Here is a 56,808-nt window from a genome sequence, read left to right as displayed (position 1 = left end):
CAGGTGATAGAGCTCGGCGCTCTTGGCGCGTTCGGCGAGGTATTCGTCGCTGGTTTTCAGTTCGTCGACCAATTGCCGACCCAGCGCCGCGACGCCGAGCCAGATTTCGCCAGTCGCCACTTCATCGATGGCCAGTTGCGGGCGATAACGCGAGACGAAATTCTTGAACAGTTCATGGGTGATGTCCAAGTCTTCCTGGAACTTCTCGCGGCCCTTCTCGGTGTTTTCGCCAAACACCGTCAGCGTGCGTTTGTATTCGCCGGCGGTCAGTACTTCAAAGTCGATGTCGTGTTTTTTCAGCAGGCGATTGACGTTGGGCAACTGCGCGACCACGCCGATCGAGCCGAGAATGGCGAACGGCGCGCTGATAATTTTCTCGCCGATGCACGCCATCATGTAGCCGCCGCTGGCCGCGACTTTGTCGATGCACACGGTCAACGGCACGCCGGCCTGACGGATCCGCGCCAGTTGCGAGGAGGCCAAGCCGTAGCTGTGAACCATGCCGCCGCCGCTTTCGAGGCGCAACACCACTTCGTCCTGAGGCGTGGCGAGGGTCAGCAGCGCGGTGATCTCGTGGCGCAGGCTCTCGGTCGCGGAAGCCTTGATGTCGCCGTCAAAATCCAGCACAAAAACCCGGCCCTTGGGCTCGGGTTTCTTTTTCTGTTTTTTCTCGGTTTTAGCCTGGGATTTGCGCAGCGACTTGAGCTGGTCCTTGTCGAGCAGCGACTGCTCCAGGCGTTCGCGCAGGCCTTTATAGAAATCATTCAGTTTGCTGACCTGCAACTGGCCGGATGACTTGCGTCGACCTTTGCTGCGCAAAGCCGCGAAACTGGCCAGCACCACCAGAATGGCGACCACCAGCGTCACGGTCTTGGCCAGGAAACTGGCGTACTCGGCGAAAAACTCCACACACGACTCCTTCAATACAATGCGCCGCTAAAAACGCGCGCGCGGAATGTCCCCAGCATACCCATGCCCTGCCTTCGGGGCCAGCCGTGAAACCTCTGGAAACAGGCCTGTAACAGGCATTTCAAACAAGCGTATGTTTTTTCATTGACAGCTCACGGCCATCCTCATAACCTCGCCAAACCTTCAACGTACCGGGATGACGCGGACGTGGGCAGCATCTATCTGATTCGACATGGCCAGGCCTCCTTTGGTGCAGACGACTATGACGTCCTGTCGCCGACCGGTGTGCGCCAGGCAGAAGTCCTCGGCCAGCACCTCGCCGGGCTGGGCATCAGCTTCGATCGCTGCCTCGCCGGTGACTTGCGTCGCCAGCAGCACACCGCCACCAGCGCGCTGGAACAATTTGCTGCGGTCGGCATACCCACGCCCATCCTCGAAACCGACTCCGCGTTCAACGAATTTGATGCCGACGCGGTGATCCGCGCCCTGCTCCCGGCAATGCTCGACGACGAACCTGAGGCGCTGGAGATCCTGCGCAACGCCGCGCAAAACCGCGCCGAGTTCCAGCGCATTTTTGCCCTGATCATCGAGCGCTGGCTGGCCGGCACCTACGACACGCCGGGGCTGGAAAGCTGGCTGGGTTTTGTCGAGCGGGTCCAGGCCGGTCTGCAGCGGATTCTCGAACAGGCCGACAACACGCAGAAAATCGCCGTGTTCACCTCCGGCGGCACCATCACTGCCCTGCTCCACCTGATTACGCAAATGCCGGCCAAACAGGCTTTTGAACTCAACTGGCAAATCGTCAACACCTCGCTCAACCAACTGAAGTTTCGTGGTCGCGAGGTGGCTCTGGCTTCCTTCAACAGTCATGCGCATCTGCAACTGTTGAGGGCCCCGGAACTCATCACATTTCGCTGAGTCCGGACTAGTGTGACCCTGGCTGTCATCACCCTGCTGTTATAACCAGCTGTGTTTAATCAGCTGTAATTCCCAAGAAAAGGATCGAACCATGACCTCCGTAGCCGACGCCGTACAAGCAATGAAAGCCAAGTTCAACCCAGATGCCGCCGCCGGCCTGGACCTGGTATTCGGTTTCCGCATCGACGACAGCAAAAACTTCTCGTTGATCGTCAAGGACAAAACCTGCGAACTGCAAGAAGGCGAAAACCCGGACGCGCAGGTCACTCTGGTGATGGACGGCGAAACCCTGCAGGGCATCGTCGACGGTTCGACCGACGGCATGCAAGCATTCATGGGCGGCAAACTGCGCGCTGAAGGCGACATGATGCTGGCGATGAAACTGTCCGAGCTGTTCCCTTCGTAAGATCGCGGCTGCCTAACTGGGCAGCTGTCTGTTGCACCACAAATCCCGCCGTCATGGCGGGATTTGTCGTTTTGGCTCCCGGCGCAATGCCGGTGAGAGCACGTCGGCAGGCCGGCACTGCAATTGCCGTCTATATTCCTTCTGGCCGCAGGCGTCCGCCATCGGCAGTTCAACTCCTGTTTGCTGATCCGAGAACCGAGAACCGAGCGGAGAACGTTGTCATGAGCCCACCGGACGACCACGACGGTTTTAATCGCCGCCGCGTATTGCAAGGCCTGACGGCAGGCGCCGTGGGTGCCTGGGTCAGCCCACTTTTCGCAGGGAGTAAAACCATGCCTGATGCCCCGGCCGATCTGATTCTGTACAACGGTCGCTTGCACACCGTTGACCGCAAGAAACCCCAGGCCAGCGCCGTGGCGATCAAGGATGGCCGATTCGTGGTGGTCGGCAGCGACGCGCAAGCGATGGCGCTGCAAGGTCCCGGCACGCAAATCATCGACTTGCACGGGCGCACGGTGATCCCCGGGCTCAACGACTCGCACCTGCACCTGATTCGTGGCGGGCTCAATTACAACCTCGAACTGCGCTGGGAAGGCGTGCCGTCATTGGTCGACGCCTTGCGTCTGCTCAAGGAACAGGCCGACCGCACACCGACTCCGCAATGGGTGCGCGTGGTCGGTGGCTGGAACGAATTCCAGTTCGCCGAAAAGCGCCTGCCGACGATTGAAGAACTGAACAAAGCCGCGCCGGATACCCCGGTGTTCGTCCTGCACCTCTACGACCGCGCCCTGCTCAATCGCGCCGCGCTGAAAGTCGTGGGCTACACGCGCAACACGCCGAACCCGCCCGGTGGCGAAATTGTCCGCGACGCCAACGGCGATCCGACCGGCATGCTGATCGCCCGGCCGAACGCGATGATTCTCTACTCGACCTTGGCCAAAGGCCCGAAACTGCCGCTGGAGCATCAGGTCAACTCGACACGCCAGTTCATGCGCGAACTCAACCGCCTCGGCGTCACCAGCGCCATCGATGCCGGCGGCGGTTATCAGAATTACCCGGACGATTACCAAGTCATCCAGCAACTGGCCGACGACAAACAGCTGACCGTGCGCATCGCCTACAACTTGTTCACGCAAAAACCCAAGGAAGAACTCACCGACTTCAAGAACTGGACCAGCACCTCGCATTACGGCCAGGGTGATGCCTTCCTCAAACACAACGGCGCCGGCGAGATGCTGGTGTTCTCCGCCGCTGATTTCGAAGATTTCCTCGAACCGCGCCCGGACCTGCCGCAGACCATGGAACAGGAACTTGAACCGGTGGTGCGGCACTTGGTGGAACAGCGCTGGCCGTTTCGTTTGCACGCGACGTACAACGAGTCCATCAGCCGCATGCTCGACGTGTTCGAGAAGGTCAATCGCGACATTCCGTTCAACGGTCTGCCGTGGTTTTTCGACCATGCCGAAACCATCACGCCGCAGAATATCGAGCGGGTCAAAGCCTTGGGCGGCGGCATTGCGATTCAGGACCGCATGGCATTTCAGGGCGAATATTTCGTCGAGCGCTACGGCGCCAAAGCCGCCGAACACACACCACCGATCGCGCGCATGTTGGCCGAGGGCATCCCGGTCGGTGCCGGCACCGACGCCACCCGCGTGTCGAGTTACAACCCGTGGACGTCGCTGTTCTGGCTGGTCAGCGGCCGCACCGTTGGCGGTTTGGAGCTATACCCGCAAGGTTTGAGCCGCGACACTGCGCTGGAATTGTTCACCCACGGCAGCGCCTGGTTTTCTTCGGAACAAGGGCAGAAAGGCCAGATCAAGGTCGGGCAACTGGCCGATCTGATTGCGCTGTCGGCGGATTATTTTCATATCGAGGACGAAGCGATCAAGTGGATCGAATCTGTCCTGACGATTGTCGACGGCAAGATCGTCCACGCCAGTGTCGAGTTCGACAAACTCTCGCCGCCGCCGATTCCGGTGGTGCCGGAATGGTCGCCGGTGGCGAAAGTGCCGGGGCACTGGAAACCGCTGGCGCCGCTGACCGCGCAGGTTCACCAGTGTGTCGGCGCCTGCGCGGTGCATGCGCACAACCACGAACGCGCGCGATTGTCGTCGGCACCGGTTAGTGATTTCCAGGGATTCTGGGGCGCGTTCGGCTGCTCCTGTTTCTCCTTCTGAGCCCAAGTTTCACCCACCCCGCAAATCCCCTGTAGGCGCGAGGCTTGCCCGCGAAAGCGTAGTGTCAGTTGATGCAAATGTTGCCTGACACAACGCCATCGCGGGCAAGCCTGGCTCCCACGGGAATCAGTGGCTGATCGACCGAAGCTTGATCCCGGTCAGTTGTCGGCGCGCGGCATTCATTACCCTCTTGCTTCCATCGACAGCCACGGACGGCTCATCACGAGCCAACGGCTATCACTGCTCAAGGAAGAGGCATTCATGCGTTCACTGAAAATCATCCTGCTGGCATCGGCGTTCAACGGCCTGACTCAACGCGCGTGGCTGGAATTGCACGAGGCTGGGCATGCGCCGAGCGTGGTGCTGTTTACCGACGAAAACGCAGTGTGCGAAAAGATCGAACACTCCGGCGCCGATCTGGTGATTTGCCCGTTCCTCAAGGACCGCGTGCCGCAGCAATTGTGGAGCGACCCGCAGCGCCCGGTGGTGATCATTCATCCGGGGATTGTCGGCGATCGCGGCGCCAGTGCCCTCGACTGGGCGATTTGCAATGAGCTGCAGCGCTGGGGCGTGACCGCGTTGCAAGCGGTGGAAGAGATGGACGCCGGGCCGGTTTGGGCCACCTGCGAATTCAACCTGCCGCCAGGCCTGCGCAAATCCGAGCTGTACAACGGCCGGGTCAGTGATGCGGCGATCCGCTGCATCCGCGAAGTCGTCGAGAAATTCAACGCCGGGTTTATTCCCCAGCCGCTGGACTACCGCCAACCGCACGTCATCGGGCGTTTGCAGCCGAACATGAAACAGGCAGATCGCGCGTTCAGTTGGCACGATTGCTCGCGGTTCATCAAACGCCGCATCGACGCGGCTGACGGTCAACCGGGGGTGTTGGCCAGTCTGGCCGGCGCTCAGTACTACCTGTATGACGCGCATCTGGACGCACGCAGCGGCACGCCGGGCCAGATTCTAGCGGTGCACGACGATGCGGTGCTGGTCGCGACTGGCGATCACAGCCTGTGGATCGGCGCGCTGCGGCAAAAACCACAGCCCGGCGAAGAAACCTTCAAGCGCCCGGCCCGGCATATGCTCGCGCAGCAGTTGCATGGAGTGCCGACGCTCGACTGGTCGATCGCTACCCAGCCGTTCAACGAGGAAGCTTATCAACCGATCCGTTATTGCGAATCCGGACATGTCGGCGAGCTGACGTTCGAGTTCTACAACGGCGCGATGAGCACCGAACAATGTCAGCGTCTGGTCACCGCACTGCGCTGGGCCAAGGCGCGCGAGACTCAGGTGTTGCTGATCAAGGGTGGGCGCGGGAGTTTTTCCAACGGCGTGCATTTGAATGTGATTCAGGCCGCCGAGGTGCCGGGGCTGGAAGCGTGGGCGAATATTCAGGCGATCGACGATGTCTGCGAGGAGCTGCTCAGCGCCCGGCAACTGGTGGTGTGCGGCATGACCGGCAGTGCCGGCGCTGGTGGTGTGATGCTGGCACTGGCCGCCGACATCGTGTTTGCCCGCGCCGAAACCGTGCTTAATCCGCATTACAAAAGCATGGGTTTGTATGGCTCGGAATACTGGACCTACAGCCTGCCGCGCGCGGTAGGCCCGGTGATCGCGGAAAAACTCACGGAAGAATGCCTGCCGGTGAGCGCGAAGCAGGCGCTGCAATGGGGCATGGTTCAGGAGATCGGTCCGCGCTGCCCCGACGAGTTCGGTTTGTGGTTGCTGCAACGGGCGAATGGGGTGTCGACCGATCCGGCGTATGCGCCGATTCGCCAGCGCAAAACCCGCGATGACCGTTTGTTGATAGCGCAATGCCGAGAAGCAGAGCTGGCACAGATGCAGCTGGACATGGTGCACAACCGCAATCAATTCGCCGAGAAGTGCCGCAACTTCGTCTACAAACGCAAAGCCTGCGGCACCCCGCAGCGCCTGATTGCAGACTGGGCGCAGTTGCCCGAAACCGAACTCAGCGAATAACCCGCAACGCCGCTCCGCTCTCCCTGACAACTACCGCTCCATGTAGCAGCTGCCGAGCCCGCGAGGCTGCGTCCGGCGGCGCAGCCGTCGTAAAACCAGTCACTTGAGTCTCCGGGAAAACCGCGATAACCGGATCACGACTGCTGCACAGCCGAACGCAGCCTCGCGGGCTCGGCAGCTGCTACAGGTTTTGCTTGGGCATTTTGCGCGCGCGGTAGGCAGCGGCTGCCGGCGCTCTTACAATTGCCCACCCCCACTTGCGGCCAGCCCATGGACATCGATCTCGCGCGCACTTTTCTGGAAATTGTCCGGCACGGCAGCCTCGCCGCCGCTGCGCAAAAGCTCCACGTTACTCAAACCGCGATCACCGCGCGGGTGCAGAAGCTCGAAGGCCAATTGGGCAGCACGCTGTTTGTGCGCAATCGCGCCGGTGCGCGCCTGACGCCGAATGGCGAAGCTTTCGTGATCTACGCCAACCAACTGGTGCAAACCTGGGAAGCTGCGCGCCGCGACCTGCCGTTGCCAGAAGGTTATCGCGACGTCTTGCACATTGGCGGCGAGGTCAGCCTGTGCAATCCGCTGATGCTCAGTTGGGCCGCCGAGTTGCGCGAGAAAATTCCCAGCCACGCGTTGCGCATGGAAATCCGCGACGGTGAAAACCTGCTGCGCCAATTGGAACTGGGCGTGCTCGACGCCGCGCTGGTCTACCAACCGGAATACTGGCCGCGCCTGCAAGTCGAGCAAGTGCTGGAAGAAAAACTGATCCTCGTGCGCCTTGCCGGCAAACCCGACCCGTATGTCTACATCGACTGGGGCCCGGACTTCCGCCGTCAACACGACGCCGCGCTGCCGGAAAAAGCCAAGGCTGCGCTGAGTTTCAACCTCGGCCCGCTGGCCTTGCAGTACTTGCTCGAACACGGCGGCAGCGGTTATTTCCGCACGCGCGTGGTGCAAAGTTACCTGCAAAGCGGTGTTCTGGAGGCCGTGCCGAAAGCGCCGGAATTCAGTTACCCGACCTACCTGGTTTATTCCCGCGACCGCGATTCGGCAACGCTGCAACAGGCGTTCGACCTGCTGCGCGAAGTGATCAAGACCGACGACGACTGGTCGCAACGCTGGAACCCGTTGGGCTGACGTCACCCGCCTGCGCATTTGCACCGGAGCATGGCGTTTGTGTCCTCAAGGTTCGGCCAGCTAATACGCGCGAATCGGCTAATCTGCTGTCACCACAAAAAAGCACAGGTGATTGCAGTGAGGCAGACCACCCAGGCATTTCGCAGCCGCTACCGCGCCGACATCCATCGTTTCTATAACCCGTGGCTGCACGGCGCGTTTGTGCTGCTGTTTGGCGTGCTGGCGATAGGCGGATTCTGGCGCACCGTGCAGCAGGTTCAGCCACTGGAATGGCTGGCGGTGCCGCTGACATTGCTGTTGTTCAACTTCGCCGTGTACAGCGTGCATCGGCACTTGGGGCATCACAAAAAGAGTTTCGCGCGGATGTTCTACGCGCGGCATGCCGGCGACCATCACAGCTTCTTCGCGCCGGGCCACATGACCTACGACAACGCCCGCGACTGGCGAGTGATTCTGTTCCCGGCTTGGCTGATCGTGGTGCACACGCTGGTCTTCACCCTGCCGCTGTGGTGGCTGTTATCGCTGATCAATACCAACGTTGCCGGCCTGTTCGGTGGTTGCATGGTTCTCGGTTACCTGCTCTACGAAGTGTTCCATGCTTGCGAGCATTTGCCGCCGCGCAATCCGGTCACACGGTTGCCGTGGATTCGGCAGATGCGCCGCCTGCATGAACTGCATCATCGTCGTGAACTGATGCAGGAGCGTAATTTCAATATCGTTTTTCCCCTGATGGATTACCTGTTCGGCACCCTTTACTGGGAACCGGAGCACGCCCACCCGCACCCGACGAGAACGCCCATGACCCGCATGCAACATCAGATCGTGATTGCCGCCAATCCGATTGCCGTGCTCGCCTACGCCAGCACCGTGAGCCGTTGGCCGGAGTGGCATCCGTCGTCGCTGAAGGTCGACGGCGACGCCGGCCCGCTGCATGCCGGCGCGCGTTTCGAGGAGGATATTCGCGCCGGCGGCCGCGACGGCCATCTGAGCTGGGACGTCGAAGAATACCTGCCGGGGCGCCGCTGGAGCGCGCGGGCGCGGGGCGATCACGGGTTGTCGCTGATGCTGACTTACCAGTGCGACGCCGAGGGCGACGGCACGCGTTTCGTGCGCACGCTGGATTATCAGTTCAGTAGCCTGGGCATGCGCATTGCCAATCAACTAGTGCTCAAGCGCCGCATCGAACGAGAATCGGCAGCGTCGCTGGCGGCGTTGCGCGACCGTGCGCAAGCACACGTTGCTGCTGCGGGAGTGAGCGCGTGAGATCAGTCCTCAGATTTGCAGTGGTGCTGATCGTCGTCATTGGCGGGTTTTTACTGCTGATGCCGACCAAGGTTCATCCGCTGGCGTGGACGCCAGCACCGGCGCCGTCGATGGTCAGCGGCGTCTACGCCGACAATCAACGCCTCAAGGACGTCGAGCGCATTGGCGCGGCGGATATCGACGGGCCGGAGGCGTTGCTGCTCGAAGAGGGTGCGCTGATCACCGGCCTGCACGATGGCCGAGTGATCCGCAGCAGCCTCGATGGCAAAACCCGCACCCTGCTGACCGACACTGGCGGCCGGCCGCTGGGCCTCGCGCGGCATCCCAACGGCATGCTGGTGATCGCTGACGGGCTCAAGGGTTTGCTGTCGCTGGACGCGCTGGGCCAGGTCATTCCATTGACCACCGAGGCCAACGGTGTGCCTTTCGGTTTTACCGATGACGTGGCCATCGACAAGTCCGGGCATTACGCCTACTTCAGCGATGCGTCGAGCCGCTGGGGTTACGGTAAGGACGGCGCGGCGATCATCGAGCATGGCGGCGACGGGCGTTTGCTGCGTTATGACTTCCAGAGCGGCAAGACCGAGGTGCTGCTGGAGAAACTCGAGTTCGCCAACGGCGTGACGCTGGGGCCGGACGATGCGTATGTGCTGGTCAATGAAACAGGCGCCTATCGCATCAGCCGATATTGGCTGAGCGGACCGAAGGCCGGCACCCACGATGTGTTTATCGATAACTTGCCGGGGATGCCGGACAACCTCGCGTTCAACGGTCGCGATCGGTTCTGGGTGGCGCTGTATGCGCCGCGCAATGCGCTGCTCGATGCGACGGCGCCGCACCCGTTTCTGCGCAAGATGATCGCGCGGGCGATGACCGTATTGCCTAAACCGATTGAGAAGCGTGGGTTTGCTTTGGGGTTGGATCTGGACGGCAAGGTCATTGCCAATCTGCAGGACGCGAGCGACGGCAATTACTCGCCGATTACCACGGTGCGCGAGTATGGCGAGTGGTTGTATTTCGGCTCGCTGAAAGCGCAGCACATGGTGCGCTTGCCGCTAAGCAAAGCCCTGCAATAACCCCCCGGCCTTTGTAGGAGCGAGGCTTGCCCGCGAAGGCGTCTTCAAAGTCGCCATAGAGGTTGACTGAAAAGACGCCTTCGCGGGCAAGCCTCGCTCCTACGGGTTCGGGGAATTTTGGGGTTGGAGCCCGCAAGTGTTTTGCGATCAGCGCGGATTGATCTGGTTATCGTGCTCGGCGTTGTTGGTTTCTTCGCGCACGCGTTCCGGATCGAGGTCGGTGCCGTCGCTTTGCTCCAGCGGCTTGGCGCCTTCGTTGTTCGGCAGCTCGTCGATCCCCGGCTCGTCCTCGGGGTTGACGGTGGTGCGACCGGGGCTCAGCGGTTCTGGATGGGTTGGAATCGGGTCGTAACCGCCCTGCTGTTCGCTGGGGAATTTTTCGTTGGAAAACCGTGGATCAGTCATTGGATGGCACCTCTGAAAAGTGAGTCGGGGATGGAAGACTCTGTACTTTCGAGGTGCCGCGCCTGAGCGCCGTTCCAATTATTCAGTCACCAGTCGTCGGTGGTCAGGACGAGGCCTGAAGCTGCTGAACAATTTTCTCTTTGACCTGGAAACGCCGCTCCTTGAGCTTTTTCAGAGCGTCGTCACTTGGCGCGTCCGACTGTGCGGTTTCAGCCTTGACCACCTCGGCATCAGCCTGCGAGTACTTGTTGATCAGTGAATCCAGTAACGGATCCTTGGTGCGTTTTTGCTGGATATCTTCCTTGGAAATCTTTAAATCCTGATAAAGATCGTGTGGCACCGGCATGGAACACCTCCGTTTATTGATCGGCAGCAAACGCGGTCACTTGCGTTCGCCAACCATCAGAATGGCCTCGGTTACCTGCTTCTGTCGACCTGCTGTCAGACCAGCGGTGTCCGTTCGTCGTCGTTTTGCATTTGCGATAAAACCTTTCGTCGCCCGTCAGCCTCCATTACATAACGGTCACTTGATCGCTTCTAAAAACCTGTGTGGAGATGAACCAATGGACGGATTTAACCTGCGCCACCTCGCCCTCGCTGTTGCCCTGAGCACCGGCATGGGTACTGCTTTTGCTGCCACTTCCAATGATTTTGTCGACAACGCAGCCGCTGGCGGCATTGCCGAGATCGAAACCAGCAAATTGGCTCTGGAAAAGAGTTCATCGGCAGACATCAAAGCCTTCGCCAACATGATGATCAAAGATCACACCGAGGCGAACGCAGAACTCAAAGCCCTGGCGAACAAGCATGACATCGAGGTGCCGGACGACACCACGCTGGTCAAGCAAGCCAAGGAAAAAATCCTCGATATGCGCGACGAATCGTTCGATGCGGCCTATGCCAATAATCAGGTGAAGGCCCACGAAGAAACCATCGCGCTGTTTAAGAAAGAAGCTGAAACAGTCACCGACGATAAAAAGGCCGGTGCCACCGAGCTGAAAGGTTTTGCCCAGAAAATGCTGCCGGCGCTGGAAAAACACCTGACCGCAGCGAAAGAACTGCAAGCCAAACACCCAAGCAAGTAACACCGTTTAAACAGCTGCATAAACAACCGCATAAAAAAAACCGCATCCAATGGATGCGGTTTTTTGTGTCTGTTATCAGCCGCCATCAGTATCAATATCGGCATCAGTGTCTTCACCCGGCGATGGCCGATCGGGGTCGGGTTTGAAACCGGGGCTGAACTCATTGTCGTTATCGTTGTGAACGTTTTTCTGATCGACTTCGCTGTCGGCGCTTTCCGGTTCGGCAGTATTTTCATTGCCGCTTTGATCGCCGCTTTGATCGCGGTTCTGATCGACGCCTTGATCGCGGCTCTGGTCGTTGCCCGGAGCCCCATCCCCCGGCACTTGCGGGTCGATCGCCGGGTCATTGCGGTCAATAGGTGCCCCGCCCTGATCCTGTTGCTGAGACTGGTCTTTCATAAGTACCTCGCTCGTCAATTCACATGCGCGGCCAAAACTGTCAGGCCTTGAAAATAGGAAGCCATTGTTGCCGCAGGGTTCAAATTGAATGGACAGCGCCATGCTCACTGATAAAAGATCGCAGCCTTGTGCAGTGACTACTAGAGTTCTGCTCAGGATAAAAATATCCTTGCGCCCGCTAACAACTAATTCACACCACAAATGTCACTGATTTGCGCCGATCGTAATTTGGGGAATCGGTGCAGACCTATTGGGAGTCGACACACATGGCAGCACTGCAAACCAGCACGCTTGAAGCGATGAAAACACAACAATCGCAACTGCTTGCCGAATGGACCAAAGGCCTCGAAGCCAATGGCGCGACGCGCAATCTCAAGGAACAGGACCTCAAGCAACAGATGTCCGAGTTTCTGCAATTGGTGATTTCCGGCCTTGAGCAAGGCAATGGCCAGAACATCGCCGCGCCGGCCTGGGACGAGATTCGTCAGTTTCTCGAAAAACTCTCCCACAGCCGCGCCCTGCTCGGCCAGGATTCGCAACAGACCGCCAGCTTCATTTTCTCCCTCAAGGGTCCGGTGTTCAGCCTGCTGCAAAACCTCTACAGCAATAATCCAGCGCAGCTCGGCGAACAACTCTGGGAAGTGTCCGAGCTGCTCGATGCGCTGGGCATGCACACCATCCGCACCTTCCAGAAATCCCGTGAAGCGGTGATCAAGCGTCAGCAGGAAGAACTGCTGGAGCTGTCGACCCCGGTGGTCAAGTTGTGGGACGGCGTGCTGGCGCTGCCGATGATCGGCACACTGGATTCGCAACGCACCCAAGTGGTCATGGAATCGCTGCTGCAACGCATCGTCGACACCGGTTCGGAAATCGCCATCATCGACATCACCGGCGTGCCGACCGTCGATACTCTGGTCGCGCAGCACCTGCTGAAAACCGTGACCGCGATTCGCCTGATGGGCGCTGACTGCATCATCAGTGGCGTGCGTCCGCAAATCGCGCAAACCATCGTGCACCTGGGCCTCGACCTGCAAGGCGTGGTGACCAAGGCCAACCTGGCCGACGCCCTGAAACTGGCGCTGACCCGCTTGGGAATTACCGTCAGCAAGGCGGTATGAGGCCATGGAACGCATCCCGATCCTACAAATGGGCGGCTTTTTGCTGGTGACCATTCAGGTCGACATGCATGACCAGTTGGCCCTGACTCTGCAAGACGACCTGTCCGAGCGCATCAGCCAAATCTCCGCGCGCGGCGTACTGATCGACATTTCGGCGCTGGACATGGTCGATTCGTTTATCGGCCGGATGATCGGCACCATTTCCGGTCTGTCGAAAATCATGGACGCCGAGACAGTATTGGTCGGCATGCAGCCCGCCGTGGCCATTACCCTGGTCGAACTCGGCATGACCTTGCCCGGCGTCAGCACTGCGCTGAACGTCGAGCGGGGGATGAAACTGCTGCAGGAACGAGTACGCGAACAATGAGCGTGCGCAGCAGTGGCAGCCAACCGATCCAGATCGAGCAAGACGTGGTGCTGGCCCGCCAGACCGCGCGCAAGCTCGCCCAGGAATGCGGCATGCGCCTGATCGACCTGACCAAAATGGTGACGGCGGTCAGCGAGCTGGCGCGTAACACCATGGTCTATGGCGGTGGCGGCGACATGGATTGGGAAATTCTCGAGGAGAGTGGCCGTACCGGTTTGCGTCTGGTGTTCCGTGACGAAGGGCCGGGCATCCCCGATCTGAAACTGGCGATGACCGACGGCTGGACCTCCGGCGGTGGTCTCGGTTTGGGCCTGACCGGCGCCCGGCGTCTGGTCGAAGAGTTCGAACTGGAAACCGAGCCCGGCAAGGGCACGCGCATAACGATTACCCGATGGACATGAATATTGGGGGCACCCTGACGCGGGTTTTGCCGATCGAAGACAGCAGCCAGATCGGCCACGCCCGCCGCACCGCGCAACAGCTCGCCGAGCAGCACGGCTTCGACGCTACCGATGCCGGACGCGTCGCACTGGTGGTGACGGAACTCGCCAGCAACATTCTCAAACACGCGGCGCGTGGCGAATTGCACCTGCGGGTATTGCCCCGCGCGGTGGGCGCTGGAATCGAAATCCTCGCGATTGATCGCGCCGGCGGTTTCGACGTGCAAGCGTGCCTGACCGACGGCTTTTCCACCCGTGGCACCCAAGGCATCGGCCTCGGCGCCATGTCGCGGCAGGCTGACGTGTTCGACGTGCACGCCGATTCGCGCGGCACCGTGCTGTTGACGCGTTTCTATCCGCGCAACGACAAGGCACCGGACCGCCGCGTCGGCATCAGCCAGCACTCTTTGCACGATGACCCGGCGTGCGGTGACGTGTTTCACCTGGCCTTTGATGGCGCCAGTATCAGCGCATTGGTCATCGACGGTTTGGGCCATGGCGAAGAAGCCGAACGCGGCGCGCGCGCCGGCGAGCAGACCTACGCACTGACGCCGTTTGCCTCACCGGTATTGCTGCTGGAAGACATTCATCGGGCGATGATCGGTTCGCGTGGCGGCGCATTGGCGATTGCTCAATTTGATGGCGACTCGCTGAAATTCGTCGGCATCGGTAACATCGGCGCCTGCCTGATTGCCCCGGACAAGTCCCGTGGCCTGGCCTCGCATCCCGGGATCGTCGGTGGCCAATACCGGAAAGCCCAACCCTTTGACTATGCTCACGTGAACGGACAGTTATTGATCATGTACAGCGACGGCCTGCAGTCCCGTTGGAACCTGCAAGATTACCCCGGCCTGGTGCACCGCCATCCCGCCGTGATTGCCGCCATTTTGCACCGCGACTTTTGCCGTGGACGCGACGACGTCACGGTGCTGGTCGTGGCTCTGGAGGCCGCCCATGGCTGATTCACCGAACCTGACGCCGAACCTGACGCCCGATGAACAAGCGGCGCTGATCGCGCAGTTGCAGAGCGAAGCCAACGCCCTGCGTGAAGAGTTGGACGAGACCAATCAGGGCGTTTTGGCGCTGTACGCCGAGCTGGATCAGCAGGCCGATCAATTGCGCCAGGCATCGGACCTGAAAAGCCGTTTCCTGTCGTACATGAGCCATGAATTCCGCACCCCGCTGGGCTCGATCCTTAGCATCACCGGGCTGCTCACCGATGAACTCGACGGGCCGCTGAGCAGCGAACAGCACAAACAAGTGGCGTTCGTCAGCGGTGCCGCGCGCGAGTTGAGCGACATGGTCGACGACCTGCTCGACCTGGCGAAGATTGAAGCCGGGCGCATCACTATCTCGCCGGGCTGGTTCGACATGTTCGACCTGTTCTCGGCGTTGCGCGGGATGTTCCGGCCGATTGTCGATGGCGGCGCGGTGGATCTGATTTTCGAAGAACCGGTGGGCATTCCACGGCTGTTTACCGATGACAAGAAACTCGCGCAGATCCTGCGCAACTTCATTTCCAACTCGCTGAAGTTCACCACACGCGGTGAAGTGCGGGTTTCGGCGCGGCTCGAAGACGGCGATTACATCCGCTTCGCCGTCACCGATACAGGAATAGGTATCGCCCCGGAGCTACATGGCGCATTGTTCGAGGACTTTTCGCAGGTCGACTCACCTTTGCAGAAACGCTTGCGCGGCACCGGGCTAGGCTTGTCGCTGTGCAAACGCTTCGCCGCGCTCCTCGGTGGCGAGGTCGGGGTGCAGAGCACGCCGGGCACTGGCTCGACCTTTTTTGTGATCATCCCGCTGGCCATTCCTGGGGAGCCCGCCGATGAAGCGTGACATCCGCTTGTTGATCGTCGATGACAACGTCGCCACCCGCTACGCCCTGCGCCGGCGCCTGGAAAGCCACGGTTACGCAATCCTTGAAGCCGGCACCGGCGGCGACGGCCTGGCGCTGATCGACAGCGAACGGATCGACGCGCTGATCCTCGACGTCAACCTGCCGGACATGAGCGGCTTCGACATCGTGCGCAAACTGCGCGCCGAAGCCGCCACCGCCCTGCTCCCGGTGATCCACGTGTCGGCAGCCTCGATCCAGACCGGCGACATCATCACCGGCCTCGACGCGGGCGCCGACGCTTATTTGATTCACCCGGTGGACCCGGACGTGCTGTTGGCGACCTTGCGCACCCTGCTGCGAGTGCGCGATACCGAGAACGCGCTGCGCGAGAGCGAGGCGCGGTTTCGCGAGATCTTCACCAATGTCTCGGCACCTATCGCGGTGATGGACGCGACGCTGAAAGTCCACGAATGCAACCACGCGTTTGCTCAGCTGATTCAGGAAAACCTCGACCCGGACACGCTGCGTGAATGTTTCGCCGACGATCAGGGCGCGGTGATTGATGAACTGCGCCTGCGCCTGGCTTACGGCGAGCGCTGGAAAGGCACGCTGAACATGCGCGTCGAAGGTCAGGAGCGCGAGACCGAGTGGCAGATTTCGCCGTATCGCACGCCGGAATTGAGCCTGGTGTTTGTCGAGGACGTCACCGAACATCGCCATCGCGAACGCTCGCACCTGGCGCGTCTCGACGATGCCACTACGCAACTGGCCAAGGAAGTCGCCGAACGCGCGCGCACCGAGGCGCAACTGCTGCAAGTGCAGAAAATGGACGCTTTGGGCAAGTTGACCGGGGGCATTGCTCACGACTTCAATAATTTGCTCACGGGCATCATTACCAGCCTGGAGTTGATTCAGAAACGGGTCAGCGATTCGCGTCTGGACAAGGTGCAGTTCTACGCCGAAGCGGCGCTGAACTCGGCAATGAGCGCCGCCGCGCTGACCCATCGTCTGTTGGCGTTTGCTCGTCAACAACCTTTGGACACGCGCCCAGTCGACATCAACGAACATGTGCGTTCGCTGGAGGAATTGCTGGTGCGCACAATTGGCGAACGGATTGCGCTGAAGCTGGAACTGACCAACAAAGCGGCGATTGCCCTGGTCGATCCGATTCAGCTGGAAAGTGCGGTGCTCAATCTGGTGATCAACGCCCGCGATGCGTTGCCGCAGGGCGGCAATATCTGGGTCAGCACTTACGCCGCTTACTCGCACGGCGACCCGAACATGACTGACGGCGCGTACGTTGCGCTGGCCGTGCGCGACGATGGCACCGGCATTGAACACAGCGTGATCGATAAGGTGTTCGACCCGTTTTTTACCACCAAACCATTGGGCCAGGGCACCGGGTTGGGGCTCTCGACCATTTACGGTTTCGCCCGCCAGTCCGGCGGCGATGCGCACATCCGCAGCGTCGCGCGGCGCGGCACGGAAGTGACGATCATGTTGCCGGCCAGTGCTGACCCGCTGATGGAGGTAGTCGAGCCGGTGGTGGTCGATTCTCAGGGCGCAGGCGAGCATGTGTTGATTGTCGAAGACATGCCGTCGGTGCGTATGTTCGTCGCCGAGGTGCTGGCCGATGCCGGTTATCGTTGCACCCAGGTCGGCGATATCGAAACGGCACTGGAGCGCTTGCAGACCGACTTGACCATCGACCTGATGCTCACCGACGTCGGCCTGCCCCGCATGAGCGGCCGCGAACTGGCAGACGTCGCGCGCGGCTGGCGCGAAGCCCTGCCGATCCTGTTCATGACCGGCTACGCCGAAAACGCCCTCAACCGCCAAGTCTTCCTCGGCGAAGGCATGGACATGCTGGTCAAACCCTTCCAGATCAGCGAACTCCTGGAAAAAGTCCGCCGCAGCCTCGACGGCACCTGACGGCGCCATCGCGAGCAGGCTCACTCCCACAAGGAATCAACCCAAAACCTGTAGGAGCTGAGCTTGCTCGCGATGGCGGTGGGTCAGTCGATAGAGAGATGTCGCCAGTGACGGCCTCATCGCGGGCAAGCCTTGCTCCCACAGGGATTCGCGCCCGACACAGCATTAGTGCCCAACCCAAAAACATGTGGTAATCCTGTTTACCCAAGCATTTGTGCCCAACACAAACCCTATGGGATCCCTGTTTACCAAAGCATCTGTGCCCAACATAAAACCTGTGGGACCTGAGCTTGCTCGCGATGGCGGTGGGTCATTAAGAAATGATCTGGCTGACACGGCCTCATCGCGGGCAAGCCTTGCTCCCACAGGGATTCGCGCCCGACACAGCATTAGTGCCCAACCCAAAAACATGTGGGATCCCTGTTTACCCAAGCATCCGCGCCCAACCCAAATCCCTGTGGGAGCTGAGCTTGCTCGCGATCGCGGTGGGTCATTGAGAAATGATCTGCCTGACACGGCCTCATCGCGGGCAAGCCTTGCTCCCACAGGGATTCGCGCCCGACACAGCATTAGTGCCCAACCCAAAAACCTGAGGGATCCCTGTTTACCCAAGCATTTGTGCCCAACCCAAATCCCTGTGGGAGCCGAGCTTGCTCGCGATCGCGGTGGGTCATTAAGAAATGATCTGGCTGACACGGCCTCATCGCGGGCAAGCCTTGCTCCCACAGGGATTCGCGCCCGACACAGCATCTGTGCCGAACTCAAATCCCCTGTGGGAGTGAGCCTGCTCGCGATGGGGCCAGCGCAGACGCCATCAATCATCCAAGCACTTTGGCCAGGAATGGTGCGGTGCGGCTTTTTTTGTTTTTTGCCACGGTTTGCGGGGTGCCGGCCACGACGATTTTGCCGCCCTGATCCCCTGCCCCCGGCCCGATGTCGATCACCCAGTCGCTCTGCGCGACCACGCGCATTTCGTGCTCGACGACGATCACCGTGTGCCCGCCCGTGACCAGCGTATCCAGCTGTTCCAGCAACCGATCGACGTCGCGCGGATGCAGCCCGGTGGTCGGCTCATCCAGCACATACAACGTCGCGCCACGCTGATTGCGTTGCAGCTCAGTCGCCAATTTGATCCGCTGCGCTTCACCGCCCGACAACTCCGTCGCCGGCTGCCCCAGGCGCAAATAACCCAAACCAATATCGCGCAGCACTTCCAGCGAACGACGAATACCCGGCTGCTCGGCAAACACCGTCACCGCCTCATCCACGGTCAACTGCAACACCTGCGCAATGCTCAAGCCCTGCCAGGTGATCGCCAGCGTCTGCGGGTTATAACGGGCGCCGTGACACGTCGGGCACGGCGCATACACGCTCGGCATAAACAGCAACTCGACACTGACAAAACCCTCGCCCTCACACGTTGGGCAACGGCCCTTGGCAACGTTGAAGGAAAACTGCCCGGCGTCATACCCCTCGGCCTGCGCCTCTGGCGTCGCCGCATACAGCTTGCGCACGTTGTCGAACAGCCCGGTGTAGGTCGCCAGATTCGAGCGCGGCGTGCGACCAATGGGTTTCTGATCGACTTGCACCAAACGCTTGATCGACTCCAGCCCCGCCGTCACCTGACCGCCACTGACCTGCGGCGCGTCATCTTCAAGGCTCAATTCTTCAGTTTCGCCAGCATTCGCCGACCGCCCCAGATGCGCGCCGACCAACTCCAGCAACGCCTGGCTGACCAGACTCGACTTGCCAGAACCGGAAACTCCGGTCACCGAGGTAAAACAACCCAAAGGAAACTCGGCACTCAAATTATTCAGGTTGTTGCGCGTGATCCCTTCAAGCTTCAGCCAGCCAGTCGGCTTGCGAATAACGCGCTTTTTACCCACCTCTTCAGCGAACAAATAGGCGCGGGTCTGCGAGTCGGAAATCTCCGCCAAACCCGGCGGCGGCCCGCTGTAGAGAATGCGCCCACCGTGCTCGCCAGCCGCCGGGCCGACATCAATCAGCCAATCGGCGCGGCGCATGGTTTCCAGATCATGCTCGACCACAAACAGCGTGTTGCCCGCCGCTTTCAAACGCTGCAAGGCTTCGAACAGCGCCTCGCCGTCCGCCGGATGCAAACCGGCCGACGGTTCGTCCAACACATAAATCACGCCGAACAACTGTGAACCCAATTGCGTCGCCAAGCGCAGGCGCTGCAACTCGCCGGACGACAACGTCGGCGTGCTGCGCTCCAGCGACAAATATCCGAGCCCCAAGTCCGTCAACGTGCTGACCCGCTCCAGCAAATCCTGGGCGATGCGCTGCGCCGCCAGACGTTTCTCCACCGACAGGTTCGGCGTATGACGCACGTCCGGCGCGTTCGCGTGGCCACTGCCACCGTGGGCGACGCGCTGCTCGCGGGCCTCTCGTGTCTGGCTGTGACTGAGCACCTCGCCGGGTTCATCCGCCTGTTCGAGGTAACTGTGCGCCGCCACTGGCCGCAGTACTTCAGCGACTTGCAACAAGGTCATTTGCGACAGCTCGCCGATGTCGAAACCGGCAAACGTCACCGACAACGCTTCACGCTTCAGGCGTTTGCCCTCGCACAACGGGCACGGGCTGCCGAGCATGAACTGCGAAACGCGCTTCTTCATCAACGCGCTTTGCGAATGGCTGAAGGTGTGCAGGATGTAGCGCCGAGCGCCGGTAAAGGTGCCTTGGTAACTTGGCTCCATTTTGCGCTGCAGGGCGACTTTGGTTTCTTCCGGTGTAAGCCCGGCGTACACCGGTACCGTCGGCGATTCGTCGGTGAAGAGAATCCAGTCGCGCTGCTTTTTCGGCAGTTTGCGCCACGGGATATCGACGTCGATGCCCATGGTCACAAGGATGTCGCGCAGGTTTTGCCCTTGCCACGCCAGCGGCCAGGAAGCGATGGCGCGTTGACGGATGGTCAGGTTCGGGTCCGGGACCATCAACGCTTCGGTCACTTCATAGACGCGGCCCAATCCATGACATTCGGGGCAGGCGCCTTGCGGGGTGTTCGGCGAAAAGTCCTCGGCGTACAACATCGCCTGCCCCGGCGGGTAACTGCCGGCGCGCGAGTACAGCATGCGGATCAGGCTCGACAACGTGGTGACGCTGCCCACCGACGAACGCGTACTCGGCGTGCCGCGCTGCTGTTGCAGGGCCACGGCGGGCGGCAAGCCTTCGATGGAATCGACATCCGGCACGCCGACCTGATCGATCAGGCGCCGCGCATACGGCGCCACCGACTCGAAATAGCGCCGCTGCGCCTCGGCGTACAGGGTTGAAAAGGCCAGCGACGATTTGCCCGATCCGGACACGCCGGTGAACACCACCAAAGCATCACGCGGGATATCCACGTCGACGTTCTTGAGGTTGTGCTCCCGGGCGCCACGCACCCTGACCATGCCGGAGGAAGGGGTTGCGGTGCGCTTTGAAGTCATGGGCCAGCCTTAATTACAGATGTGTTTTTTGAACGCGATAACGATACGGACAGGACTCGGCCGCGATCGTGCGATTGAAATCGACGTTGCGCACAGACACCACCTCCAGGCACGAGCACAAAAACCTGTAGGAGCGATGCTTGCCCGCGAAGGCGTCTTCACAGTCACCTTGGATGTCGACTGAAATGACGCCTTCGCGGGCAAGCCATGCTCCTACACAGTTATGTGTCAGCCATTGAGGACGGCGCGGACCATCTGCGTCAGTGCTTCGGGGCCGTAGGGTTTGCTGAGCAGGTGCGTGTCCGGGCTCAATTGGTGATTGCGCGAAATGATGTCGCGCGTATGCCCGGAGGTGAACAGCACCGCCACTTGCGGGTTTTGCACTTTGGCCCACGCCGCCAGGTCGGAACTCTTGATCAGCCCGGGCATGACCACGTCGGTGAAGATCAGGTCAACGACCAAACCTTCCAGCAACATTTGCATTGCGATGTCGCCGTTGCTCGCGGTGAGCACCTGATAACCCTCTTCGCGCAGCAATTCGACCACCGAGACGCGCACCGCTTCGTTGTCCTCGACCACCAGAACCGTTTCATGCCCGCCGCGCTGCTGTGCGGTCGGCAATGCCGTTTCACCCGGCAACGCGCGCAAGCTGCGCGGGAAGTACATCTGCACGCGCGTGCCTTCGCCGGGCACGCTGGACATCTCGATGTGGCCGCCGCTCTGTTTGACGAAACCGAAAACCATGCTCAAGCCGAGCCCGGTGCCCTGGCCGTCAGCCTTGGTGGTGAAGAACGGTTCGAAGGCCTGCGCCAGCACCTCGGGCGACATGCCGCTGCCGGTGTCTTGCACCGCGACGCGCACATAATCGCCGGCGACAATGCCTTTACCGGCGCAGAACTGCCGGTCGAGGGCGATATTTTCTGCGCTCAAGTCAATCGTGCCCTCGCCGCGCATGGCGTCGCGGGCGTTGATCGCCAGATTGAGGATGGCGTTTTCCAGTTGGTTGCGATCGACGTGCAGGCGCCACGGCTCATCGACGATATTCACATTGATCTGGATGGTTTCGCCGAGCGCGCGCTGCATCAATTCTTCGAGGCCGTCGAAGATTTTCCGTGGGTCACACACCGCCGGCGACAGCGGTTGGCGGCGGGCGAACGCGAGCAGTTGCGAGGACAGCTTGGCGCCGCGCTCGACCGCAGCAATCGAGGCTTTGACCCGACGCTGCACGTTGGCGTTGTCCGGTTCATGCCGAGCGAGCAGGTGCAGGTTGCCGGCGATCACTTGCAGCAGGTTATTGAAGTCATGGGCGACGCCACCGGTGAGGCCGCCAATCGCTTCCAGTTTCTGCGACTGGCGCAGCTGTTCCTCTGCCGCCAGCCGCGCGCCGACTTCGTTGGCCACACGCTCTTCGAGATTGCGGGTGAACTTGAGCAGCGATTCTTCGGCGGTCTTGCGTTCGTGAATGTCGATCAACACGCCTGGAAAGCGAAACGCCCGGCCCTTTTCGTTGAACTCGCAACAGCCGCTGGCGAGCACCCACAGATAGCTGCCGTCGGGGCGCATCACGCGGTATTCGGCGTTGTACGGCGCGCCGGTTTTCACTGCTTGCTCGACCCGTTCGCGCACCCAACTGAGGTCATCGGGGTGAATTCGCGACTCGGCGATATACGACGGCAGGTTGGCCAGTTCGTATTCGGCAGGGTAAGAGAACGTCCGGGCAAAACGCTCGTCGCCGGACAGCACATCGGCCTCGAGATCCCAGACAAACGAGCCGATCAACGCACCGGCATTCAGCGCCAGGCGCACGCGTTCGTTATCGGCACGGTAAGCATCCTCTGCAGCCTGGCGGCGGCGCTCGGAAATCACATGCGCGGTGGTCTCGACCACCATTGCCATGACCCCGCCGGGCCGTCCTTCATCGTCGGCCACCGGGCTGTAATAGAGGTCCATCCAGACTTGTTCCGGAATGCCGTCGCGGAGCAATTCCAGCTCTTTGCTGCGGTAGGACAACGTGCCGCCCGCCAGGCAGGTATCGACCACGTGGCGGTTGAAGTCGGCGACTTCCGGCCAGCCCAGTTCAACTGGCGAGCCCAACAGATAAGGGTGGCGCCCGCCCGCAAACACCGAATACGCATCGTTGTAGATCATGTAGCCGAGCCGACCCCAGAGCATCACCATCGGCAATGGCGACGCGAGCATCAACTGCACCGTACTGCTCAGGCTGCGCGGCCATTGATCAATGTGTCCAAGCTCGGTCTGGCTCCAGTCGTACGCACAGATGCGCCCGGCCATTTCGCCATTCCAGCCAACACAACCGTGGTTATCGGAAAGAAACTGCATCGACTGACTCTGTGTCCTGTGGTGACGCCCGTTGGGTTCGAGCACGTTGAGTGCCAATGGTTTCATAGAGTTATAGCTGAGCGAAGATTTCGCAGGAGCTGCCGGTCATCGAGTGGCGGTGACTGCGGACGCAGTCTCGCTGGGGCTCGGCAGCTGCTACAGGTCTGGTGGCGGCTGCCGACTAAACCTCGATCAAATGTTTGAGCGGATGGTAGCCAGTTTTCAATGTGGCGGCGACATCCAGAATGGCTTTCTCGATGCCATTCAAATGCATGCAGGTCAGTTCGATGGCGGCGCTCTGGTTGCCAGCCTCGATGTACTCGATCAGGCGCAAATGCTCATCGTCGCGGCACACCTCGTGGCTGTCGTCGTCCAGCGCTGCGGCGTACAGCGAGGCGCGCGAAATCAGCTTCTGGAACCAGTCAAGCAGCACTGGATTATTCAGGCTGCGCGCCAGTTTGATGTGGAACTCGCCGAGCAGATGAATCAGCCGTTCATGATCGCCGCTGCGGTGTGCCTGATCTTCCAGCAACAGGTGATCGCGCAGGTCCTGGGTCACTGCGGTATCGCGGCGACGGCACAGTTCGCTGACGATGCCGATCTCGACCAGCCGCCGGGTTTCAAACAGCGAACGAATTTCTTCATCGCTGGGCAACGACACCGACGCACCTTTATTGGGCTCGGTGGTGACCAGCCCATCGGCCTCCAATTGCTTGAGTGCAGCACGAACCGACGTGCGGCTGACATTAAATAACTGCGCCAGCGACGCCTCGCCGAGTTTCATCCCCGGACGCAGCGAACGCTTGCTGATCGCCTCGTAAACCCCTTGGTAGACACGGTCGACCGTGGTTTCCAGTTTTTTCTCGACCATTTCCCCGCTCCTTTGGCCCAGTGCAATCCACCCCTGGCGTTGATCAGCCATTGAAAAAGGGGCTTGCAAGAGCAGATTAATCCGGCTATTTCTAAATTGCATCCAAACATTGCATACAATAATTAGAGGATTGCACCATTATGGTTCAGCCGATAGCCATTGAAGTGCGTAACGTTTCCAAGCGCTATTCCGACGACCCAGGGCTGGCGCCCGCCCTCGACAATGTGTCCGTGGACATTGCCGACAACGAATTCTTCACCCTGCTCGGCCCGTCCGGCTGCGGCAAAACCACTTTGCTGCGCACCATCGCCGGTTTCGAACACGTCAGCGATGGCGAGATTCGTCTGGCGGGCGAACCGGTCAACCATCTGCCGCCGTTCAAGCGGCGGGTCAACACGGTGTTCCAGAGTTACGCGCTGTTTCCGCACATGAGTGTCGCGCAGAATATCGCCTTCGGCCTCGAGATGCAGGGTCTTGATCACAAGTCGATACCGCAGCGGGTCGATGAAATGCTCGCGCTGGTGCAAATGCAACACCTGGCCCGGCGCAAACCGGCGGAACTGTCCGGCGGTCAGCAGCAACGCGTGGCGTTGGCGCGGGCCTTGGCGCCGAAACCGAAAGTGCTGTTGCTGGATGAACCGCTGTCAGCGCTCGACCTCAAGTTGCGCAAAGAAATGCAGGTCGAACTCAAGCGCGTGCAGAAGGAAGCCGGGATCACTTTCATTTTTGTCACCCACGATCAGGAAGAAGCGCTGACGCTTTCCGATCGCATCGCGGTAATGTCCGCCGGCAAGATCCTGCAGATCGGCACGCCGAACGACATTTACGAACGCCCCAACCATCAGTTCGTCGCGCAGTTTATCGGCGACATCAATTTCCTCCCCGGCCACCTCAAGCGCGGTCAGCACAACGAAAAACTCTTTGTGCCGAACGGCATGCCGGTGGAAATCCCCTGCCCGGCCCACGGTTTTGACGGCGCGGCAGTGCAATTGGCATTTCGCCCGGAGCGTTCGCAGCTGGTCGAGCCGACGCAGCCGCATCACCTGCGCGGGGTGATCGAAGCCGTGTTGTATGTCGGCACCGCGACGCTCTATCAATGCCGCTTGAACAACGACATCAAAGTCATGTTGCGCGAAAACAACGAAGGCCTGAACCGTGGCCGGGTCGTCGGCGATCGCGTCGCGGTCAATCTGCCGCCGCACGCCTGCCTGTTGATGGAGGCCTGAGATGAGCGTCAGCAGCACTTCTCCCGCCCTCAACCGCGCGCTGTTGCTCAGCCCGGTGGTTTTGACATTGCTCGCGTTGATCGCCATTCCGCTGGGCATCATGGGTTACATCAGCCTGCTGCCGCGCAACGTTTACGGCGGCGTCGACTGGCAGGCCGATTGGCAATTGCACAGTTACGTGCAGCTGTTTTTCCAGGAAGGTTTCGACGGTGAACTGGAGCTCAATTGGGTCTACGCCCAAGCCCTGTTGCGTTCGGTGTTTCAGGCTGGCGGCACGACGCTGCTGTGTTTCCTGTTCGGTTTTCCGGTGGCGTTATGGATGAGCAGCCTGACTCCGCGCCGACGCAATTTGATGGTGTTGCTGATCACCATTCCGTTCTGGACCAACCTGCTGATCCGCAACTACGCCTGGCTGATCATCCTCCGCGAACAGGGCTGGGTCGCCCAGAGCCTGAATGCGCTGTTGCCGCAGGCCGGTGGCATCACCCTGCTCTACAACGACTTCGCGGTCAGTGTCGGGCTGGTCTACAGCTTTCTGCCGTTCATGATTCTGCCGATTTACTCGACCCTGGAAAAACTCGACTGGCGTCTGGTGGAAGCCGCCTACGACCTCGGCGCCAATCGCTGGCACGCGCTGAAGCGGATCATTTTGCCGCTGTCGATGCCGGGCGTGATTGCCGGCGCGCTGCTGGTATTTGTGCCGAGCCTCGGTGCGTTCATCACCCCGGCGATTCTCGGCGGCGGCAAGACGCTGATGATCGGCAACCTGATCCAGCAGCAATTCGGCACCGCACGCAACTGGCCGCTGGGCAGCTCGCTGTCGTTCCTGTTGCTGGGGATTCTGTTGGTGTCACTGGTGCTCTACGCGCTGTATAGCCGCCGCGCTAGCAAGACACTTCGTCGGGGAGCCACGTCATGATCGCTTTGCACCTGAAAAAACTGCCGCTGACACGTGAAGTCAGCCTGTTGATCCTCGCCTATCTGTACGTGCCGATCTTTGTGCTGATCGCCTACAGCTTCAACGCCAATCGCTCGGCGACGGTGTGGACCGAGTTCTCGTTTGCCTGGTACGGGAGGATTCTCGCCAACCCGTCGATCCAGACCGCCGCGCTGAATTCGATCATCGTCGCCAGCATCGCCACGGTCTGCGCCACGGCGATTGCGCTGCTCGCGGCACTGGCGACTTACCGGCCGTTCTATGGGCAGAAAATGGTCGAGGGCGGGATCAACCTGCCGCTGATCCTGCCGGAAATCGTCACGGCGGTGGCGACCTTGCTGCTGTTCATGGCGCTGGGGATCAAGCTCGGTTTGCTGACGGTGATCGTCGCGCATGTCGGCTTCTGCATTCCCTTCGCTTACCTGCCGATTCGCGCGCGCCTGAATGATCTGGACAAAAGTCTGCTGGAAGCGGCGAACGACCTGTACGCCAATCCGTGGCAGGTGTTTCGCCGGGTGACGCTGCCGCTGCTGTGGCCGGCGGTGTTGTCCGGTTCGGTGCTGGCGTTTGTGGTCAGCCTCGACGATTTCATCATGACGTTCTTCGTCGCCGGCCCCGGTTCGACGACGTTGCCGGTGTACATCTTCTCGGCGATCAAGGCTGGCGTGACCCCGGAGATCAACGCGATCTCGACCCTGATGCTGGTGATTTCCATCGTGCTGGTGGTGTTGGCTTTCTGGCTGGGACAGCGCGGCAAAAACCAATAAAAACCTGGAGCTCTTTTATGAAAGTGAAAACCCTGCGTTTGGCTATTTCTGGTCTGGCCCTGAGTTGCTTCACCGCATTCAGCGTCCAGGCTGCCGAACCCAAAGAACTGTTTTTCTACAACTGGACCGACTATTACCCGGTGGATTTGCTGGCCAAGTTCGAAAAGGAAACCGGGATCAAAGTCACCATGGACGGCTACGACAGCAACGAAACCCTGCTCGCCAAGTTGCAGGCTGGTGGCGCCGCGTATGACGTGATCGTGCCGTCGCAATCGATCATGCAAACCTTGATCAAGCAGGATTTGCTGCTGGAAATCGACGCGCCGTCGCTGGCGAATTTCCAGTACGTGAAGCCGGCGTTCCGCGACCCGAGTTTCGACCCTGGCCGCAAGTTTTCAGCACCGTATCTGTGGGGCACTACCGGGTTTTCCTATGACAGTGCGCGGGTGCCGGGCGGCAAGCTCGACGATTCGTGGAAGGAGTTTTTCGAACCGCGCAAAGAGCTCGAAGGGCAACTCGCCGCGCTGGACACGTCCAGCAGCGTGATCAACGCCGCCAGCCATTATTTGAACGTCGACGAATGCACGGAAAACCCGCAGGACGCCAAGCGCATTCTGGAGCTGCTGCAAAAGCAGAAACCGCATCTGAAGATGTACAGCTCGGACAACACCGTCGACCGCATGGCCTCGGGCGAGGTGATCATGATGCAGAACTGGAACGGTTCGACCGCCCGCGCGACGTTGCAGAAGAGCAGCATCAAGTACGTGTATCCGCGCGAAGGCCTGGCGATGTTCCAGGACAATTTCGCCGTACCGAAAAGCGCGCCGCACCCTGGCAACGCGAAGATTTTCATCGACTGGATGATGAAACCGGAAAACGCCGCCGCCGTATCGAACGCGATTGCCTACGCCAACGGGATTCAGAGCGACCAATTGCTCGATGCCAAATGGAAAGTCATGGACGCGATCAACATGCCCGACGAATTCGCCTCGCGCCTGCGCCCGGAAAAAGAATGCAGCAACAAGGCGCGCGAGCTACAAGACCGGATCTGGTCGAAGCTCAAGGGTTGATCGGCAGGCTTTGAACCGAGGCGCGAACATCGCGAGCAAGGGTATTGGGTTGTTCACACAATCCATGGTCAACACAAACCCCCTGTAGGAGCGAGGCTTGCCCGCGATGAGGCCCGAACTGACACCGCATAACGGCCATCGCGAGCAAGTTCGCTCCCACAAGGGTATTGGGTTGTTCACACAGCCCATGGTCAACAAAAAACCCCTGTAGGAGTGAGCCTGCTCGCGATGAGGCCCGAACAGACACCGCATAACGGCCATCGCGAGCAAGCTCGCTCCCACAAGGGTATTGGGTTGTTCACACAGCCCATGGGCAACACAAAACCAATGTGGGAGCCGAGCTTGCTCGCGATGAGGCCCGAACTGACACCGCATAACGGCCATCGCGAGCAGGCTCACTCCTACAAGGGTATTGGGTTGTTCACACGGCCCTTGGGCAACACACAAACCCTGTGGGAGTGAGCCTGCTCGCGATGAGGCCCGCCCCAACACCAACTATTCAGAGGTAAAAAATGACCTGGCTCCGCAACGTCCGCCCCTACGGCGCTCCTGCCGAGGATTTGCTGATCGAAAACGGCCTGTTCAAAGACCGCCGTCCGGCGTCCGCTGCACCGCTGGCGGCCACTGATATCGACGGCCAACACCAACTGCTGACCCCGGCGCTGGTGGAAAGCCACGTCCACCTCGACAAAACCCTCTGGGGCCAACCCTGGCGGCCAAACAGCGCCGGGCCGACGCTCAAGGATTACATCGCCAACGAGCGCAACGTCCTGCGCGAAGTCGAAACACCCATCGCCCAACGCGCCGGCGCGCTGCTGGAAAACTGCATCGCCCGTGGCTCGATGACCCTGCGTTGCCACGTCGACATCGATCCGGAATTCGGACTGCGCCACGTCGAAGCCCTGCAACAACTGCGCGAACGCTATCGCGACCTCATCGACTTGCAACTGGTGGTGTTCCCCCAAACCGGGCTGATCAGCCGCCCCGGCACCGCCGAACTGATGCGCGACGCCATGGCGCTCGGCGTCGAAAACGTCGGCGGCCTCGACCCGTGCGGCATCGACAATGACCCCATCGCCCAGCTCGATTTTGTCTTCAAGCTCGCCAGCGAATTCCAGCGCGGCGTCGACATTCACCTGCACGACAAAGGTGAATTGGGCCTGTGGCAAATCAAATTGATCGCCGACTACACCGAACGTTTCGGGCTTCAGGGCCGGGTGATGATCAGTCACGCCTATTGCCTCGGCATGTTGCCGTGGAGCCAGGTGCAACCGGTGGCCGAGCGCCTCGCAGCGCTGCGCATTTCGCTGATGAGTTCCGCGCCGGCCGATTGCGCGGTGCCGCCGTACCTCGCCCTGCGCGCAGCCGGGGTCAACGTGTGCCTGGGCTCGGACGGCATCCGCGATGCCTGGTCGCCGATGGGCAACGGCGACATGCTCGAACGCGCGATGCTTTTGGCGTTCCGGTTTGACCTGAACAAGGACGAAGAACTGGCAGCAGCCTTCGACGCCGCCAGCGTAAACGGTGCGCGGGCATTGGGCTGCGAGGCTTATGGCGTGGACATCGGCTGCCCGGCAGACTTTTTGCTGATGCCCGTGCAGACCTTGGGCGAAGCGGTGGTTTCACGTCCTCTGCGCGAGGTTTATCGCCGCGGGCGGCTGATCGCCACGGCCGGCCGTTTGCTGGACAGTCGCTTGTGAAGCGCATTGGCCTGAAAGCCGCTTGCGTAGTCGGGTTCGACGGCACGCAGCATGTGTTGTGGCGCGACGGCGAAGTGGTGTTCGGCGGTTCGCGTATCGAGTTTGTCGGGCGCAATTACCCCGGCCCGGTGGATCAATGGATCGACTACGGCAATGCGTTGATCGGCCCCGGTTTCATCGACCTCGACGCCCTCGGCGATCTCGATTCGACGGTGCTGACCCTCGACAACGGTGACGAGCGCGGCATGGGCCGCATGGGGTCCGAAGACTATCTGGCGGCCGGTCCGCGCGAGAGTTACACCGCCGACGAAGAGCGCTTCAAGTACCGTTACGCCTTCACGCAACTGATCCGCAACGGCATCACCACGGCGATGCCGATCACCTCGATGTACTACCGCGAATGGGCAGAAACTTATGACGAGTTCGCGGCAGTGGCCGCTGTCGCGGGCGAGTTGGGCCTGCGCACTTACCTCGGGCCTTGCTACATGAGCGGCATGAGTTATTGGCGCGCCGACGGCACTCTCGGTCATCACTGGGACGAAACTCGCGGCCTCGCCGGACTGCAAGCAGCGGCGCGGTTTTTTCAGGATTTCGACGGCGCCCACGACGGCTTGATTCGGGGCGCCCTGCTCCCGGATCGCATCCAGACCTGCACCCCGGCGCTGCTGCAACGCACCGCCGCGCTGAGCCGCGAACTGAATGCACCGATGCGTTTGCACTGCTGCCAGGGCTTGGACGAAGTGGCGATGGTCAAGCAATTGCGCGGCGTTTCACCGCTGGCCTGGCTCGAGCAACTGGACTTGCTGACCCCGCGCAGCCTGCTGCCCCACGGCATTTACACCGACGGCGAGGCAGACCTTCAGCGCGTGGTGAACGGCGGCGCAAGCCTGGTGCATTGCCCGCTGGTGTTCGCCCGTGATGGCGAGGCGCTGAACTCTTTCGGCCGTTATCGCGCCAAGGGCATCAACTTTGCGCTGGGCACCGATACCTGGCCGGCGGACTTGCTGGAGAACATGCGCCACGGCTTGAACATCGCCCGGTTGATGGAGGGCGGCAACACCCTGACCAGCACGCTGGACCTGTACAACGCCGCCACGCTCGGCGGCGCCAAGGCTTTGCGCCGCGATGACCTCGGACGCCTGGCGCCGGGGGCCAAGGCTGATATCACCGTGTTCAGCCTGCGCGGCCAGCACCTCGGGCCACTGTTCGACCCACTGAAAAACCTCGTGCTCGCCGGGCGCGGTGACGACTGCATCGCCAGTTACATCGACGGTCGCTGCGTGATGCAGGACGGTCAGGTGCACGGCGTCGATTACCCGGCGTTGCAACGTCAGGCGCAACGCCAATTCGAAAAACTGATGCGCAGCCACAGTGCTCGGGCGTTTGGCCAACCGGACTGGAAAACCCTGTTCAAACCGGCGATCCCGTTCGCCGATGACTACAGCGCAGACGCGCCGCTGTGCGCGATTGATCCCCTGCTTTAACGCGTTTCGCCCTGGAGCGTTTTTTTCATAGCGCATTTTTTCATAGAGAGCTGCCATGCAAAGTTTCGATTTCAGCCAACTGAGCCCACGCGACAAATACAAGATCCTGATCGGCAGCGTCGTGCCTCGGCCGATTGCGCTGGTCACCACCATTGATGGCGAAGGCCGGATCAACGCCGCGCCGTTCAGTTTCTTCAATGCGTTGTCGGCCGACCCGCCGATCCTCGCGCTCGGCGTGGAAAACTACGGCGACCAGAGCCCCAAGGACACCACGCGCAACATCCAGCTCAATCAGGAATTCACCGTGAATATCGTCAGCGATGCGCTGGTGGAAGCGATGAACGTCTGCGCCGTGCCGTTCGCGCCGGGTTTCGACGAACTGACCGCCGCCGGCCTCACCGCGATCCCCGGCACCACGGTCAAATGCCCGCGCATCGGCGAAGCCCCGGTGGCGCTGGAGTGTCGACGCATGATGGCGCTGTCGATTGGCCAATCGCGGGAAATCATTTTTGGCGAAGTCTTGATGGCGCATGTCCGTGACGAATTGATCGACCCGAAAACCCTGTACATCGACCAATTGGGCCTAGACGCGATCGGGCGCATGGGTGGCCACGGTTATGCACGAACCCGCGATTATTTTGACTTGCCAACCCGCTCGTTGCAGGCCTGGACCGAGGCGCCGGGTGGCGGTGAACGGTTTTGGCCATTGGCCAAATAATGCCCTCACCGTTGATCGTTCCCATGCTCCGCGTGAGAACGATCGGCGCTCAATGAAAATCCCGACTGCGCACGTGGATACCGTCCAGCAGCGGGCTCAAATCGCTCATGCGTCCGGCGATCAGGTGCCGCACCTCGCCTTCCCTTTCCCAGCGCCCATCGACCTTGAGCAATTGCGCGCCGACCAGCACTTGGCGCTGGCGTTCGGCCAAGTCGCGCCAGACCACCACGTTGACGTTGCCGAATTCGTCTTCCAGGGTCACGAAAGTCACGCCGCTGGCGGTGCCCGGTCGTTGGCGCCCGGTCACCAGCCCGGCGACGCTGACCGGGCGCCCGTGCTCGACGTCGAGTAATTCCCGGGAGCTGCGACAACGGCGGGCTTTGAGTTCGGCGCGCAGCAACGCCAGCGGATGCGGGCCGAGCGTGGTGCCGACCGTCGCGTAATCGGCGTGCAAATCCTCGCCCACGGTCGGTTTGGGCAACGATACTTCCACCTCTTCCTGACGCGGTAAACCGGCAAACAACCCGAGCTGTTTCTGCACCCCCGCCACTTCCCAGCGCGCCCGATGACGATCCCCGGCCAACCCGCGCAAGGCCCCGGCATCCGCCAATTGCTCCTGGGCGCGGGCGTCGAGTTGCGCACGTTCGCCGAGGTCGGCGACATCGACAAAGGCGCCCCTCGAACGCGCCGCCTCGATGCGCCGGGCATCGTCTTCGCGAAAGCCTTTGATCAGCCGCAACCCCATGCGAATCGCCGGTTGCGCGCCAATGATCGGTTCCAGGCTGCAATCCCAGTCGCTGGCGCGCACATCCACCGGGCGAATCTGCAAATGATGCCGGCGGGCGTCTTGCAGAATCTGGTCCGGGTTGTAAAAACCCATCGGCCAGCTATTGATCAGCGCACAGGCGAACGCCGCGGGTTCGTGGCACTTGAGCCAGCAACTGGCGTAGGTCAGCAGGGCAAAACTGGCGGCGTGGGATTCGGGAAAACCGTAGCTGCCGAAGCCTTTGATCTGTTCGAAAAGCTGCGCGGCGAATTCTGCGGTGTAGCCGTTCTTTTTCATCCCGGCGGCGAGGCGTTCCTTGTGCGGTTCCAGTCCGCCGTGACGTTTCCACGCCGCCATGGAGCGGCGCAACTGATCGGCCTCGCCGGGGCTGTAGTCGGCGGCCACTATGGCGATTTGCATTACCTGTTCCTGAAACAGCGGCACGCCCAAGGTGCGTTTGAGCACAACTTCCAGAGCTGGCGATGGATAGACTTCGGGTTCTTGTTTGTTTCGACGGCGCAGGTACGGGTGCACCATGCCGCCCTGGATCGGCCCCGGGCGGACAATCGCCACCTCGATCACCAAGTCATAGAATTCGCGTGGCTTGAGCCGCGGCAGCATCGACATCTGCGCCCGCGATTCAATCTGAAATACGCCGACCGTGTCCGCCCGGCCAATCATGTCGTAGGTCAGCGAGTCTTCGGCGGGCACCGTCGCCAGGCTCAAGTCCAGATTGCGGTGCCGACGCAGCAGATCGAAGCAGCGGCGGATCGCACTGAGCATGCCCAGCGCGAGGATATCGACCTTGAGCAGGCCGACCGCGTCGAGGTCATCCTTGTCCCACTGGATAATCGTGCGCTCGGCCATCGCCGCGTTTTCCACCGGCACCAGCGTGTCCAGCGGCTGCTCGGAAATAACGAAGCCGCCGGGATGCTGGGACAGGTGACGGGGAAAACCGATCAACTGCGCAGTCAGGCTCAACACCCGATGCAGGACCGGGCTCTCAGGGTCAAAACCGCCTTCACGCAAGCGCTCGACGGGCGGCGTCTTGTCGCTCCAGTGACCGCAGCAATCGGCCAGCGCATTCACTTGATCCGGCGGCAAACCCAATGCCTTGGCGACATCGCGCACCGCCCCCGCCGCGTGGTAAGTGCTGACCACTGCGGTCAACGCTGCGCGGCTGCGGCCGTAACGCTGGAACACATACTGCAAAACTTCTTCGCGGCGCTCGTGCTCGAAATCGACGTCGATGTCCGGCGGTTCGTTGCGCTCCTTCGACAGAAAGCGCTCGAACAGCAACGTGGTGCGATCCGGATCGATTTCGGTAATGCCCAAGGCAAAACACACGGCCGAGTTGGCCGCCGAACCACGGCCCTGACAAAGGATTTTCTGTTCGCGGGCGTAACGGACGATGTCGTGAACCGTGAGGAAATAGCTCTCGTAGCCCAGCTCGGCAATCAGTTGCAGCTCTTTATCAATCTGCGCCAGTACCTTGGCTTGCGGCGCCTTGGGCCAGCGCCACTTGATGCCTTCTTCGGTCAAATGCCGCAGCCATGAAGTCGCCGTCTGGCCGTGCGGCACCAACTCGCGAGGGTATTGGTAGCGCAATTGCCCCAGGTCGAACGTGCAGCGCCGGGCAATCACCAGCGTTTCATCGAGCAGCACTTGCGGATAAATCGATTGCAATGCGTCGAGGCTGCGCAAATGCCGCTCGCCGTTGGGGTGCAAACGCAAACCCGCCGCCGCCACTGGCAGGTGATGGCGGATCGCGGTCATGGTGTCCTGCAACGCGCGCCGGCCACGGGCGTGCATGTGCACATCGCCGCTGGCCACCGCCGGGATGCGCAACTCCCTGGCCAGCAGCAACAAATCGTTCAAGCGGCGGCTGTCGTCCTGCCCGCAATGCAACTGGACCGCCAGCCACAGGCGTTCGGCGAAGGTCTGCTTGAGCCACTCACCGCTGGCAAAATCATCGACTGCGTCCGGCACCCACAACGCCAACAGCCCCGGCAAGGGTTCGCTGAAATCCTCGCGCAGCACTTGGTACTGGCCTTTCTGCGTGCGGCGGCGGGCGCGGGTGATCAAACGGCACAACGCCTGATAACCCTCGAGGTTTTCCACCAGCAGCACCAGTTTCGGACCGTCCTCGATGCGAATTTCGCTGCCGATGATCAGCGGCAGTTCGACGGATTTCGCTGCTTGCCAGGCCCGGACAATCCCGGACAAGGTGCATTCATCGGTGATCGCCAAGGCCTGATAACCCTGGCGTTTCGCCCGTTGAAACAACTCCAGCGCACTGGATGCGCCGCGCTGGAAGCTGAAGTTCGACAGGCAATGCAGTTCGGCATAGTCGCTACAGTCAGCATATTTGCCAGCGTCGATGCTCATGCGAACCAGCCTTGCAGCCACAGCGGACCGCCCTCACCCACCGCGCGATAAGCCCAGCCCTGTTGGCCGGCGCGGGTCTGGATCAGGTAATAATCGCGGCGCACATCAGCGCCGTCCCACCAACCGGATTCGATGCGTTCCGGGCCCATGAGAATACGCGCCGAGCCTTCGTGCACGGCCATCGGCTCGGTCAGCAGCCAGCCCGGCCGCTGCACCCCCGGCAGCCCGCCGCAGGGCTGGTTGTCGACGCTGGTTTGCCACGTGCATTCGGGGCGGTGATCGGCCTGAAAACGCAACCCCTGCACCGCTTCGTCGCCCAACCGCGCCCGCAGCCGTTCGCGTAATTGCTCCCACGGCAAGGACTGCTGCGGGCGGTCGTCGAACAGTTCCTGACGCTGCGGCACGAAGCTCGGCAGGTCTTCGGCAGACAAGCGAAAACCGCGCACCGGAGCCTCGACCTGCACTTGCTCCAAGCGCCCGCGCGCCAGTTCGAAGAGCATCGCCGGGTCGCGTTCGGCGCTGAGCAGGCCGACCTTGATCACTGTGTCCGGCAACCCGGCGTGCTCCAGATGCAGGTCGAAACGCTGTACGCCGCTGTCCCGACCGCAGAGGAATGCCGACAGATCCCCGGTCAAACGGCGCAAGGGGAACAGCAATGCCTGATGCGATTGCACGTCGAAATTGAGTTCGATGCGCACATCAAACCGATCCGGCGGCAGGTAAAACGCCAGGGCCAAGTGGCGCAAGCCGAGCAAGGCGTCCAGATGCTTGAGCACCTGGGCCTCGAAACGCCGGGCCAGGGTATGGCGCGGCAATGCCTGAACCTGGCTCAAGGTGCGCAGGCCCATGCGCGACAACGCCGTGGCCACTGAGGATTCGAGGGCGATGCGGTCGACCGGCAATTGCCCCAGGTGATAACGCAAGGCCTGATCGTCCGGCACCACCAGCCCGTCATAGACATTGGCCAGCACCCGCGCCGCCACGGGATTGGGCGCGGCGACGATGCGATGACGAAAGCCCAGTTCGGCGAGTTCGCTGCGCAATCGCGCTTCAAATTGTGGCCACGCGCCGAACAGGCCCAGGCTCGACTCGATTTCAAATACCACGGCACGCGGGTAATGCACGCTGACCTGGGAACTGAAGCGATAGGCCCACGCCGCGAGAAATTGCTGCCAGTGTTCGATTTCGGCGGCGTCGTATTCCGCCGTGACAAACCCTTTGCTCAGGGCCTGGGCGGCGGTCATTGACTGGCCGGGGCGCAAACCGAGCGCGCGGGCCGAGGCGTTGACCGCTTGCAACACCCGACGCTGGGCCGGGCCGGTCAGCAGCGCCAGCGGCTGATCGGGGTCGGGACGCTGACGCAGTACCGCGTCCAGCGCCAATTGCGGGAAAAGAATGCACACCCAGCGCATGGCAACCTCAATGTCCCATCGCGAAGGCAATCGGCGCTGTGCGCGCCAATCCGCCCCGACACTTGAGCACTCGCAACTGCGCAGGTTTGGCGTCGATGGCGATGCGCAGTGCTGCTGGCGAGGGGTTGACCGCTTCGGCCATCGAGCGATAGGCAAACGCCAGGGTCGAGCCGGTTTCCGCCGCTACCTGCAAGCGCCGCAACGCGCGGTCATCGGCCTTGTGCGGCCAACACAGGACCGCGCCGCAACTGCCCGAGCGCAGGCATTGTTCCGCCGCCCACAGGGCATCGCGTTCACTGGCCTGAATGATCGACAACTGGCGCAGATCGACTCCGGCGTTCTGCCAGGCTTGCGGATACGGTACGTAGGGCGGCGCGATCAGCACGATGCGCTCGCCCGCCGCCGCCAGCCGCGCCAGCGCCGGCCACACCAACTGCAATTCGCCAACGCCCTGCCCGCTCAGGAGGATTTCGGTCAGCGCCGCTTCCGGCCAGCCACCACTCGGCAACGCCGCATCCAGCGCCGCGTGCCCGGTGGGTTGCGGGCTGACGGCCGGTGGCGCAGGCCGGCCCTTCCAGACCTGGCCGCCATTGAACAGCGTATCCAACGCAACGACGGCGCCCATCATCCTTGCCTCACCAGACCGCAGAACACGCCTTCGATGGCCAGGTCCTGATCGGCATCGACGATGATCGGCTTATAAGCCGGGTTGCGCGGCAGCAGTCGCACGCTGTCGCCGACCCGTTCGAAACGCTTGATGGTGACTTCGCCGTCGAGCCGCGCGACCACGATCTGCCCGTTGTAGGCCTCGGGATTGCGGTGCACGCCTACCAGATCACCGTCGAGAATGCCGTCCTCGATCATCGAGTCACCCTGGACCCGCAGCATGTAATCCGGGACGCGGGAGAAGATTGCCGGGTCGAACAGCAAACGGCTGTGGACCTCGGCATCGGCACCAATCGGCGCTCCCGCTGCTACGCGACCGAGCACCGGGATGTCCAGCAGTTCGGGGCGCGGCGGTTGCCCGAGCAAGCGAATGCCCCGCGCCTGATTCGGGTTGACTTCGATAAAACCGGCGTCGGTCAGCGCCAGCACATGCTTGCGCGCCACGCTGCGCGAGGCAAAACCAAAAGCCTCGCTGATTTCAGCAAGGCTCGGAGACTGACCGTGCTCCGCGATTCGATCACGGATAAAAGTCAGGATGGCGGTACGGCGGGGAGTGAGAGTCGTCATGGAGTACATTTGTACTCTTTCGGCATTTTCCTGGCAATAACCGCCAGTCAGGTGAGGCCTTGGAGAAGCAAGGCATTCCCCCAAGATCTCGGCCCCTACAGGGGATTTCTGTTGTGCTCAGATGTTGGGTTCACTGCAAAACAAATGTGGGAGCCGAGCTTGCTCGCGATGGCGGCTGAACATTCAACATAGATGCTGAATGTCAGATTGCTATCGCGAGCAAGCTCGGCTCCCACAGGGGATCTGTGTACTGCGCAAATGTTGCGTCCATCACAGAACAGGGGATTTGTGGGGTGCGCAGATGTTGCGTCCACCACAAATCAAATGTAGGAGTGAGCCTGCTCGCGATGGCCTTGGGTCAGCAACCAATGTATTGACTGACAGATTTCTATCGCGAGCAGGCTCACTCCTACAAGGGAACTACGTCATGCGCAGATTTTGTGGTCACTGCAAATCAAATGTGGGAGCCGAGCTTGCTCGCGATGGCGGCTGAACATTCAACACAGATGCTGAATGTCAGACCGCTATCGCGAGCAAGCTCGGCTCCCACAGGGTTTTGCGTTGCTTCAATGACCGCCGTTTAACAACACTTCGGCCCGGATTTGCCGCCGTAACGCGCCTCCTGACGTTCGCGGAAGAACATTTCGTAGGTCATCACCGGTTTGTCCGGGTGGTTGGTTTGCATGTGCTCGACGTAGTTGTCGTAATCGGGCATGCCGACCATCAGGCGCGCGGCCTGACCGAGGTATTTACCGAGGCGACTCAGGTCATTGAACATCGTTGCAATCCTCGATCAAGCATCCGGCAGCGCCTGGAATGGCGCTTCCTTATCCGTGCGTTCCTTGGTGCCCCAAGCGGCAATCCCGACTTTGAGCGCGTAGAACAGAATGCTGAACACCACAAACAGGAACAGTGCCGTCAGCGTCGCATTGGTGTAGGCGTTGAAGATCACGTGGTTCATCTGCGTAATGTCCTTGGCCGGCGCGAGGATCTGGCCATTGGCCAAGGCATCGCTGTATTTACGCGCCAGCGACAGAAAGCCGATCGCCGGATTGGCGTCGAACAGCTTGATGAAACCCGCCGTGGTGGTGCAGATCAGCAGCCAGACGGCTGGCAGCATGGTCACCCAGATGTAGCGTTGGCGTTTCATTTTGATCAGCACAACCGTGGCAAGCATCAGCGCGATGCCGGCGAGCATCTGGTTGGAGATGCCGAACAGCGGCCACAACGTATTGATCCCGCCCAGCGGATCGATCACACCCTGATACAACAACCAGCCCCACATCGCCACACAACCGGCAGTGGCGATCAGGTTGGCGGTCCAGGATTCGGTGCGTTTCAGCGCAGGAACGAACGAACCGAGCAAATCCTGCAGCATGAAACGCCCGGCACGGGTGCCCGCATCGACCGCCGTCAGGATAAACAACGCCTCGAACAGAATGGCGAAGTGGTACCAGAACGCCATGGTGTTTTCACCCGGCAGCACGCTGTGCAGGATCTGCGCGATCCCGACCGCCAGGGTCGGAGCACCACCGGCACGCGCCAGAATCGTGGTTTCGCCGATGTCATGCGCGACCGCTTGCAGCGCTTCCGGGGTAATCGCAAAACCCCAACTGCTGACGGTTTGCGCGACAGTCACCACGTCGGCGCCGACCACCGCGGCCGGGCTGTTCATGGCGAAATACACGCCCGGCTCGATCACCGAAGCGGCGACCATGGCCATGATCGCGACGAAGGATTCCATGAGCATGCCGCCGTAACCGATGTACCGCGCGTGGCCCTCACTGGCGAGCAGTTTCGGCGTGGTGCCGGAAGCAATCAGTGCGTGGAAACCCGAGACCGCGCCACAGGCAATGGTAATGAACAGGAACGGGAACAAACCGCCCTTCCACACCGGCCCGGTGCCGTCGATGAATTGCGTCAGCGCCGGCATTTTCAGCTCGGGCATGGTGATCAGAATGCCCACCGCCAACGCGAGAATGGTGCCGATCTTGAGGAACGTCGACAAGTAATCGCGCGGCGCCAGAATCAGCCACACCGGCAGCACCGCCGCGACAAAACCGTAACCAATCAGCATCCAGGTGATCTGCACCCCGGTGAAACTGAAGACTTTGGCCCACTGCGGATCAGCCGCAATCTGCCCACCGACGAAAATCGAACCGAGTAGCAACGCCACACCGATCAACGAGATTTCGCCGATGCGCCCCGGACGGATGTAGCGCATATAAATGCCCATGAACATCGCGATCGGAATAGTCGCCATCACCGTGAACATGCCCCACGGGCTGTCAGCCAAGGCTTTAACGACGATCAACGCCAGCACCGCGAGGATGATGATCATGATCAGGAAGCAGCCAAACAGCGCAATGGTCCCAGGGATACGGCCCATTTCTTCACGGACCATGTCGCCGAGCGACCGGCCATTACGCCGCGTCGAGAGGAACAGCACCATGAAGTCCTGCACCGCGCCGGCAAACACCACGCCGGCAATCAGCCACAGCGTGCCGGGCAAGTAACCCATTTGCGCTGCCAGCACTGGACCGACCAGAGGCCCCGCGCCAGCAATGGCCGCGAAGTGGTGACCGAAGAGGATGTGTTTGTTGGTCGGCACGTAGTCAAGGCCATCATTGTTGATGACGGCGGGCGTGGCACGAGTGGGGTCGAGTTGCATCACCCGGTTGGCGATGAACAGGCTGTAATAGCGGTAGGCAACAAGGTAGATGGCGATGGCGGCGACGACGATCCAGAGGGCGTTGATCGCTTCGCCGCGGCGCAGGGCCACGACACTCAGCGCAATCGCTCCAATGACAGCCACGACAAACCAGGCGAGGTGTTTAACCAGACGGGTCATTGCGTGTCTCCTGCCGGCAGTCCGATAGGCCGCGGCGAAATTTTTATAATGGGTCTGCGCTCCACAACGGGTAGTCGTGCGCGAGGCCGCCTAATATCCGCGCATGTCGCCAGCAGCGGAATCCGCAGAACTACGTAAGGCGCGTCTACGTAGTTCTACGCAGAACGGTTCTTCCATCAGTCCGGCGGCGCGCAAGGCTGGCCAAGTGCAGCGCTTTTTGCCCTATGATGCCCGCCATCCGCCACCCGTCCGGTCTCGACAGGAGGGAACATGCAGCTCAAACACAAAATCGTCGCCCTCGGTATCTTGCCGCTGATCCTCGCGATTGCGGTCATTTGCGCGTTGGTGATGTTCCAGAACCGGCAACTCGGCGAGCAACAGGCGCAGTTGATCGAGGACAGCATTCTGGCGAGCAAACGCGCGGAGTTGAAAAACTACGTGGAGATGGCCAAGAGTCTGATCGAGCCGCTGTACGCCGACGGCACGGGCGATGAAACGGCGCAGCAGCGCGTGCTCGAAGAACTGCGCAAACTCAGCTTCGGTCTCGACGGCTACTTTTTTGTCTACGACCGCCAGGGCCGCAGCCTGATGCACCCGCGCCAGTCCGACCTGGTCGGCCAGGACTTGTGGAACATGACCGATCCGCACGGTTTGCCGGTGATTCAGGCATTGCTGAAAAGCGCCGAATCCGGTGCCGGGTTCCAGCGCTATGCGTGGAAAAAACCCTCGACCGGCGCCGTCACCGAGAAGCTTGCTTACGTGGTCATGCTCGAGCGCTGGGGCTGGATGCTCGGCACCGGGATTTACCTCGAAGACGTCGAACAAGCCACGCAACAGGCGCGCGATGAAGTCGCGCAAGGCATCCACGGGACGATGCTGGCAATCACTGCCGTCGCGCTGATTGCGGTGTTGCTGGTGTTTGTCAGCGGCATGACGTTGAACGTCAGCGAACATCGACTCGCGGACAAAAAACTCCAGCGCCTCAACCAGCGCATCGTCAGTTTGCAGGAAGAAGAACGCTCACGAGTTTCGCGGGAATTGCATGACGGCATCAGCCAACTGCTGGTGTCGATCAAGTTTCAATTCGAATTGGCCAGCCATTTGATTGAGGCCGGGCGCGACAATGGCTTGGCGATTTTGCGTGAGGCAACGGAGCGACTCGGCAGCGCCATCGGCGAGGTCCGGAGCATTTCCCATGACTTGCGTTCGTCGCTGCTCGACACCCTCGGCCTGCCCGCCGCCATCGGCCAACTGGCCGCCGAGTTCCAGCAGCGCAGCGGTTTGCAGGTCAATTATGAAAGCGACCTGTTCGACTGCGATCTGGTCGACGGCGCCGCGGTGGCGGTGTTTCGCATCGCCCAGGAAGGCTTGACCAACATCGAACGCCACGCCCAGGCGAGCACGGTGTCGATTACCTTGCAGGGCTCGGCGCAGGCCTTGCGCCTGATCGTGGTGGATGACGGCATCGGTTTTAATGTCAATCGCATCGACCGCTTGAACGCCGGCATCGGCCTGCGCAATATCCGCGAGCGCGTCGAGCATTTTGGCGGCCGCCTCGACCTGCATTCAACGCCGGGCCGCAGCGAACTGAACGTGCTGCTGCCCATGACTGCGCCGGCCGGTTGAAGCCGCTTTGCGTCAAACGACTATAAGAGAAGAGAACCGATGAGCCTGCCCTTCCCGATCCGCGTCGCTCTGGTCGACGATCATTCGCTGGTCCGCGAAGGCATTCGCGCGTTGCTGGCGGTCGTGGACTTTCTGGCGATTGTCGGTGAAGCCGACAGCGGTGCGAGCGCGCTGGAAATGGTCGCCCGGACCGAGCCGGATTTGCTGCTGGTGGACATTGGCCTCAAGGACATCAATGGCCTGGAATTGACCCGGGTTTTGCGTCGGGATTACCCGTCGATCAAGATCCTGATCCTCAGCATGTACGACAACAACGAGTACATCAGTGAGTCGGTGCGCTCCGGCGCCAGCGGTTATGTGCTGAAGAATTCACCTTCGCGGGAGATCATTGCGGCGATCGAAGCGATTGCCAGCGGCGGCACGTTCTACAGCGCTGAAATCGCCCAGAAACTCGCCGCCGAACGCCCGACCGACAACGAGCTGACCCCGCGTGAAAGCGAGGTCCTGTGCAAAATGGTCTTGGGCTTGAACAACAAGGAAATGGCCCGCGAGCTCGACATCAGCGTGCGCACGGTGGAAACCCATCGCCTGAGCATTCGCCGCAAACTCAACATCGACAAGCCTGCGGCGCTGCTCAACTACGCTATTGAACGCGGTTTGATTTCGCGCTGAACGACATCGCCGCGATCAGAGCTTGGCAATCGACACTTCGGTGGATTTCACAAACGCGATCACTTCGCTGCCAATCTTCAATTCCAGGTCGCGCACCGAGCGCGTGGTAATCACTGAGGTGACGATACCGGAGGCGGTTTGCACATCGATTTCGGAAACCACTTCGCCTTCGACGATTTCCTTGATGACGCCTTTGAACTGGTTACGCACGTTGATCGCTTTGATGGTCATGTTGCGGCTTCCTGTCTGTTGTCTGGCAAGTGGGCACTGAGTGCAGGCCTCCAACATGCACCGCTTGGCGAAACAACAAAAGGAATAAATAACGATTTAGTTATTCTTTAAATGAATATAAGAGATAGGCGTTAGTCGCTGTCAAACCCAAATCGCGGGCAAAAAAAAATCCCAGGCAGCTGATGGACGCCTGGGACTTAAAAATGCATAAACCGTGGTGGTGAACGCGGGGCGATATTAACCTACTAAAACACTTTGAAACAAGATATTTCTACGCACCGTTCAGTTAATTAGCTCCGTAAGCCCTTATATATCAACACTATTTGTGCGGAATTTAGTTCTCACGCAATCGGAATCAGTGGGTCAGCAGCCGCCCAAGCACCTTGGCGATCAGCCGCCGGTGGGTAAATCCACACGGTATTGATCGTGGTTTTAAGCGCCTTGCCTTCCTGTTTGACCAGCTTGACCTGGCGATCCCAACCCTCGGTGTAGACCGCGCCCCACGCGCCGAGGTCCAGGCACGTGACATATTTCGGTTGGCTGTAAGGCGTTGGTTCGACGCCGAGCAACTGCGCCGCCACGTTGTTGCCCGCATGCCGGCCAAGAACGATGGCGTGCTGGCAGGTCATCAACGCGTGATTGCCGATGTCATCGCTCGCCGCGTAGGCCACATCACCGGTGGCGAAGATGTCGTCCTGGCCGATGACTTTCAGGTGCGCATCGACATGCAAACGGCCGAGGCCATCGCGCTCGCCGGGGATCTGTTCAGTCAAGGTGCTGGCGCGCACGCCGGTGGTCCAGATCACGGTTTTGGCGTCGATGCGCTGACCATCGGCCAGTGTCACGCCATTTTCATCGACCGCGACCACCGACGATTTCAACTGCCATTTCACGCCGAGCTCAGTGCTCGCCTCGGCGATTGACTGGCTGATTTCTTCGCCCATCGAGGCGCCAACCTTGTCGCCGCGATCAACGATGATCACCTGGATGTCAGCGCGCTCGCCCAGGATTGCACGCAAACGGGCGGGCATTTCTGTCGCAGTTTCGATCCCGGTAAAACCGCCACCGGCAACGACCACGGTGTTGCGCGCAGTGCTTTCCGGTTGTTCGGCCAGTGCTTTCAGGTGACTTTCCAGACGCACGGCTTGTTCGATCTGATCGACATCAAATGCGTGTTGCACCACGCCAGGCGTGTTCGGCGAAGCGAGACGGCTGCCGGTAGCCAGAACAAGTTTGTCGTAGCTGAGCATCTTTTTTGCGCCAAATGCATCGAGATAGGCCACGCATTTTTCCGCGACATCGATGGTTTCAGCAGCGCCTTGGACGAACTTCACACCGACCGCGTCGAACAGTTTGTCGATTGGCGCGGCGAGTTGATGTGCGTTCGGTTCGTAGAAGCGCGGACGCACCCGCAGCTCGGCCTGCGGGGCCAATACGGTCACTTCGACGCCGTCGTGCTGATGAATATTGAACAAGCGGGTGGCGCTCAAGGCTGTCCACATTCCGCCAAAACCTGCGCCGATAACCAGAATCTGCTTTTTCATTGTTGTGCTCCGAGAGGAAAACCAGGTGATGAATCTGTTGGGAAACTGCGACTGCCTGCCGCCGACAACTACGACTCTATTGGTCGCCCTTCATCCACACAAGTCAACTTTACTGATCATTCCAATCTGTTTTTTCGATCCATTTACGCAAGCCGCATAGACCGGGGCTAGCCAACTCCCAGCAATCCGAGAAAAAGCAAAGCCGCCCGATAAAGCGCGTTGCCACCCTCCTGCCTCGCTGCTAACATTTGCGACTACTTTTGTCGGAGATTGATATGTCTCTTTATAGCGCGGGTGTCGAGTACGGCATCCACTGCCTGCTGTTTCTGGTGGGCCATGGCGGCGATTCGCGGGAAGCGAGCGTGCGCGACCTCGCCGAACTGCAAGGCGTGCCGTTGGACTACCTGGCGAAAATCTTCACCAAACTCGCCAAGGCAAAACTGGTGGTGGCCACTGAAGGCGTGCGTGGCGGCTTCAAACTGGCCCGGCCGGCGGATGAGATCACCCTGCTCGACATCGTCAATGCGATCGATGGCCAGAAGCTGATCTTTGATTGCCGCGAGATCCGCGGGCGTTGCGCGCTGTTCGAAGGCTCGGCGCCGGAATGGGCGCTGGACGGTCGCTGCGCAGTGCATGGGGCGATGATGACGGCGCAGAAACGCATGGAAGACGCGCTCGCGCAGACGACGATTATCGACCTCGCGAGAAAGGTCGGACGCAAGGCGCCGCCAGAGTTTTCCGGGCAAGTCGATGATTGGCTGACTGATCGGCGCGAGAAAAAAACCTCGGCAACCAGCGAGCACTCTATCGCCGTGACCGACATCACCGACTAACCTGTCCGCCGAAAAGCAAAAAAAAAGCAGAAAGGCCAATTTCTGCTTTTTTTATCCGTTTTATCCCGCGATCAAACCCTTACAGGCAGTCGCGCACCGCTTGGCGCATTGCCGCCGATTTCGCCCACGGCGGCCCTTGGTACAGCGAAACGCGGCTGCCGTCCTTGGACTTGACGATATCGAGGATCTCGTCCGCCGTAATGATGCTCGGCGCAGTCAACCGGTAGCCGTTGGAAATGCCCATCTGATGGGTCTTCGACACCTGCGCCTGCCACAGCGGCAATACGCACGCAGCGTACTCTTTAGGCGGCTTGGCGCTGTATTTGCTGACATTGGGCTCACCGGGCACCAAGGACGCAGGCAATGAACAACCCGCCGACATAGCCACCGCTACCCCCGCTATCAACATCCGCATGACGCTTCCTTATCTTGAAAAACGGCGAATGTAGCGCGTAGACGCGCAGACATCCAGTAAACGATCAGCGAAAACCAGCTAACCGACGGCGGCCCTGCGCTATTGGACGCTGCATTACTGGCCGCCCATGAAAAAGCCCCGACAAATGCCGGGGCTGCTTTTGCTCATCATTGCCTACTGGCTATTCGCCGGCCGGCTCGCCCGCGCCTTGTACACCGGCAACGCCGCGGCGAATGCCAGGGCTTCCTCGCGGCTGGCGAACGCACCCAACCGGTCACCTTTGGTGCACACCCGCCACGGGCCGTGGTTCACGCTGAGTACGTCATAACCGTTGATGTGCAGTTTGGTCAGCATTTCAATGCTCATGGTCACCTCCTGTCTGGGCAGTGAAAAACCACAATCGACGCGCTCACCTTACACCCGACGCCCGCCAAGGTGCCGACCAGACGTCGCGCGGGCCAATTCCCTGCTAGGTTGCACTTTCCGCAATCGTCAGCAGTCGAATCCCTGAGAGCAAAGTAATACGCGGCTTCGGCGCGTATATTGCATTTTTATGACTGTTTTGTGACAACCGGCAATTGGGTAACACATGAAAGTACGCGCCACCGTGATTTGCGAGCAAGACCGACACGTCCTCCTGGTGCGCAAGCCCCGGTGTCGCTGGACCTTGCCCGGCGGCAAAGTCGAGCGCGGCGAAACCACCCTGGACGCGGCAACCCGTGAGTTGGCCGAAGAAACCGGCCTCGGCGTCGACGGCATGCTCTACCTGATGGAGCTGGAAGCGGGCAGCACTCGCCACCACGTCTATGAAGCATCGGTGATCAATCTGGACGACGTGCAGCCACTGAATGAAATCACCGATTGCCTGTGGCATCCGCTAGACACCGTGCAAAACCTCAACATCAGCGATGCCACACTGCGGATCGTGCGCGCATTTCAGCGGCGGTTATAACGCGTGATTCTGCGCCCCGGCGCAACGCCTACAGGTTCTGCGTTTCTTCAATGCGAATCGCCATCCCACAGCCAGTTCCAGATCCCCGGCAGTTGCACCGGTTCCGCGCTTTCGCTGACGGTGCGGGCCAGCGCCGCTTTGAGCAATTGTTGCCGATCGTCGTAAAACGCTTTCGGCGCAGTCTTCACGCCGGTCTCGCGGGCGCTGTCGAGGAGGATTTGCAAGTATTCGCGGGTGTGCCGGGCGGTGTAGCGATTGAGGTCGTGGAAGGTCACCACCACCGGAATCACGCCGTCTACCGTGGGCAATTCGCCGCGGGCGATGCGTTCACGGACTTCCGACAATTGCAGCAACATATTGGCCCGGCGCCGCGGACTGGCGTTGAAACCCCAGATCTTGCCGTCATTCGCGCTGACGTCGGTCAGCAGCACGTGCATGCCGTGGCGTTTATACGCGGCAAACGTGCGTGCGTCGTAGTTCCAGAACGGCGGCCGCAGCAGACTCGGCGGCGTGCCACTGATCGCGGCGATAGCCGCCGCGCCTTGGCTCAAAGTCTGTTCGAGGTCTTGCGGGCTGAGCCAACGATGGTTGGTGTGCCAATGGGTGGCGGTGTGAAAACCGAGGATATGGCCCTCGGCATGCTGGCGCTGCATGATGCGCCGGCCGATGTCGCTGTCGCCGGCACGCGGCGCGCCGGTCTGGACAAAAAATACCGCTTTGATATTCGGCTGCAGCGGATTGTCGGCGAGACCGTCCAGCACGGTCTCGGTCGGGTTCCAGAAACTCGAGGCACTCGGGCCGTCGTCAAATGTCAGCAGAAACCGAATCGGCGCCTGCGCCTGCAAGCGTTGCTGGGTCTGCGCGGTCATTTCGAACGGCGCCGCAATGCAACCGGTGAGTCCGATAGCCACCGCGAGCAGCGAGAGAATCCTGAACAGCTGTGTCATGTTTTGCCTTGGGCCCGACCATCGCGGTCATCACGTTAGTGGCAAAACCCTCGCCCGGTGATCCTCCACTCGGCCCGCATATCGCTGCGGGCGCAAAGTCGCGCAAGGTTACACAGTGTTGGCGTCGCGCGCTCCCGGATTAGTGTGTCAGTGCCTGTTCGAACGAGTGATCGATGATCGGCGCGGTTGCCAACGCGGCCGGCAGTGCCTTGACCTTGAAGAGGAAATCCGCAGTGCTTTGCAAGTCGGCGGCGGCTTGCTGATCCACCGGGCCGACCGTCATGTGCGCCTGGCGCAACCAATGACGCGAAACGTTCTGGTCGAGGTTGGCCTTCTTGGCCCAGAGGTCGGCGTATTCATCGGCGTGGTTATCGACCCAGGCCCGAGCCTTCTTCAGGCGCCCGAGAAAGTCGGCGATGGCTTCACGCTTGCTATCGATTGCCGGCGTTGAAGCAGCAATCGCGCTGAGACCGGGCATCAGGTTCTTCGCAGTGAGAATCGGCCGGGCGCCGGAAAAGAGGATTTGTTGCGAAATATACGGTTCCCACACCGGGAACGCATCGATGCTGCCCTGCGGTAACGCCGCCGCAGCATCAATCGGCATCAACTTGATGAAGTCGACATAGTTTTCCGGCAACCCGGCCTGCTCCAACGCGCGCAAGGTCAATTGCTGACTCCAGGCGCCGGGCCAGTAAGCGACTTTTTTACCCTTCAAATCGGCAATGGTTTTCACCGGTGAATCCTTGGGCACCAGCAGCGCAATGGTGTCGGGGTTTTGCCGCGACACGCCGACCAGCTTCACCGGCGCCTGCTTGGCGGCGAGGAACAGAAAACCCGAATCGCCGAGAAAACCCAAATCCAGCGCGCCCGTATTCAGCGCTTCGGCCAATGGCGCGGCGGCCTGGAAGTGTTTCCAGTCGACCGTATAAGGCGCGCCTTCGAGCACGCCCGACGCTTCCACCGAGGCGCGCACGTTGTAGTAATTCTGATCGCCAACGTGCAGGACCACGGATTCAGCCGCGTAGGCAAAGGGTGCAAGCAACGTCGCAGGAAACAAGGCGCAGCTCAGCAGACTGCGCAGGGATCGGGACAGGTTCATCGAAAGCTCCGGGGGTGTTATTCCGATAGACCATAACGCTCTTACTGGGCGGCTTTTAAATTCTTTTTATGCATAAGCTAATGATCGGCTGCGGTCACTGTTTGCCTGGCAACAGCGGTTCAACAGACTGTTTGTCTGGGTTCATCGGCATCTGTTTTCCAAGGGCCTGAAGTACGGAAAACGCTGGATTCAGCGGACATGGCACAGAGCCTGCAATATTCCTTTTATGCAGGATGCATCGTTAACAACCATTCATCAGGACATAAGAATCCAATCGCCTTGCCTGGAGCTGTGCTTATGAAATCCCTCTTCCGTTTTCCCAACGCCAGGCACTTGCTCAGCGCTGTCGCCATCGCTTTCAGCCTGCAACCCTTGGCCCATGCCGCCGAAACTGCGCCGGCCGAAGTGCATCTGGATTACGCCTACTACTCGCCGGTGAGCCTGGTGCTCAAGCATTTCGGCTTCCTCGAAAAAGCCCTGCCGCAGACTAAAGTCGGCTGGGTGTTGAGCCAGGGCAGCAACCGCTCGCTGGAATACCTGAACAGCGGCGGCGTCGATTTCGCCTCTTCCGCCAGCCTCGCCGCGGTGCTCAGCCGAGCCAATGGCAGCCCGATCAAGTCTGTTTACGTTTACAGCCGCGCCGAATGGACCGCGTTGGTGGTGCGCAAGGACTCACCGTACAAAACCGTGGCTGACCTTAAGGGAAAGAAAATCGCCGCGACCAAAGGCACCGATCCGTACCTGTTTACTTTGCGTAGTCTGCAACAGGCCGGTCTGAGCAAGGACGACGTCGAACTGGTGCACTTGCAGCACCCGGACGGCCGCACCGCGTTGGAAAAAGGTGATGTCGATGCCTGGGCCGGACTGGATCCGCACATGGCGGCGAGCCAGGTCCAGGCTGGTTCGCGTCTGCTTTACCGCAACACCGATTTCAACAGCTATGGCGTGGTCAGCGTCACCGACAGCTATGCCAAGGAGCATCCGAAAACCATCGAAACCGTGCTCAACGCCTACGAACAGGCGCGGGAATGGGCGGTGAAGAACCCGGATGAACTGGCAAAACTGCTCGCCACCGAATCCGGCCTGCCGCTCGAAGTGGCCAAGCTGCAATTGTCACGCACTGACCTCAGCACCCCGCAATTGAGCGCCAAGGACGTACTCGCGTCCAAAGCTGCGGCACCGATCCTGGTGTCCGAAGAACTGGTGCGGCGCGGGGTGAATGTCGACCAAGTAATTGATCAACTGATCGACACGGGCTTTAAACAAACCGTCGCCCGTCAATAACAAACACCACGCCTCCGTAGGAGCGAGGCTTGCCCGCGAACAACGATTACGCGGTCTTTCAGGAAGACCCGATCTGAATTCTTCGCGGGCAAGCCTCGCTCCTACACAAAGGGGGCTTTGATGTGGAGGACTCATGACCAGCAAAAGCAAATCCCTGCCCGCCCATCTCGCACTCCCCGCGCCGAAACGCCTGAGCAATGCCTGGAAACTGCGCCTTAAAGGTCTGGCGTTGCCGCTTGCGATCATCCTCGTGTTGGAATTTGTCGTACGCATCGGCTGGCTTCCGTCCTACCAGATGCCCGCCCCCAGCGAAGTCGCGCTGACCCTCGGCGAACTGGCCGACGGCGCGCTGTGGAAACACATCAGCGCCAGTCTGTTGCGGGTCTTGCTCGGTTTTGCCATCGGCGCCAGCCTGGCGTTGGTATTCGCCGCGTGGGTCGGTTTGAGCCGCGAGGCCGAAGCCTATCTGGAACCGACATTTGCCGGCCTGCGCTCGATCCCGAGTCTGGCGTGGGTGCCGTTGTTGCTGCTGTGGCTGGGCATCGACGAAACCTCGAAAATCGTCCTGATTGCCATCGGCGCGTTTTTCCCGGTGTACCTCAACGGCGTCGCGGCGATTCGTGACATCGATCGCAAACTGGTGGAAGTCGGGCAAATGTACGGGTTCAGCCGAACGCGGCTGGTGCGCCGCATCCTTTTGCCTGCCGCCCTGCCCGGCCTGTTCACCGGGCTACGCAGCGGCATGAGCCTGGCGTGGATGTTTCTGGTGGCTGCCGAACTGATCGCCGCCACCAAAGGCCTCGGTTATTTGCTCAGCGACGGTCGCGAGACCTCGCGCCCGGACATCGTGTTGGCGGCAATCATTGTGCTGGCGATTCTCGGCAAACTCAGCGACGGCATTCTTGCCAGCCTGGAAAGACGTTTCCTCGCCTGGCGCGACACTTTCAACGGCCAAAATGCAGGGGAATAAGCCATGACCGCACACTTGCTGGACATCCGCGTGGAGCGCAAAAGCTTCGCCAGCGCAACCGACCGCAACAACACTGCTCTCGACAACACTGCCCTTAACAACATCGTCCTCAACAACATTCATTTGCAGCTCAAACCCCACGAAACGGTGAGCCTGCTCGGCCCCAGCGGATGTGGCAAAAGTACTTTGCTGCGAATTGTCGCCGGGCTGGAAAAGGATTTTCAGGGCGAACTGAACAACCATGCCGGCGAAGTCGCGTTTGTGTTTCAGGAACCGCGCCTGATGCCGTGGCTGACGGTCGAGCAAAACATCGGTTTCAGCGCCGACAAGCAGTACGACAAGGCCTGGGTCGCGCAATTGATCGACGAAGTCGGCCTCGGCGGGTTTGCCCAGGCGCTGCCCAAAGCCTTGTCCGGCGGCATGGCGCAACGGGTGGCGATTGCGCGCGGTTTGTATTCGCGCCCGCAAGTACTGCTGCTCGATGAACCGTTCAGCGCGGTGGACGCCTTCACGCGGATGAAACTCCAGGATTTGCTGCTGCAACTTGCCGAGCGCCACGCCATCGCTTTGCTGCTGGTCACTCATGATGTCGATGAAGCGCTGTACCTCAGCGACCGCGTGCTGGTAATGGGCAACCGCCCGAGCAGCATTCGCCAGGAACTGGCGGTACAACTGGCGCATCCGCGCGATCGCCGCGATCCTCTGCTCGCGCAACTCAAGGCGTTGTCGTTGACCGAGTTGCAACGCGCACATGTCATCTAAGCTGAAATCTCCTGTAGGAGATTTCGCCAATGTGTGGACGACTGACGCAGTACCGGGGTATTCACGATTTTGTCGCGGTGCTGAGCATTCCCGACGCGCTGATCAACCACGTCGGCGATCAGCCATTAGCGCGCTACAACGCCGCGCCGACCACGCAACTGGCGCTGTTTCATCAGCAAAATGACGGCTTGCATGCCGACAACGTGCGTTGGGGCTGGCGACCACACTGGGCCAAGGATCGCGCAGCGCCGATCAATGCGCGAGTCGAGAAAGTCGCGCAGGGGGCTTTTTTCCGCTCGATATGGCCGAACCGGGCGATCTGCCCTGTCGATAATTGGTTTGAATGGGTGGATGCCGGCGATTCGACGCGCCAGCCGTGGCTGATTCGGCACCGCGATCAAACGCCGATTTACTGCGCGGCGATTGGGCAGTTTCCTGCGGCGGGTGGCGAACCGCGCGACGGTGACGGTTTTGTGATCATTACCGCAGACGCTGCCGGAGGCTTGCTTGATGTGCATGATCGGCGACCGGTGGTGTTGTCGGCGGAACTGGCCCGCGAATGGCTCGATCCAGCAACGCCCAAGGAGCGCGCCGAGCAGATGGTGTTGTTTGAGGGTGAAAGCAGTGACTGTTTCGAGTGGTACAGAGTCGATAAAGCCGTAGGAAATGTCCGCAACCAAAGTGCCAGTATTATTCAACCCTTACTTTGACGCGCGTGCTCGATTTAACTATCACCGACGCCAACAAGTTGCCTATACAACTTCACCGCGAGAACGTTACATACAGTGTTTCAGGCGCGAGACACTTATTTTTGTGCGGCTGTTTGCCGCACAACCGCTTGTCTGACATTCCGATCGTCATACATACATTTCGCCCCGCTACGGCTAGCATGCGCGCCGCATTTCCATAAGCATTCCCAGTTGACCGATGAGTCAACAATCAAGGAAATTCCTACAACTTTTACATACCTGCAGAGAACTAAGTTGCGCGACGATTTTGCAAACAATCAAGTCGATGGGTTGGAGTGTGTCTATCTTTCAATGACAGAACACTTGCAACTCAATTGTTTTATCGGCAATTACATAAAAACCCGAAACCTGCACTCAGTCGCGGATATCGAGAATGTTCTGCGGGCCACGCTGAAAAACTATCCGGGCAAGGCGCCAGTGATGGTCAATGAAGTCAACGCATGGATCGACAAGACCCTCGGCTACCGCACCGCCCACCCGGATTTCCCGCAGATGGAAGATGCCTGAAGCCCAATTCGGCCGCAGGGAATTGTAGGAGCCGGCAGCCATACCATTTGCAGCGACTGGACGACCGCTATCGCGAGCAAGCTCGGCTCCCACAGGGGATTTGTGGTGATCACAAAGCCCAGGCACGCCGCTGGAATTGTAGGAGCTGAGCTTGCTCGCGATGGGGCCGGCAGCCGTAACATCTTCAGCGCCTGAACGACCGCTATCGCGAGCAAGCTCGGCTCCCACAGGGGATTTGTGATGGTCACAACATCCGGCCACGCCGCCGGAATTGTAGGAGCTGAGCTTGCTCGCGATGGGGCCGGTGGCCATAACATCTTCAGCGCCTGGACTGCCGCTATCGCGAGCAAGCTCTGCTCCCACAGGGGATTTGTGGTAGTCACAAGATCCGGGCACGCTGCCGGAATTGTAGGAGCTGAGCTTGCTCGCGAAGGGGCCAGCCGCCGTAACATCTTCAGCGACTAGACGACCGCTATCGCGAGCAAGCTCGGCTCCCACAGAGGTTTGCGGTGGTCACAAAATTCGGGCACGCCGCTGGAATTGTGGGAGCTGAGCTTGCTCGCGATGGGGCCGGCAGCCATCACATTTTCAGTGACTGGACGGCCGCTATCGCGAGCAAGCTCGGCTCCCACAGGAGGTTGTGGGGTTGTGGGGTTCAGGGTTTCAGGGGGATTTCCACGTCGCGGTCGGACAATTCCTTGCCGTCATCGGGGTGTTTCCAGTCCGGCCTCGAACGGCGCTGGCGCTCGATTTCTTCGTGGCTGGGCTCATCGGTGTCTTCTTGCAGATCCGGTTGTCTGGTTTCATTGGCCATGTGCACCTCGCTGGTTCAAGTAATCAAACTTCTCCAAGCGTAGATCACTGTCGCGCTTGCGGCTCACAGCCACCAGCGCAGAAAAAAGAAGAAACCCATGCTCAGCAACATGCTGATCAGCGTACTGCGGGTCCAGATCACCAGGCCTACGGCCACCAGCGAGCTGAGCAAATACGGGTTGTCCCACTGCAAATTCAGCTGCTTCTCCGGCATAAACACAATCGGCCCGCAAATCGCCGTGAGCATGCCCGGCACCGCAAAACCGAGAAATTGCCGCGCGTTGCTGCTCAAGCGCAGCGGCAGGCGCGGTTCGAGGAACACGTAGCGGTTGAGAAATACCAACACGCCCATGCCGATAATCACCGCCCAGACCATCATGTGCGCTCCAAATACAGTTTGTTGCAGATAAACCCGGCAGCCATCCCTGCCAGCCCCGACAGCACCAGCGCCGAGCCCCATTGCCAATAACTGAACAACACCGAGCAAAACAGCGACACCGCCACGCAGACCACCGTCGGCACGTTGCGCACCACCGGCGTGATCAGCGCGATAAACGTCGCGGCAATCGAGAAATCCAGGCCCAGATGCTCAAGCCCCGGAATGCTGCTGCCGAGGACGATCCCGGCCAGGGTGAAGAGGTTCCAGGCGATGTAAAACGTCAGGCCGACGCCCAGCGCATACCAGCGATTGAACTGCTGTTTGTCGTGCTGACTGGTCAACGCAAACAGTTCATCGGTCAGTAGAAAACCCAACCCGACGCGCCAACGCCCCGGCAGCGGCGAAATCACTGAACGCATGCTCATGCCGTAGAGCAGATGCTGCGAAGTCAGCAGCAACGTCGTCAGCAGAATCGAGAAAACCCCGGCGCCGCCCTTGAGCATGCCGATCGCGACCAATTGCGCGGCGCCGGCAAACACGATGCTCGACAAGCCCTGCCCTTGCAGCGGCGTGAGGTTGGCCTCGATGGCCATGGAACCGGCGAGCAACCCCCACGGCGCGGTGGCCAGGGACAACGGCATGATTGCCGCCGCGCCACGCAAAAACGCGCTGCGCGGCAAATGTGAGTTGGACATAACACGCTTCACCGATGAATTGACCGCCAACTGTGCCAGCAGTCGCGCTCGAAGGCATGCACAATTTTGCCCGCGCCGGGGTGATCGCGCCCGCCGCAGCCAACCATAGAGCCCGACGCCGCAGCCGAGTAACATGGCGCCATTCACTTGAAAAGTCAGGGAGCCGACATGCTTTACCGAATCGCCGCCGACGGGCTGGTGCTGTTTCACTTGTTGTTCATTCTGTTCGTGCTGTTCGGCGGGCTGCTGGTGCTCAAATGGCATCACCTGGTCTGGTGGCACCTGCCCGCTGCAACGTGGGGCGTGATCGTCGAGGTGTTTCACCTGACCTGCCCGCTGACCTACTGGGAAAACCTGATGCGCGAGGCGGCCGGGCAAACCGTGTATGGCGGCGGTTTCATCGAGCACTACGTGTTGCCGATCATCTACCCGGCCGGGCTGACCCCGACCATTCAGCTCGCACTCGGCAGCATCGTCCTGGCGGTCAACGTGCTGGTTTATGCACGCCTGATCCGCCTCTGGAAACTCCGTCGCGCCACTTGAAACGCAAACCACTCACCCCCGCAGATTTCACCCAATCAATTGGCAATCACGCTCATATTGCGCCCGCTCGCCTTGGCCACGTACATCGCCTTGTCCGCCGCGCTGATCAAGTCATCGGCCTTGGCTTGTGAGGCCGGATCATAAGCGCAAACGCCCAGACTGACGGTCACCACGCCCTCGATCCCTTCGCTGTGGACGATGCCGGCCTGCTGTACCGCGCGGCGGATTTTCTCGGCGACCAGAAACGCCCCGACATAATCAGTGCCGGGCAGCACCACAGCAAACTCTTCGCCGCCATAACGCACCGCCAGATCGCCGGGGCGCTGGATGCTCTCGGTGATGACCGCGCTGATCCGGCGCAAACATTCATCGCCCGCGACATGTCCGTAGTGATCGTTGAACAGCTTGAAGTGATCGACGTCGATCATCAGCATCGCCAGCATGCTCTGGCTGCGCCGCGCCCGGCCCATCTCGGCAAGCATGAACAGGTCGAACTGGCGTCGATTGGCCAGCCCGGTCAGGGCATCTTCCAGCGCCAGCAGTTCTAGGCTGTGATTGATTTCGAGAAGTTTTTCCTGCGCTTCGAGCAATTCGTTCTGCACGCGGTTTTGCTGCTTCATCACGCGGATCAGCCGATAGCCAAGCGTGCCGAGAATCGCCAGCAGCAGCGCGACGATGGTCGCACTGTTCAACGATTCCTGGCGCCACGCGGCCAGCACTTCTTGCTTGTTCAGCGCCGCCGAGACGACCAGCGGATAGCCCTCGACGCGGCGAAAACCGACCACGCGTTCTACGCCATCGATCACCGATTTGATCGTCGCCGTGCCGGAGCTAGCATACGGCAGCAACTGCGTAAACAACGGCCCATTGACCACGCTGGTGCCGATATCGTTTTCATTGAACGGGCGGCGCACCTGCAGATTGCCGTTGTCGGCGATCAGGCTGATCGCGCCGTTTTTGCCCATGTCGATGCCGTCGTACAGCGCCAGGAAATGGTTCAGATACACGGTGGCCAGCGCCACGCCAGCAAAACTGCCGTCAGGATGATTGATCCTGCGCGACACCGTCATGATCCATTCACCGGTCGAACGGCTTTTTATCGACGGGCCGATGTGCGGGC

Annotated in this window: 54 protein-coding genes (2 of these 54 only partly in view); 31 read left to right on the top strand and 23 right to left on the bottom strand. The window is 60.4% G+C overall.

What is annotated here, in order from left to right:
• Window positions 1–909 carry the 5' portion of a protease SohB gene (gene sohB, locus FBY12_RS02930; protein WP_145250981.1) on the bottom strand. The gene continues 114 nt to the left of window position 1, outside the view, so only the first 909 of its 1,023 coding nucleotides appear in the window; it begins with the start codon at window positions 907–909; its stop codon lies off the left edge, out of view.
• Between the two features lie 207 nt (window positions 910–1,116).
• On the opposite strand from sohB, the gene FBY12_RS02925 reads away from it, so the two are divergent.
• From FBY12_RS02925 to FBY12_RS02895, 7 genes are all read left to right on the top strand, one after another.
• Complete coding sequence (locus FBY12_RS02925; RefSeq protein ID WP_145250978.1) at window positions 1,117–1,827, top strand: histidine phosphatase family protein; 711 nt, start codon at window positions 1,117–1,119, stop codon at window positions 1,825–1,827.
• A 91-nt stretch (window positions 1,828–1,918) separates the two neighbouring features.
• Window positions 1,919–2,233 (top strand): SCP2 sterol-binding domain-containing protein, encoded by a 315-nt coding sequence (locus FBY12_RS02920; RefSeq protein ID WP_121734383.1) that lies wholly within the window; start codon window positions 1,919–1,921, stop codon window positions 2,231–2,233.
• Window positions 2,234–2,565: 332 nt separating this feature from the next.
• Window positions 2,566–4,413, top strand: coding sequence for an amidohydrolase (locus FBY12_RS02915; RefSeq protein ID WP_145250975.1), 1,848 nt, complete (start codon window positions 2,566–2,568; stop codon window positions 4,411–4,413).
• 261 nt (window positions 4,414–4,674) lie between these two features.
• A complete protein-coding gene (locus tag FBY12_RS02910) occupies window positions 4,675–6,393 on the top strand; it encodes a hydrogenase maturation protein (protein WP_145250972.1) in 1,719 nt (572 codons plus the stop codon).
• A 270-nt stretch (window positions 6,394–6,663) separates the two neighbouring features.
• Complete coding sequence (locus tag FBY12_RS02905) at window positions 6,664–7,527, top strand: LysR family transcriptional regulator (protein ID WP_145250969.1); 864 nt, start codon at window positions 6,664–6,666, stop codon at window positions 7,525–7,527.
• Window positions 7,528–7,644: 117 nt separating this feature from the next.
• Window positions 7,645–8,790, top strand: a complete 1,146-nt coding sequence (locus FBY12_RS02900; protein WP_145250966.1) for an SRPBCC family protein — start codon at window positions 7,645–7,647, stop codon at window positions 8,788–8,790.
• On the top strand, window positions 8,787–9,866 hold the full coding sequence (locus tag FBY12_RS02895; protein ID WP_145250963.1) for an SMP-30/gluconolactonase/LRE family protein: 1,080 nt from the start codon (window positions 8,787–8,789) through the stop codon (window positions 9,864–9,866). Before FBY12_RS02900 ends, FBY12_RS02895 begins: the two co-directional genes overlap by 4 nt.
• A 147-nt stretch (window positions 9,867–10,013) precedes the next feature.
• On the opposite strand, the gene FBY12_RS02890 is transcribed toward FBY12_RS02895, so the two are convergent.
• Window positions 10,014–10,271 (bottom strand): hypothetical protein, encoded by a 258-nt coding sequence (locus FBY12_RS02890; RefSeq protein WP_145250960.1) that lies wholly within the window; start codon window positions 10,269–10,271, stop codon window positions 10,014–10,016.
• A 103-nt stretch (window positions 10,272–10,374) separates the two neighbouring features.
• Window positions 10,375–10,617 (bottom strand): DUF465 domain-containing protein, encoded by a 243-nt coding sequence (locus FBY12_RS02885; protein WP_145250957.1) that lies wholly within the window; start codon window positions 10,615–10,617, stop codon window positions 10,375–10,377.
• Between the two features lie 217 nt (window positions 10,618–10,834).
• Here FBY12_RS02885 and FBY12_RS02880 point away from each other — a divergent pair, with 217 nt between their 5' ends.
• The gene (locus FBY12_RS02880) at window positions 10,835–11,356 is read left to right on the top strand and encodes a DUF4142 domain-containing protein (protein ID WP_121734325.1); all 522 of its coding nucleotides are present in this window, start codon (window positions 10,835–10,837) and stop codon (window positions 11,354–11,356) included.
• Between the two features lie 75 nt (window positions 11,357–11,431).
• Here FBY12_RS02880 and FBY12_RS02875 read toward each other — a convergent pair whose 3' ends face one another.
• A complete protein-coding gene (locus FBY12_RS02875) occupies window positions 11,432–11,755 on the bottom strand; it encodes a hypothetical protein (RefSeq protein WP_145250954.1) in 324 nt (107 codons plus the stop codon).
• A 266-nt stretch (window positions 11,756–12,021) separates the two neighbouring features.
• Between FBY12_RS02875 and FBY12_RS02870 the strand changes: the two genes are divergently transcribed.
• Genes FBY12_RS02870 through FBY12_RS02845 form a run of 6 tightly spaced genes read left to right on the top strand, consistent with a single transcriptional unit; the run spans window position 12,022 to window position 17,455 of the window.
• On the top strand, window positions 12,022–12,873 hold the full coding sequence (locus FBY12_RS02870; protein WP_145250951.1) for an STAS domain-containing protein: 852 nt from the start codon (window positions 12,022–12,024) through the stop codon (window positions 12,871–12,873).
• Between the two features lie 4 nt (window positions 12,874–12,877).
• A complete protein-coding gene (locus FBY12_RS02865) occupies window positions 12,878–13,240 on the top strand; it encodes an STAS domain-containing protein (protein WP_121734322.1) in 363 nt (120 codons plus the stop codon).
• A complete protein-coding gene (locus tag FBY12_RS02860) occupies window positions 13,237–13,641 on the top strand; it encodes an anti-sigma regulatory factor (RefSeq protein WP_121757438.1) in 405 nt (134 codons plus the stop codon). Before FBY12_RS02865 ends, FBY12_RS02860 begins: the two co-directional genes overlap by 4 nt.
• Window positions 13,638–14,642 (top strand): ATP-binding protein, encoded by a 1,005-nt coding sequence (locus FBY12_RS02855; protein WP_145252296.1) that lies wholly within the window; start codon window positions 13,638–13,640, stop codon window positions 14,640–14,642. Before FBY12_RS02860 ends, FBY12_RS02855 begins: the two co-directional genes overlap by 4 nt.
• The gene (locus FBY12_RS02850; RefSeq protein WP_145250948.1) at window positions 14,635–15,522 is read left to right on the top strand and encodes a sensor histidine kinase KdpD; all 888 of its coding nucleotides are present in this window, start codon (window positions 14,635–14,637) and stop codon (window positions 15,520–15,522) included. The genes FBY12_RS02855 and FBY12_RS02850 overlap by 8 nt, the downstream gene beginning before the upstream one ends.
• Window positions 15,512–17,455 carry a response regulator gene (locus FBY12_RS02845; protein ID WP_121734320.1) on the top strand — a complete coding sequence of 648 codons (1,944 nt, stop codon included), beginning with the start codon at window positions 15,512–15,514 and terminating at the stop codon, window positions 17,453–17,455. The genes FBY12_RS02850 and FBY12_RS02845 overlap by 11 nt, the downstream gene beginning before the upstream one ends.
• Before the next feature lie 818 nt (window positions 17,456–18,273).
• Here the strand turns inward: FBY12_RS02845 and FBY12_RS02840 are convergent.
• From FBY12_RS02840 to FBY12_RS02830, 3 genes are all read right to left on the bottom strand, one after another.
• Window positions 18,274–20,904 (bottom strand): excinuclease ABC subunit UvrA, encoded by a 2,631-nt coding sequence (locus FBY12_RS02840; protein WP_145250945.1) that lies wholly within the window; start codon window positions 20,902–20,904, stop codon window positions 18,274–18,276.
• Window positions 20,905–21,132: 228 nt separating this feature from the next.
• Window positions 21,133–23,244, bottom strand: a complete 2,112-nt coding sequence (locus tag FBY12_RS02835; RefSeq protein WP_145250942.1) for a PAS domain-containing sensor histidine kinase — start codon at window positions 23,242–23,244, stop codon at window positions 21,133–21,135.
• A gap of 181 nt (window positions 23,245–23,425) precedes the next feature.
• Window positions 23,426–24,115, bottom strand: a complete 690-nt coding sequence (locus tag FBY12_RS02830; RefSeq protein ID WP_121734317.1) for a GntR family transcriptional regulator — start codon at window positions 24,113–24,115, stop codon at window positions 23,426–23,428.
• Window positions 24,116–24,255: 140 nt separating this feature from the next.
• Between FBY12_RS02830 and FBY12_RS02825 the strand changes: the two genes are divergently transcribed.
• The 7 genes from FBY12_RS02825 (at window position 24,256) to FBY12_RS02795 (ending at window position 32,017) form a co-directional block, all read left to right on the top strand.
• Window positions 24,256–25,341: an ABC transporter ATP-binding protein gene (locus tag FBY12_RS02825; protein WP_121734316.1), complete on the top strand. Its 1,086-nt coding sequence runs from the start codon at window positions 24,256–24,258 to the stop codon at window positions 25,339–25,341.
• Between the two features lies 1 nt (window position 25,342).
• Window positions 25,343–26,260 (top strand): ABC transporter permease, encoded by a 918-nt coding sequence (locus FBY12_RS02820; protein ID WP_145250939.1) that lies wholly within the window; start codon window positions 25,343–25,345, stop codon window positions 26,258–26,260.
• A complete protein-coding gene (locus tag FBY12_RS02815) occupies window positions 26,257–27,045 on the top strand; it encodes an ABC transporter permease (protein ID WP_008031524.1) in 789 nt (262 codons plus the stop codon). The genes FBY12_RS02820 and FBY12_RS02815 overlap by 4 nt, the downstream gene beginning before the upstream one ends.
• A gap of 17 nt (window positions 27,046–27,062) precedes the next feature.
• Entirely contained in the window at window positions 27,063–28,115 is a 1,053-nt protein-coding gene (locus FBY12_RS02810) for an extracellular solute-binding protein (RefSeq protein ID WP_121734313.1), read from the top strand.
• A 512-nt stretch (window positions 28,116–28,627) separates the two neighbouring features.
• Complete coding sequence (locus FBY12_RS02805; protein WP_145250936.1) at window positions 28,628–29,815, top strand: amidohydrolase family protein; 1,188 nt, start codon at window positions 28,628–28,630, stop codon at window positions 29,813–29,815.
• Window positions 29,812–31,299, top strand: coding sequence for an amidohydrolase family protein (locus FBY12_RS02800; protein WP_145250933.1), 1,488 nt, complete (start codon window positions 29,812–29,814; stop codon window positions 31,297–31,299). The genes FBY12_RS02805 and FBY12_RS02800 overlap by 4 nt, the downstream gene beginning before the upstream one ends.
• 55 nt (window positions 31,300–31,354) lie before the next feature.
• Complete coding sequence (locus FBY12_RS02795; protein WP_145250930.1) at window positions 31,355–32,017, top strand: flavin reductase family protein; 663 nt, start codon at window positions 31,355–31,357, stop codon at window positions 32,015–32,017.
• Between the two features lie 49 nt (window positions 32,018–32,066).
• On the opposite strand, the gene FBY12_RS02790 is transcribed toward FBY12_RS02795, so the two are convergent.
• The 6 genes from FBY12_RS02790 to FBY12_RS02765 all read right to left on the bottom strand — a co-directional run bounded on the left by FBY12_RS02790 (window position 32,067) and on the right by FBY12_RS02765 (window position 40,667).
• The gene (locus FBY12_RS02790; protein ID WP_145250927.1) at window positions 32,067–35,171 is read right to left on the bottom strand and encodes an error-prone DNA polymerase; all 3,105 of its coding nucleotides are present in this window, start codon (window positions 35,169–35,171) and stop codon (window positions 32,067–32,069) included.
• Complete coding sequence (locus FBY12_RS02785) at window positions 35,168–36,583, bottom strand: DNA polymerase Y family protein (protein WP_145250924.1); 1,416 nt, start codon at window positions 36,581–36,583, stop codon at window positions 35,168–35,170. The genes FBY12_RS02790 and FBY12_RS02785 overlap by 4 nt, the downstream gene beginning before the upstream one ends.
• A gap of 7 nt (window positions 36,584–36,590) precedes the next feature.
• Window positions 36,591–37,208 (bottom strand): translesion DNA synthesis-associated protein ImuA, encoded by a 618-nt coding sequence (gene imuA / locus FBY12_RS02780; RefSeq protein WP_092269404.1) that lies wholly within the window; start codon window positions 37,206–37,208, stop codon window positions 36,591–36,593.
• Window positions 37,208–37,825 carry a transcriptional repressor LexA gene (gene lexA, locus FBY12_RS02775; RefSeq protein ID WP_145250921.1) on the bottom strand — a complete coding sequence of 206 codons (618 nt, stop codon included), beginning with the start codon at window positions 37,823–37,825 and terminating at the stop codon, window positions 37,208–37,210. The genes imuA and lexA overlap by 1 nt, the downstream gene beginning before the upstream one ends.
• Window positions 37,826–38,396: 571 nt before the next feature.
• Window positions 38,397–38,594: a YbdD/YjiX family protein gene (locus FBY12_RS02770; protein WP_092269411.1), complete on the bottom strand. Its 198-nt coding sequence runs from the start codon at window positions 38,592–38,594 to the stop codon at window positions 38,397–38,399.
• Between the two features lie 15 nt (window positions 38,595–38,609).
• Window positions 38,610–40,667, bottom strand: coding sequence for a carbon starvation CstA family protein (locus FBY12_RS02765; protein WP_092269414.1), 2,058 nt, complete (start codon window positions 40,665–40,667; stop codon window positions 38,610–38,612).
• Between the two features lie 270 nt (window positions 40,668–40,937).
• Between FBY12_RS02765 and FBY12_RS02760 the strand changes: the two genes are divergently transcribed.
• Entirely contained in the window at window positions 40,938–42,293 is a 1,356-nt protein-coding gene (locus tag FBY12_RS02760) for a cache domain-containing protein (protein ID WP_121733831.1), read from the top strand.
• A 39-nt stretch (window positions 42,294–42,332) separates the two neighbouring features.
• On the top strand, window positions 42,333–42,965 hold the full coding sequence (locus FBY12_RS02755) for a response regulator transcription factor (RefSeq protein WP_145250918.1): 633 nt from the start codon (window positions 42,333–42,335) through the stop codon (window positions 42,963–42,965).
• 15 nt (window positions 42,966–42,980) lie between these two features.
• Here FBY12_RS02755 and FBY12_RS02750 read toward each other — a convergent pair whose 3' ends face one another.
• Window positions 42,981–43,196, bottom strand: coding sequence for a molybdopterin-binding protein (locus FBY12_RS02750; RefSeq protein ID WP_059404251.1), 216 nt, complete (start codon window positions 43,194–43,196; stop codon window positions 42,981–42,983).
• A 341-nt stretch (window positions 43,197–43,537) separates the two neighbouring features.
• Window positions 43,538–44,740, bottom strand: a complete 1,203-nt coding sequence (locus FBY12_RS02745) for an NAD(P)/FAD-dependent oxidoreductase (protein WP_145250915.1) — start codon at window positions 44,738–44,740, stop codon at window positions 43,538–43,540.
• 275 nt (window positions 44,741–45,015) lie between these two features.
• Between FBY12_RS02745 and FBY12_RS02740 the strand changes: the two genes are divergently transcribed.
• Window positions 45,016–45,573: an Rrf2 family transcriptional regulator gene (locus FBY12_RS02740; RefSeq protein WP_121733834.1), complete on the top strand. Its 558-nt coding sequence runs from the start codon at window positions 45,016–45,018 to the stop codon at window positions 45,571–45,573.
• A 79-nt stretch (window positions 45,574–45,652) separates the two neighbouring features.
• Here FBY12_RS02740 and FBY12_RS02735 read toward each other — a convergent pair whose 3' ends face one another.
• Both FBY12_RS02735 and FBY12_RS02730 read right to left on the bottom strand, forming a co-directional pair.
• Window positions 45,653–45,988 (bottom strand): hypothetical protein, encoded by a 336-nt coding sequence (locus FBY12_RS02735; RefSeq protein WP_092269429.1) that lies wholly within the window; start codon window positions 45,986–45,988, stop codon window positions 45,653–45,655.
• Between the two features lie 174 nt (window positions 45,989–46,162).
• The gene (locus tag FBY12_RS02730) at window positions 46,163–46,354 is read right to left on the bottom strand and encodes a DUF2188 domain-containing protein (protein ID WP_145250912.1); all 192 of its coding nucleotides are present in this window, start codon (window positions 46,352–46,354) and stop codon (window positions 46,163–46,165) included.
• A gap of 223 nt (window positions 46,355–46,577) precedes the next feature.
• On the opposite strand from FBY12_RS02730, the gene FBY12_RS02725 reads away from it, so the two are divergent.
• Window positions 46,578–46,940: an NUDIX hydrolase gene (locus FBY12_RS02725; protein WP_121733835.1), complete on the top strand. Its 363-nt coding sequence runs from the start codon at window positions 46,578–46,580 to the stop codon at window positions 46,938–46,940.
• A gap of 47 nt (window positions 46,941–46,987) precedes the next feature.
• Here FBY12_RS02725 and FBY12_RS02720 read toward each other — a convergent pair whose 3' ends face one another.
• Both FBY12_RS02720 and FBY12_RS02715 read right to left on the bottom strand, forming a co-directional pair.
• Window positions 46,988–47,887 carry a polysaccharide deacetylase family protein gene (locus tag FBY12_RS02720; RefSeq protein ID WP_145250908.1) on the bottom strand — a complete coding sequence of 300 codons (900 nt, stop codon included), beginning with the start codon at window positions 47,885–47,887 and terminating at the stop codon, window positions 46,988–46,990.
• 139 nt (window positions 47,888–48,026) lie between these two features.
• On the bottom strand, window positions 48,027–48,986 hold the full coding sequence (locus tag FBY12_RS02715) for an ABC transporter substrate-binding protein (protein ID WP_145250905.1): 960 nt from the start codon (window positions 48,984–48,986) through the stop codon (window positions 48,027–48,029).
• A gap of 297 nt (window positions 48,987–49,283) precedes the next feature.
• On the opposite strand from FBY12_RS02715, the gene FBY12_RS02710 reads away from it, so the two are divergent.
• From FBY12_RS02710 to FBY12_RS02690, 5 genes are all read left to right on the top strand, one after another.
• Entirely contained in the window at window positions 49,284–50,270 is a 987-nt protein-coding gene (locus FBY12_RS02710; RefSeq protein WP_145250902.1) for an aliphatic sulfonate ABC transporter substrate-binding protein, read from the top strand.
• 133 nt (window positions 50,271–50,403) lie between these two features.
• Window positions 50,404–51,240: an ABC transporter permease gene (locus FBY12_RS02705; protein ID WP_145250899.1), complete on the top strand. Its 837-nt coding sequence runs from the start codon at window positions 50,404–50,406 to the stop codon at window positions 51,238–51,240.
• A 3-nt stretch (window positions 51,241–51,243) separates the two neighbouring features.
• The gene (locus FBY12_RS02700) at window positions 51,244–52,002 is read left to right on the top strand and encodes an ABC transporter ATP-binding protein (protein WP_145250896.1); all 759 of its coding nucleotides are present in this window, start codon (window positions 51,244–51,246) and stop codon (window positions 52,000–52,002) included.
• A gap of 29 nt (window positions 52,003–52,031) precedes the next feature.
• The gene (locus FBY12_RS02695) at window positions 52,032–52,712 is read left to right on the top strand and encodes an SOS response-associated peptidase family protein (RefSeq protein WP_145250893.1); all 681 of its coding nucleotides are present in this window, start codon (window positions 52,032–52,034) and stop codon (window positions 52,710–52,712) included.
• Window positions 52,713–52,985: 273 nt separating this feature from the next.
• A complete protein-coding gene (locus tag FBY12_RS02690) occupies window positions 52,986–53,258 on the top strand; it encodes a hypothetical protein (RefSeq protein WP_092269478.1) in 273 nt (90 codons plus the stop codon).
• A gap of 655 nt (window positions 53,259–53,913) precedes the next feature.
• Here FBY12_RS02690 and FBY12_RS27605 read toward each other — a convergent pair.
• From FBY12_RS27605 to FBY12_RS02675, 3 genes are all read right to left on the bottom strand, one after another.
• On the bottom strand, window positions 53,914–54,072 hold the full coding sequence (locus FBY12_RS27605) for a hypothetical protein (protein ID WP_178111709.1): 159 nt from the start codon (window positions 54,070–54,072) through the stop codon (window positions 53,914–53,916).
• 63 nt (window positions 54,073–54,135) lie between these two features.
• On the bottom strand, window positions 54,136–54,450 hold the full coding sequence (locus tag FBY12_RS02680) for an AzlD domain-containing protein (protein ID WP_145250887.1): 315 nt from the start codon (window positions 54,448–54,450) through the stop codon (window positions 54,136–54,138).
• Window positions 54,447–55,145 carry an AzlC family ABC transporter permease gene (locus tag FBY12_RS02675; RefSeq protein ID WP_145250884.1) on the bottom strand — a complete coding sequence of 233 codons (699 nt, stop codon included), beginning with the start codon at window positions 55,143–55,145 and terminating at the stop codon, window positions 54,447–54,449. The genes FBY12_RS02680 and FBY12_RS02675 overlap by 4 nt, the downstream gene beginning before the upstream one ends.
• 168 nt (window positions 55,146–55,313) lie before the next feature.
• On the opposite strand from FBY12_RS02675, the gene FBY12_RS02670 reads away from it, so the two are divergent.
• Window positions 55,314–55,688, top strand: coding sequence for a DUF2784 domain-containing protein (locus FBY12_RS02670; RefSeq protein ID WP_121757344.1), 375 nt, complete (start codon window positions 55,314–55,316; stop codon window positions 55,686–55,688).
• 35 nt (window positions 55,689–55,723) lie between these two features.
• Here the strand turns inward: FBY12_RS02670 and FBY12_RS02665 are convergent, their stop codons facing one another.
• A protein-coding gene (locus tag FBY12_RS02665; RefSeq protein ID WP_145250881.1) for a sensor domain-containing diguanylate cyclase crosses the window boundary here: on the bottom strand, window positions 55,724–56,808 show its 3' portion. It continues 493 nt past the right edge of the window; 1,085 of the gene's 1,578 nt are visible here — the last part of the coding sequence; its start codon lies off the right edge, out of view; it ends in the stop codon at window positions 55,724–55,726.

Source organism: Pseudomonas sp. SJZ131, assembly GCF_007828705.1.
GTDB classification, from domain to species: Bacteria; Pseudomonadota; Gammaproteobacteria; order Pseudomonadales; family Pseudomonadaceae; genus Aquipseudomonas; species Aquipseudomonas prosekii.
This window is presented reverse-complemented; position numbering and strand designations above follow the sequence as displayed.

What these genes read in the sequence shown, in the direction of transcription:
- FBY12_RS02920 (WP_121734383.1), top strand. Translation starts at nt 1,919, where the DNA reads ATGACCTCCGTAGCCGACGCCGTACAAGCAATGAAAGCCAAGTTCAAC.
- FBY12_RS02915 (WP_145250975.1), top strand. Translation starts at nt 2,566, where the DNA reads ATGCCTGATGCCCCGGCCGATCTGATTCTGTACAACGGTCGCTTGCAC.
- FBY12_RS02910 (WP_145250972.1), top strand. Translation starts at nt 4,675, where the DNA reads ATGCGTTCACTGAAAATCATCCTGCTGGCATCGGCGTTCAACGGCCTG.
- FBY12_RS02905 (WP_145250969.1), top strand. Translation starts at nt 6,664, where the DNA reads ATGGACATCGATCTCGCGCGCACTTTTCTGGAAATTGTCCGGCACGGC.
- FBY12_RS02890 (WP_145250960.1), bottom strand. Translation starts at nt 10,271, where the DNA reads ATGACTGATCCACGGTTTTCCAACGAAAAATTCCCCAGCGAACAGCAG.
- FBY12_RS02885 (WP_145250957.1), bottom strand. Translation starts at nt 10,617, where the DNA reads ATGCCGGTGCCACACGATCTTTATCAGGATTTAAAGATTTCCAAGGAA.
- FBY12_RS02880 (WP_121734325.1), top strand. Translation starts at nt 10,835, where the DNA reads ATGGACGGATTTAACCTGCGCCACCTCGCCCTCGCTGTTGCCCTGAGC.
- FBY12_RS02875 (WP_145250954.1), bottom strand. Translation starts at nt 11,755, where the DNA reads ATGAAAGACCAGTCTCAGCAACAGGATCAGGGCGGGGCACCTATTGAC.
- FBY12_RS02870 (WP_145250951.1), top strand. Translation starts at nt 12,022, where the DNA reads ATGGCAGCACTGCAAACCAGCACGCTTGAAGCGATGAAAACACAACAA.
- FBY12_RS02865 (WP_121734322.1), top strand. Translation starts at nt 12,878, where the DNA reads ATGGAACGCATCCCGATCCTACAAATGGGCGGCTTTTTGCTGGTGACC.
- FBY12_RS02860 (WP_121757438.1), top strand. Translation starts at nt 13,237, where the DNA reads ATGAGCGTGCGCAGCAGTGGCAGCCAACCGATCCAGATCGAGCAAGAC.
- FBY12_RS02855 (WP_145252296.1), top strand. Translation starts at nt 13,638, where the DNA reads ATGAATATTGGGGGCACCCTGACGCGGGTTTTGCCGATCGAAGACAGC.
- FBY12_RS02850 (WP_145250948.1), top strand. Translation starts at nt 14,635, where the DNA reads ATGGCTGATTCACCGAACCTGACGCCGAACCTGACGCCCGATGAACAA.
- FBY12_RS02845 (WP_121734320.1), top strand. Translation starts at nt 15,512, where the DNA reads ATGAAGCGTGACATCCGCTTGTTGATCGTCGATGACAACGTCGCCACC.
- FBY12_RS02840 (WP_145250945.1), bottom strand. Translation starts at nt 20,904, where the DNA reads ATGACTTCAAAGCGCACCGCAACCCCTTCCTCCGGCATGGTCAGGGTG.
- FBY12_RS02835 (WP_145250942.1), bottom strand. Translation starts at nt 23,244, where the DNA reads ATGCAGTTTCTTTCCGATAACCACGGTTGTGTTGGCTGGAATGGCGAA.
- FBY12_RS02830 (WP_121734317.1), bottom strand. Translation starts at nt 24,115, where the DNA reads ATGGTCGAGAAAAAACTGGAAACCACGGTCGACCGTGTCTACCAAGGG.
- FBY12_RS02825 (WP_121734316.1), top strand. Translation starts at nt 24,256, where the DNA reads ATGGTTCAGCCGATAGCCATTGAAGTGCGTAACGTTTCCAAGCGCTAT.
- FBY12_RS02820 (WP_145250939.1), top strand. Translation starts at nt 25,343, where the DNA reads ATGAGCGTCAGCAGCACTTCTCCCGCCCTCAACCGCGCGCTGTTGCTC.
- FBY12_RS02815 (WP_008031524.1), top strand. Translation starts at nt 26,257, where the DNA reads ATGATCGCTTTGCACCTGAAAAAACTGCCGCTGACACGTGAAGTCAGC.
- FBY12_RS02810 (WP_121734313.1), top strand. Translation starts at nt 27,063, where the DNA reads ATGAAAGTGAAAACCCTGCGTTTGGCTATTTCTGGTCTGGCCCTGAGT.
- FBY12_RS02805 (WP_145250936.1), top strand. Translation starts at nt 28,628, where the DNA reads ATGACCTGGCTCCGCAACGTCCGCCCCTACGGCGCTCCTGCCGAGGAT.
- FBY12_RS02795 (WP_145250930.1), top strand. Translation starts at nt 31,355, where the DNA reads ATGCAAAGTTTCGATTTCAGCCAACTGAGCCCACGCGACAAATACAAG.
- FBY12_RS02790 (WP_145250927.1), bottom strand. Translation starts at nt 35,171, where the DNA reads ATGAGCATCGACGCTGGCAAATATGCTGACTGTAGCGACTATGCCGAA.
- FBY12_RS02785 (WP_145250924.1), bottom strand. Translation starts at nt 36,583, where the DNA reads ATGCGCTGGGTGTGCATTCTTTTCCCGCAATTGGCGCTGGACGCGGTA.
- imuA (WP_092269404.1), bottom strand. Translation starts at nt 37,208, where the DNA reads ATGGGCGCCGTCGTTGCGTTGGATACGCTGTTCAATGGCGGCCAGGTC.
- lexA (WP_145250921.1), bottom strand. Translation starts at nt 37,825, where the DNA reads ATGTACTCCATGACGACTCTCACTCCCCGCCGTACCGCCATCCTGACT.
- FBY12_RS02770 (WP_092269411.1), bottom strand. Translation starts at nt 38,594, where the DNA reads ATGTTCAATGACCTGAGTCGCCTCGGTAAATACCTCGGTCAGGCCGCG.
- FBY12_RS02765 (WP_092269414.1), bottom strand. Translation starts at nt 40,667, where the DNA reads ATGACCCGTCTGGTTAAACACCTCGCCTGGTTTGTCGTGGCTGTCATT.
- FBY12_RS02760 (WP_121733831.1), top strand. Translation starts at nt 40,938, where the DNA reads ATGCAGCTCAAACACAAAATCGTCGCCCTCGGTATCTTGCCGCTGATC.
- FBY12_RS02755 (WP_145250918.1), top strand. Translation starts at nt 42,333, where the DNA reads ATGAGCCTGCCCTTCCCGATCCGCGTCGCTCTGGTCGACGATCATTCG.
- FBY12_RS02750 (WP_059404251.1), bottom strand. Translation starts at nt 43,196, where the DNA reads ATGACCATCAAAGCGATCAACGTGCGTAACCAGTTCAAAGGCGTCATC.
- FBY12_RS02745 (WP_145250915.1), bottom strand. Translation starts at nt 44,740, where the DNA reads ATGAAAAAGCAGATTCTGGTTATCGGCGCAGGTTTTGGCGGAATGTGG.
- FBY12_RS02740 (WP_121733834.1), top strand. Translation starts at nt 45,016, where the DNA reads ATGTCTCTTTATAGCGCGGGTGTCGAGTACGGCATCCACTGCCTGCTG.
- FBY12_RS02735 (WP_092269429.1), bottom strand. Translation starts at nt 45,988, where the DNA reads ATGCGGATGTTGATAGCGGGGGTAGCGGTGGCTATGTCGGCGGGTTGT.
- FBY12_RS02730 (WP_145250912.1), bottom strand. Translation starts at nt 46,354, where the DNA reads ATGAGCATTGAAATGCTGACCAAACTGCACATCAACGGTTATGACGTA.
- FBY12_RS02725 (WP_121733835.1), top strand. Translation starts at nt 46,578, where the DNA reads ATGAAAGTACGCGCCACCGTGATTTGCGAGCAAGACCGACACGTCCTC.
- FBY12_RS02720 (WP_145250908.1), bottom strand. Translation starts at nt 47,887, where the DNA reads ATGACACAGCTGTTCAGGATTCTCTCGCTGCTCGCGGTGGCTATCGGA.
- FBY12_RS02715 (WP_145250905.1), bottom strand. Translation starts at nt 48,986, where the DNA reads ATGAACCTGTCCCGATCCCTGCGCAGTCTGCTGAGCTGCGCCTTGTTT.
- FBY12_RS02710 (WP_145250902.1), top strand. Translation starts at nt 49,284, where the DNA reads ATGAAATCCCTCTTCCGTTTTCCCAACGCCAGGCACTTGCTCAGCGCT.
- FBY12_RS02705 (WP_145250899.1), top strand. Translation starts at nt 50,404, where the DNA reads ATGACCAGCAAAAGCAAATCCCTGCCCGCCCATCTCGCACTCCCCGCG.
- FBY12_RS02700 (WP_145250896.1), top strand. Translation starts at nt 51,244, where the DNA reads ATGACCGCACACTTGCTGGACATCCGCGTGGAGCGCAAAAGCTTCGCC.
- FBY12_RS02695 (WP_145250893.1), top strand. Translation starts at nt 52,032, where the DNA reads ATGTGTGGACGACTGACGCAGTACCGGGGTATTCACGATTTTGTCGCG.
- FBY12_RS27605 (WP_178111709.1), bottom strand. Translation starts at nt 54,072, where the DNA reads ATGGCCAATGAAACCAGACAACCGGATCTGCAAGAAGACACCGATGAG.
- FBY12_RS02680 (WP_145250887.1), bottom strand. Translation starts at nt 54,450, where the DNA reads ATGATGGTCTGGGCGGTGATTATCGGCATGGGCGTGTTGGTATTTCTC.
- FBY12_RS02675 (WP_145250884.1), bottom strand. Translation starts at nt 55,145, where the DNA reads ATGTCCAACTCACATTTGCCGCGCAGCGCGTTTTTGCGTGGCGCGGCG.
- FBY12_RS02670 (WP_121757344.1), top strand. Translation starts at nt 55,314, where the DNA reads ATGCTTTACCGAATCGCCGCCGACGGGCTGGTGCTGTTTCACTTGTTG.